Raw genomic sequence first — 56,237 nt, 5'->3', positions numbered from 1 at the left:
CCGTCACCCGTCCGGGTGGCGGGGCGTCGTCGTCGTCCGGTCAGCCGGCGACGGCGTCGCGGTCGGCCAGGGCCAGCCAGCGCCACGCCAGCCGCACCACCTGCACCGTGAACACCACGAGGGCGAGGTTGCGGACGGCCGTCACCAGGGTGGAGACGACGACCATGGGGTGGCCCGAACGGCCCAGCAGTCCGTCGTAGAAGAGCGGGTAGACCAGGTGGGTGAGCAGGGCGAGCGCCAGCAGGAAGCCCGCGAGCCGGCGCAGCTGGTCCCGCTGCCCGGCCGTGCCGTCGCGGGCGAGCAGCAGCAGCGCCGCCATCGGTCCGCCCAGCCAGAGCAGGTACTGCGGGCTGAGGGTCTTGTTCGTCACCGTCATCACCGCGACCGTCGCCAGGACGACCAGGCCGACGGCCAGCGCCGTCGGGGCGGGGTTGCGGAACGCGCGCAGGTAGAGGGCCACGATGACGACGAGCCCGGCCACGGTCGCGAGCGTGGCCACCGTCAACCAGAGCGCGACCGAAGGCCCGAAGATCTCGTAGGCCTGGTACTTCGAGATGTCCACCAGCCAGGCCGACGGCCGGACGGCCCGGGCCAGCATCACCGGGGTGGCCCAGACCGACTCGATCTGCAGGCCGCGGTCCGACTGCCAGGTGAGCGGGGAGACGAGCCGTGACCAGCCGCCCGCCAGCAGGCTGAGCGCCGCCAACCCGAAGCCCACGCCGACGAAGGCCCAGCCCGCCGCCTTGCGGTCGGGCCGGTGCGCCAGGAACGCCGGGATGAGCAGCGCCGGCCACAGCTTCATCGCCGCGCCCAGCCCGGTCAGCGCACCGGTCACCCACGGCCGCCGCCGTGCGGCGAGCAGGGCACCGCCGGCGAGCACGGCGGGGAGGATGTCGAAGCGCAGGTAGGAGAGCGGGCCGACGAGCAGGACGAAGGCCAGCCAGAAGTCGGCCGGCCCGGTGTGCCGCCGCCCGCTCGTGCGGTACAGGGCCACGGTGAACGCGGCGTCCAGGGCCAGCATGAAGACGATGAACGCCACCAGGTAGCCGACGCGGTGACCACCGGTGGCGCCGTAGGGCAGCCAGAGCAGCCAGGTGACGGGTGTCGGGTACTCGTTGAGCGTGTGCTCGAGGCCGACGTCGAGGAGGGCCCGGATCTTGCGGTGGTAGTAGAAGACGTCGCCCACGACGAACCGCTCGAACAGGGCCAGCACGCCCAGCACGGCCAGCCGGGTGAGGACCCAGGCCAGCGCCAGCGTCGGTCCGCTGCGGCGGGCCTCCCACCAGCCCACCAGCCGGTGCAGGGGTCCCCCGGGACCCGGTCGGGTGGGGGCAGGGGCGTTGGCAGACACAGCAGCTTCCCGTCCGACGTCAGATCGCGAGGAATCTACCACCGGGCGAGCCCGGCGGACGGGAGGACAGCCCTCCCACCAGGGCGGCGGCGGGTGGGCTCCGGACGCACGACGAGCCGGACCCGTGCGGGTCCGGCTCGTCGTGGTGGGTGGCGCCCCCGGCAGGATTCGAACCTGCGCCACCGCCTCCGGAGGGCGGTGCTCTATCCCCTGAGCTACGGGGGCCGGAGCCGGTCGGGACCGACGTCCAGCCCGTTCGGGCCGAAGAGAAATGTACCAGTGTCCCGGCGCGACCCGCGCCACCGGACGTCCAGCCCGCGACGCGGCCCGGGCGGGCTGCACCGGGTCTGGCAGGCTCGGCGCCGTGACCCACACCCACGTCGCCGGCTCGATCCACGCCGACGCGACCTCCCGTGCCCCCGGGTGGCTGGCGCTGCCCGACGACGTCAACGCGCTGCTGCCGCGGCTGTGGAGCCGCAACGTCGCCAAGGACGACGACGGTGTGCTGACGGTCGCCGGGGTGGACGTCGCCGAGCTCGCCGAGCGGTGCGGCACCCCGGTCTACGTCGTCGACGAGGACGACCTGCGGGCCCGGGCCCGCGCCTTCGCCGAGGCGTTCGCCGGCTGGGAGGTCTACTACGCCGCCAAGTCGTTCCTCTGCACGGCCGTCGCGCGCTGGGTGAGCGAGGAGGGCCTCGGGCTCGACGTCTGCACCGGCGGCGAGCTGGCCGTCGCCCAGCGGGCCGGCGTCGACCTGTCCCGGGTGGGGCTGCACGGCAACAACAAGAGCCTCGACGAGCTGCGCCAGGGCCTGACCGCCGGGGTGGGGCGCATCATCGTCGACTCCTTCGACGAGATCGGCCGGCTGTCCGCCCTGGCGGCCGAGCTGGGGGTGCGCGCCCGGGTCATGGTCAGGGTGACCACCGGCGTCGAGGCGCACACCCACGAGTACATCGCCACCGCCCACGAGGACCAGAAGTTCGGCTTCTCCATCGCCGGCGGCCAGGCGGCCCGGGCGCTGCAGGCGTGCGCGGACGCCGCGTCGCTGGACCTGCGCGGCATCCACTCCCACATCGGCTCGCAGATCTTCGAGCCCGACGGCTTCGAGGTCGCGGCCCGCCGGACGCTCCGGCTGCACGCCGAGCACGCTCGCGCCACCGGCGTCGAGCTGCCCGAGCTGGACCTCGGCGGCGGCTTCGGCATCGCCTACACCAGCGCCGACACCCCGGCCGACCCGGTCGTCCTGGCGGGGGCGCTGCGCCGCATCGTCGAGGCCGAGTGCGCCGCGCAGGGGGTGGCCGTGCCGCACCTGTCCATCGAGCCGGGCCGGGCGATCAGCGGACCCAGCGCCTTCGCCCTCTACCGGGTCGGCACCGTCAAGCAGGTGCTGCTGGACGGCGGGACCAGCCGCACCTACGTGGCCGTCGACGGCGGGATGAGCGACAACATCCGCACCGCGCTCTACGCCGCGGAGTACTCCGCCACCCTCGCGAACCGCCGCTCGGACGCCCCGCCGGCCCTCGCGCGGGTGGTCGGCAAGCACTGCGAGGGCGGCGACATCCTGGTCCGCGACGAGTTCCTGCCCGCCGACGTGCGTCCTGGCGACCTCGTCGCGGTACCTGCCTCGGGCGCCTACAGCCGCTCGATGGCCAGCAACTACAACCACGTGCCGCGGCCGCCGGTCGTCGCCGTCCGCGACGGCGAGGTCCGCACGCTGATCCGCCGCGAGACGGTCGAGGACCTGCTGGCGCTCGACGTCGGCTGACCCGGGCCGGTCCGGTGCGCGCCGCCACAGGGCGGACAGATCATGCGTGCTCGCCGGGCCGATGGGAGAGAATGAGGCGCCGCCGGCCCATCCTGGCCGTAAGAGATGCAGGTGAGGACCTCCGTGACGATGACCAGCGCGACACCGACGGGTGTCCTCCGAAGCGACGGCGCGGTGACCGCGACCGGTCCGGAGACGTCGGCGGACGGGACCCGCGCGACCCCCCTGCGGGTCGCCCTGCTGGGCTGCGGCGTGGTCGGCTCCGAGGTCGCCCGGCTGCTGACGCAGCAGGCCGTGGACCTGCAGGCCCGCGTCGGCCGGCCGCTGGAGCTGGTCGGCATCGCCGTCCGCCGGGGCAACCGGCCGCGGCCGGGCATCGACCCCGCGCTGTTCACCACCGACGCCGAGGCGCTGGCCGCCCGGCCCGACGTCGACCTGGTGATCGAGGTGATCGGCGGCATCGAGCCCGCACGCTCCCTGATCCTCACCGCTCTCGGGCACGGCGCGTCCGTGGTCACCGCCAACAAGGCCCTGCTCGCCGAGGACGGGGCGACGCTGTTCGCCGCCGCCGCCCGGGCCGAGGCCGACCTCTACTTCGAGGCCGCCGTCGCGGGGGCCATCCCGATCATCCGGCCGCTGCGCGAGTCGCTGGTGGGTGACGAGATCACCTCGGTGATCGGCATCGTCAACGGCACCACGAACTTCATCCTCGACAAGATGGACACCGACGGCGCCGGGTTCGGCGACACCCTCACCGAGGCGCAGGAGCTCGGCTACGCCGAGGCCGACCCGACGGCCGACGTCGAGGGCTTCGACGCCGCCGCCAAGGCCGCCATCCTGGCCAGCCTCGCGTTCCACTCCCGCGTCACCGCCGCCGACGTCTACCGCGAGGGCATCACCGAGGTCAGCTCCTCCGACATCGCCTCGGCCAAGGCCATCGGCTGCGTGGTCAAGCTGCTGGCCATCTGCCAGCTCTCCGACGCCGCCGACGACGCGGACCGCACCGTCTCCGTCCGCGTGCACCCGGCGATGATCCCGCGCAGCCACCCGCTGGCCGGGGTCGGCGGCGCCTACAACGCCGTCTTCGTCGAGTCGCGCTCGGCGGGCCGGCTGATGTTCTACGGCCCGGGGGCTGGCGGCTCACCGACCGCCAGCGCGGTGCTCGGCGACCTCGTCACCGTGGCCCGCAACCGGGTCCGCGGCGCGGTCGGGCCGGGCGAGTCGAGCTACGCCGCCCGCGCGATCGCCAGCATCGGGCACGTGACGACGCGCTACCACCTCTCCCTCGAGGTGGCCGACGTGGCGGGCGTGCTGGCCACGATCGCCCACGTCTTCGCCCAGCACGACGTGTCCATCCAGACGGTCCGCCAGAACGGCCGGGGCGAGGACGCCCAGCTGGTCATCGTCACCCACCGCGCGACCGACGCGGCGCTCAGCGCCACCGTCGCCTCCCTCCGGGAGCTCGACACGGTGCGGGACGTGACCAGTGTGATGCGAGTGGAAGGTGAGTGACATGTCCGACGCCGCCGTGGGAGTGCGCAGCCCGTCGACGTCCCGGGGGCTGATCGCCCGCTACCGGGACTGGCTCCCCATCGCCCCGGACGGGCCCGTGATCACCCTCGGTGAGGGCAGCACCCCGCTGGTCGAGGCGGGCGCGCTGTCGGAGCTGCTCGGCTGCGCGGTCTTCGTCAAGGTCGAGGGCGCGAACCCGACCGGCTCGTTCAAGGACCGCGGGATGACGGTGGCCGTCAGCATCTCGGCCGCCGAGGGCGCCCAGGCCGTCGTCTGCGCGTCCACCGGCAACACCTCCGCCTCCGCCGCCGCCTACGCGTCCCGGGCCGGCATGCTGCCGATCGTGCTGCTGCCCGCCGGCCGCATCTCCACCGGCAAGCTGGCCCAGGCCATCGTGCACGGCGGCAAGGTGGTCCAGGTGGACGGCAACTTCGACGACTGCCTCGACCTCGCGCGCCAGCTGGCCGACCACTACCCGGTCTCGCTGGTGAACTCGGTCAACGACAACCGGCTCGAGGGCCAGAAGACGGCCGCGTTCGAGGTGGTCGACGACCTCGGGGACGCCCCGGACCTGCACGTCATGCCCGTCGGCAACGCCGGCAACATCTCCGCCTACTGGCGGGGCTACCGCCAGTACGCCGCGGCCGGCCTGGCCACCCGGACGCCGCGGATGTGGGGGTTCCAGGCGGCGGGCGCCGCGCCGCTCGTGCTCGGCCACCGCGTCCTCGAGCCCGACACCGTGGCCAGCGCCATCCGGATCGGCAACCCGGCCTCCGCGCACCTCGCGCGCGAGGCCCGCGACACCTCGGGCGGGCTGATCGAGTCCGTCACCGACGACCAGATCCTCGACGCGCAGGCCCTGCTGGCCAGCCGGGAGGGCATCTTCGTGGAGCCCGCCTCGGCGGCCGGCGTGGCGGGCCTGCTGAAGAAGCACGCGGCCGGTGAGCTGGACGCCGGGCAGCAGGTCGTCGTCACGGTCACCGGGCACGGGCTCAAGGACATCGACACCGCGCTGACCCGCTGGACCCCGCTGCAGGCCGAGGTCGTCGCGGCCGAGCTCCAGTCCGTGGCCGCGGTCTGCGGCCTGCGCGGCTGATCCGGGCGTGCACCGGCTGGAACCCGGCCGGCAGGTCACCGTCGAGGTGCCCGCGACCAGCGCCAACCTCGGTCCCGGCTTCGACTGCTTCGGCCTGGCCCTCTCGTGGCGGGAGCAGGTCGAGCTGACCGTCACCGACGGCGGCTTCGTCGTCGACGTGACGGGGGAGGGGGCCGACGCCGTCCCGCGCGACGACTCGCACCTGATCCTGCGGTCCACGCTCCGCGGGCTCGCCGACCTCGGCCACACGGTGCCGGGGTTGCGGCTCCGCTGCCACAGCACCATCCCGCACGGCCGGGGCCTCGGTTCGTCCTCGGCGGCCATCGTGGCCGGGCTCCTGGCCGCTGCCGGCCTGGTGGGTGGGGCCCGGGAAGAAACGGCCGAGAGCCGGCGTTGGACCCTCCAGCACGCCGCCACGATCGAGGGCCATCCCGACAACGTGGCCGCCGCCGTCCACGGCGGGTTCGTGCTCGCCTGGACCGGCTCCGCTGGGGTGGAGGTCGCGGTCAGCCCCGTCCACCCGGACGTGGCCGCCACCGTGTTCGTCCCGCCGGTCGCCGTGGCCACCAAGGCCGCCCGGGGGCTGCTGCCCCCCTCGGTCCCGCACCGCGACGCCGCCCGCAACGCCGGGCGCGCCGCCCTGCTGGTGCACGCGCTGGCGCACGACCCCGACCAGCTGCTGCCCGGGACCGCCGACTGGCTGCACCAGGACCAGCGGCGGCCGGCCATGCCGGACTCCTGGACGCTGATGAACCACCTGCGCGGCCTCGGCCACGCGGCGGTGATCAGCGGCGCGGGGCCGACGGTGCTGGTGCTCGGCCGGCGGGCCGCGCTGCAGGAGCTGGAGGCCGAACCGTTGGGGTTCCGCCGGGTCCCGCTCGCCGTGGGCGGGGGGGCGGCCATCACGGCCGTGGACGGCTGAGAAGGGCGGCACACCGGGTCCGGCGGATGTGCCACGAAGACGGGTGACAGTGCTAGCCTTTCTGTGCCGCAACGGCCAGGGGAACCACAGGGAACCAGCGACTCCCAGGTAACGGTTCGGGGCCAGGCAGTGCCGCAGAGCAGGCGCTCGGACGACATCACACCCCACCTACGCGGGTGCGGGGTCTCCCGCCACATCATTTCCCTCCGCCACGTCGCCAGGACGTGGGGAGAATCGCACTCGCGCCTCGTGGGATCGCACCCCGAGGTGGGGACCGGGCACAACGGTGCCTGTTCCGAAAGGAAACACATTGACTGACATCGCCGAAGTGACGAGCGACGCTCCCGCTGAGGGTGCGCGCAAGCGCCGGGGATCCGGGCTGGACTCGATGGTCCTGCCCGAGCTGAAGCAGCTCGCCGGCTCGCTCGGCCTCAAGGGCACCGGCGCCATGCGCAAGGGCCAGCTGATCGAGGCCATCCAGTCCGCCCAGCGCGGACCGGCCTCCTCGGGCGGGGCGGCGCAGGGCGGCAGCGCCCCCGCCCCGAACGGTGGGGGCAACGGCGAGCGCCGGTCCGCCCGCCGTGCGGCGGGCCCGCCCACGCCCAGCTCCGACGAGGCCTCCCGGTCCGACGTCGCCGCCGCGCTCAGCGACCTGCAGCGCGCACCGCGCGAGGAGATCGCCCGCGTCGAGGAGAGCGCCCGTTCCGAGGCCACCCAGGCCCGCGCCGACGGTGGCGAGGGCCGCACCCGGCCCGAGCAGGGCGAGGCCGGCCAGGGCTCCGAGGACGACCAGAACGGCCGCGAGGGCGGTGAGCGCCGCCGGCGCAACCGCGAGCAGAACGGTCGCGACGGCCAGCAGAACGGCCGCGAGCAGAACGGTCGCGACGGCCAGCAGAACGGCCGCGAGCAGAACGGCCGCGACGCCCAGCAGGGTCGCGAGCCGCGTGAGGGCCAGCAGGCCCGCGGCGAGCAGGAGTCCCGCCAGGACCGCGGCGGCAACGACCGCGGCGAGCGCGGCAACAACAACGGCGGCGGCAACGGCAACGGCGGCGGCCGCAACGACCAGCAGGGCCGCAGCGACCGGGGCAACGACAACCGCGGCGACCGCGGCGGCAACGACAACCGCGGCGACCGGGGCGGCAACGACCGCGGCCCCGACCGCGGCAACGACTGGGACGAGGACGGCGGCCGTCGCGGACGCCGTCGGCGCAGCCGTGACCGGCAGAACCGGCGCACGACCGGCCGCGGTGGCTCGGGCGGCATGGAGCGCTTCGAGTCCGACCCGGTCGTCTCCGACGACGACGTCCTGGTGCCCGCACGCGGCATCGTCGACGTCATGGACAACTACGCGTTCGTCCGCACCTCGGGCTACCTGCCGGGCCCCGACGACGCCTACATCGCCCTGAACATGGTCAAGAAGTTCGGGCTCCGCAAGGGCGACATCGTCACCGGGCAGATCCGGGCCTCCAAGGAGGGGGACCGCAAGGAGAAGTTCAACCCCCTGATCAAGCTGGAGACGGTCAACGGCGGCGACCCCGAGGCGGCGAAGAACCGGGTCGAGTTCGGCAAGCTGACGCCGCTGTACCCGCAGGAGCGGCTGAAGCTGGAGACCGGCCCGACGAACCTGGTCGGCCGGATCATCGACCTGGTGGCGCCCGTCGGCAAGGGCCAGCGCGGCCTGATCGTGTCGCCGTCGAAGGCCGGCAAGACGATGATCATGCAGTCGATCGCCAACGCCATCAGCCAGAACAACCCCGAGGTCCACCTCATGGTCGTGCTGGTCGACGAGCGTCCCGAGGAGGTCACCGACTTCCAGCGCGCGGTGCAGGGCGAGGTCATCGCCTCCACCTTCGACCGTCCGGCCGACGACCACACCACCGTGGCCGAGCTGGCCATCGAGCGGGCCAAGCGCCTGGTCGAGGCGGGCCGGGACGTCGTCGTGCTGCTGGACGGCATCACCCGGCTGGGCCGTGCGTACAACATCGCGGCCCCCGCCAGCGGACGCATCCTGTCCGGTGGCGTGGACTCGGCGGCGCTCTACCCGCCGAAGAAGTTCTTCGGTGCCGCCCGCAACATCGAGGGCGGCGGCTCGCTGACGATCCTCGCCACGGCGCTCATCGAGACCGGCTCGAAGATGGACGAGGTGATCTTCGAGGAGTTCAAGGGCACCGGCAACATGGAGCTCCGGCTCCGTCGCGAGTTCTCCGAGAAGCGCATCTTCCCGGCCATCGACGTCGACGCCTCCAGCACCCGGCGGGAGGAGCTGCTGATGAGCCGCGAGGAGCTGGCCATCGTGTGGAAGCTCCGCCGCGTGCTGTCGGGTCTGGACAACCTCCAGGGCCTCGAGATGCTGCTGGACCGGCTGCGCAAGACCCAGAGCAACAGCGAGTTCCTGATGGCCATCACCAAGTCGATCCCGGCCTGATCCCGCTCGTCCCCGACGCCCGTCCCCGGGGAATATCCCCGGGGACGTGGCGTTGGAGTTTGTGTCGCCGCGGAGAACTGCGGCAGACTTCACCCTTGGTGCCGGTTCACGTCGCGTGACCACGCTCGACGACCCGGTGCGAGAAGAGGAGAAACCATGAAGGCCAACGCCCACCCGACGTACGTGGAGACCCAGGTGACCTGCACCTGCGGCAACACGTTCACCACCCGCAGCACCGAGACCAGCGGCGTCATGCGCGCCGACGTCTGCTCGGCCTGCCACCCCTTCTACACCGGCAAGCAGAAGATCCTCGACACCGGTGGCCGCGTGGCCCGCTTCGAGAAGCGGTACGCCAAGAAGGCTTGATCCACCGCAGCGCCGGGAGCAGGGAGACCTGTTCCCGGCGCTTGCTTGTCTCCACCCACCCGACTTGTCAGAACCACGTGGGCCTGGAGCACCGCCAGGTTCTGACAAGTCGGAGAGTTCCGTTGTTCGAACAGGCCGAGCCGATGGTGGAGGAGTTCGCGGCCCTCGAGGCGTCGATGTCCGACCCGGCCGTGCACGCCGACCTCGCCCGCGCCCGCCGGATCGGCCGGCGCTACGCGGAGCTGACGCCCATCGTCAAGGGCCTCGAGGAGTACCGCCGGTTGAGCGACGACCTCGCCGCGGCTCGCGAGCTGGCGGGGGAGGACGCGTCCTTCGCCGCCGAGGCGAGCGCGCTCGAGGCGCAGCTGCAGCCGGTCGTCGACCGCCTCACCCGGCTGCTGGCACCGCGCGACCCCAACGACTCCGCCGACGCCCTCGTCGAGATCAAGTCCGGCGAGGGCGGGGACGAGTCGGCCCTGTTCGCCGGCGACCTGCTCAAGATGTACAGCCGCTTCGCCGAGTCGCGCGGCTGGAAGGTCGAAGTCCTCGACGCCCAGGAGACGGACCTGGGCGGGTACCGCTCGGTCACCGCCGCCGTGAAGGCCCCCGGGGCGGTGGACCCCGACAACGCGCCCTACGGCGTGCTCAAGTTCGAGGCGGGCGTGCACCGCGTGCAGCGGGTCCCGGTGACGGAGTCCCAGGGTCGCGTGCACACCTCCGCCGCCGGCGTCCTGGTGATGCCGGAGGTCGAGGACACGGAGGTCGAGCTCGACGACAACGACCTGCGGATCGACGTGTTCCGCTCCTCCGGTCCGGGCGGGCAGGGCGTCAACACCACCGACTCGGCCGTCCGGATCACCCACCTGCCGACGGGCATCGTCGCCTCCTGCCAGAACGAGCGCTCGCAGCTGCAGAACCGTGAGCAGGCCATGCGCATGCTGCGGTCGCGGCTGATCGCCGCCGCCGAGGAGCAGGCGGCCAGCGACGCGTCCGCGGCCCGCAGGAGCCAGGTCCGCACCGTCGACCGGTCCGAGCGCATCCGCACCTACAACTACGCCGAGAACCGGATCGCCGACCACCGCATCGGCTTCAAGGCCTACAACCTCGACGCCGTGCTGGACGGCGACCTGGGCGCCGTCATCGCGGCCCTGCAGGAGGCCGACACGGCGGAGCGGCTCGCCGCCGTCGGGGAGTCGAACGGGTGAAGCACCCCGTCCGCCCGCTGCTGACGGCGGCGGTGACCCGGCTCCGGGAGGCCGGCGTCGACAGCCCCGAGCAGGACGCCCGCGTGCTGCTGAGCCTGGTGGCGGGGATCGAGCCGGCCCGGCTGCCGCTGCTGGACGCCGTCGACGACGCGCAGGCCGACCTCTTCGACTCGCTCGTCATCCAGCGGGCCGTCCGCATCCCCCTGCAGCACCTCACCGGGCGGGCCTACTTCCGCCACGTCGAGCTGGCGGTCGGGCCCGGTGTGTTCGTGCCGCGGCCCGAGACCGAGGTCATGACGGGCTGGGCGCTGGAGCAGCTCCGCCCGCTGGTGTTCCAGATGCAGCGCCCGCTGGTCGTGGAGCTGTGCACCGGCTCCGGGGCCATCGCCAAGGCCCTCGTCGACGAGCTGCCCCGCCTGCGGGTGCACGCCGTCGAGATGTCGGAGGACGCGGCGCGCTGGGCCGAGCGCAACCTCGCCGGCACCGGCGTCGAGCTGCACGTCGGCGACATGGCCCGGGCGGTGCCCGAGCTGGACGGGACCGTCGACCTGGTGATCGCCAACCCGCCCTACATCCCGCTGGACGCCTTCGAGTCCGTGACGCCCGAGGTCCGCGACCACGACCCGGCCCTGGCCCTCTTCTCCGGCGACGACGGGCTGGACGCCATCCGCGTCCTCACCCAGGTCGCCTCCCGGCTGCTCAAGCCGGCCGGGCTGCTCTGCTTCGAGCACGCCGACGCGCAGGGCGAGAGCGCACCCGCCGTCGTCGCCGCGCACGGCGCCTTCACCGCGGTGCGCGACCACCGGGACCTCTCCGGGCGACCCCGCTTCACCACCGCGGTGCGCGCGCGGCTGAGTGCGCGGATGCCGGGCTGAGCTGTCCGCCCTCGCTCCGCTCGGGCGCGGATCGCGCTCCTGGCCGCCGGCTTCGTCGTCGCCCGTGGACGACGAGCGTGTCCACCGGCTCCTCCTCAGTCCGGCGGCGCGCGATCCGGGTGCCCCTCGTGATCCGGCGCACCCCCGCCGGCGCGCGATCTGGGCGGCACTCCGGGCGCTGGACGGGTCGGGGGCACAGGTCCTGATGAGGCCGGCGCCCCGCGCCATCTCTGGCAGACTGGCGGGGTGAGTGAAGCCGTCCGGCCCGAGGATCCCGAGCCCTCCGAAACCGCCTCGTCCGACGACGCCGAGGCGGCCTCCGAGACCTCGGAGCACGAGTTCGGGTCCGACGAGGGGGATGAGGCCAGCTACCAGCGCTTCGACTGCACCGGCGACACCCCGGACGGGTTCGACGAGGCGACCGAGGCCGCCCGGGCCGCCGTGGAGGCGGGGGAGTGCATCGTGCTGCCGACCGACACCGTCTACGGGATCGGGGCCGACGCCTTCAGCGGGGACGCCGTGCAGCGGCTGCTCGACGCGAAGATGCGCGGCCGGGACATGCCGCCGCCCGTCCTGATCGCCGACCCGAGCCTGATCCGCGCCCTGGCCACCGACGTGCCCGACACCGCCCGCGACCTGGTCGCCGCGCACTGGCCTGGTCCGCTCACCGTGATCTGCAAGATCCAGCCCAGCCTGCGGATGGACCTCGGCGAGAACGAGGGCACCATCGCCCTGCGGGTGCCCGACCACGAGCTCGCCCGGGAGATCCTGCGCCGCACCGGCCCGATGGCCGTCAGCAGCGCGAACCTCAGCGGCAAGCCGGCCGCCCTCACCTGCGACGACGCCGTCGACCAGCTCGGTGACCGGGTGTCGGTCTACCTGGACGGCGGCGAGCTGTCGGCGACCTCGGGCGCGCCCTCCACCATCGTCGACTTCACCCAGCACGAGCACGGCGAGGTGCTGCGCCGTGGTGCGCTCGCCGTCGAGCTGCTGCGGGCCACGCTGCCCGACCTCGTCGACCTGACCGAGCCCGAACCGGTCGCGGAGCCGGAGCCGGAGCCGGCGCTGGCCGTCGAGCCGCCCCCCGACCCCGAGCCGGTGGTCGAGCCGGACGCCGTCGAGGGCCCGGCGCCCGACGACCACCGGGCCGGGGCCCACGCCCTCGACCTCGAGGCCGACGAGCGCCCCGCCGCGGGCGGCTGAGTGCGCGAGTACCTCCTCGTCCTGCTGGTCGCCGCCGCCGTCACCTACCTCACCAGCGGCCTCTGCCGGCGCCTGGCGCTGCGGACGGGAGCGCTGGCCAAGGTGCGGGACCGGGACGTCCACACCATCGAGATGCCCTACTTCGGCGGCGTCGCGATGCTGGCGGGCGTGGCCGCGGCGACCGTGCTGGCCTGGCAGCTGCCCTTCCTCGGCGCGCAGACGACCGTCCAGCAGGACTCCCGCGGCGTCCTGGTGGCGTCCCTGGTGATCTGCCTGGTCGGGGTGCTGGACGACGTCTACGACCTGCCCGCGCTGACCAAGTTCGCCGGGCAGGTGCTGGCGGCCGGGATCGCCGTCGCCCTGGGCGTCAAGATGCTGTGGATCCCGCTGCCGGGGGAGACCATCGCGCTCAACGGCTCGGCGTCGGTGGCCATCACCGTCTTCTTCATCGTGCTCTGCTCGAACGCGGTGAACTTCGTCGACGGGCTGGACGGCCTCGCCACCGGGGTGGTGGGGATCGGGGCGCTGGCCTTCTTCGCCTACTCCTACCTGCTGACGGTGACCGAGGGGCTGACCCGCGCGACCACCTCCAGCCTCATCACCGTGGCCATCGCAGGCGCCTGCCTGGGGTTCCTGCCGCACAACTTCTTCCCGGCCCGGATGTTCATGGGGGACTCGGGGGCCATGCTGCTGGGCCTGCTGCTGGCCACCTCGACGATCAGCCTCACCGGCCAGATCGACACCTCCCAGCTGCAGGAAGGGCTGGTCCCCACGGTGCTCCCGCTGGTGCTGCCCCTGGCCATCCTGGCCCTGCCGTTCCTCGACCTCGTGCTGGCCTTCGTCCGCCGCACCTACGCGGGCAAGTGGTGGTTCGTGGCCGACAAGCAGCACCTGCACCACCGGCTGCTGCAGCGCGGCCACAGCCAGCGGCGGGCGGTGCTGCTGATGTACGTGTGGTCGGCCCTGGTCTCGTTCGGCGTGATCGTGCTCGGGCTGGTGCGCGGCGACGCCCAGTGGACGGTCGTCGCCGTCTGCGTGGTGCTGGCGGTCGTCCTGCTGGTCCTGACCCTCGGCCGACCCGTCAAGGTGGGCGCGCCGGTCCGCCGTGGCGAGCTCCCCTGAACGGAGCATGAGCGCAGCCTGAGGACGGCCCGCAGGCCGCTCTCGAGGCGGGCCCCAGGCGTCGCCTGTGCTAGTTTTCACCCGCAACTCACGTCCCGCTCGGCTCGGCCGGGCAGGTGACCTGGCCCTCCCCGACCGATCACAGAAGGACGCGACCCCGATGACCGTGGACAGCCGAGCCGGCGCCGCAGCCGACGCTGCTGCCAGCGGCCCGAGCGTGCACGTGCAGCGGGCGCGGAAGCTGCTCCTCGGCGGTGCGGCCGGCGGTGTCGCCGCGGCGCTGGTCTGCCTCCTCGTCTTCGGCCTGGTCTACGGCCCCTCCGGGGTCCTGTCGGCCGCCGTCGCCGGCCTGCTGGTGCTCCTCTTCTACGCCGTCGGGCAGTACGTCATGGTGCTGTTCGCCGACGCCGGTGCGCGGCTGCTGCTGAGCGTCGCCCTGTTCAGCTACACCACCCGCGTGCTGCTGCTGGGGCTGGCCCTGCTCGTCTACCAGCGCAACGCCGACGCCCTGCCCGCGCTGGACCCGATGGCGGTCTTCCTGACCACGGTCGGCGTGGTGGTGGGCTGGCTGGTCGCCGAGGTCTGGGTGTTCAGCCGGTTGCGGGTCAGCGCGTTCGACACCGAGTACGTCGCCCCGGACGCGGCCGACGGCGGTCAGTGATGCCGACGACGAACACTGCTAGCGTGACGACGGCCATGAACCAGCCGCCGCGTGACGCCGAGCCGCCGGGTTCGAGCGGCTCCCAGGGCATGAACCAGGGCCTGCAGGTGCTGTCGTACCTGATCGCCGGCATCGGGGTGTACGGCTTCCTCGGCTGGGTGGGCGACCACTTCCTGGGTACGGCCTTCCTGCTGCCCCTGGGCATCGTGGTGGGGGCGGCGCTGGGGATCTACGTGGTGATCAAGCGCTTCACCGCCGAGCCGGGACCCGGCGCCGGCGGCGGGCCGGACGGAACGACGACGAGGACGAGGGGACGAGTGTGAGCGGCTGGACCAGCCTGATGCCGATGGAGACCTTCGAGCCGCCCGGTGTCGAGAGCTTCGACCTGCCGCCGCTCATCCCGGGGGTGCCGTGGTTCGACAAGTACATGCTGATGGCGCTGGTCAGCGTCGTGCTGATCCTGGCCTTCTGGCTGACGATGGCCCGCAAGAACGCGCTGGTCCCCTCCAGGGGCCAGTTCGTCGGCGAGGCCGCCTACTCCTTCGTCCGCAACACGCTCGGCCGGGACATGATCGGGCACGACTTCAAGAAGTACCTGCCCTTCCTGATCGCGATCTTCTCGTTCGTGCTGGTGAACAACCTGTGGGGCATCTTCCCCCTCACGCTGCTGCCGACCGCCTCGCACGTGGGCTGGGCCTACGGCCTGGCCGGCTTGGTGTGGGTGCTGTACAACGCCATCGGCATCAAGAAGTTCGGCCCGATCGGCTACTTGCGGCACGTCACGATCCCGCCCGGGGTCCCGACCTGGATGTTCCCGCTGATCATCCCGCTGGAGTTCCTCTCCAACATCCTGGTCCGCCCGCTGACCCTGTCCCTGCGGCTCTTCGCCAACATGTTCGCCGGTCACCTGCTGGTGCTCGTGTTCGTCCTCGGCGGTGAGTACCTGCTGCTGCACAGCGAGCCGCTCGTCAACAAGGTCGCCGGCGTGTTCTCGCTGATCTTCAGCATGGCGATCTTCGGGCTGGAGATCTTCGTGCAGATCCTGCAGGCCTACATCTTCACCGTCCTGACCGCCCAGTACATCTCCTCGGCGACCGCCGAAGAGCACTGACCACCCCCCACTTTCGCCAGACAAGCGGAACAAGGAAAGGAACACCTCATGCTTCCCATGGAGCTCGTCGGTTCGCTCGGCATCGTCGGCTACGGCCTCGGCGCGATCGGCCCCGGCATCGGCGTCGGTCTGATCTTCGCCGCCGTGATCAACGGCACGGCGCGTCAGCCCGAGGCCCGCGGCGCGCTGCTCAGCACCGCCTTCATCGGCTTCGCCCTGACCGAGGCGCTCGCGATCATCGGCATCGCGCTCGCCTTCGTCTTCGGCGGGCTCTGAGCCCGAGGTCACCATGACCGCACTCCTCATCCCGCTGGCGGAGAACCCGCTCCTCCCGGCGTGGGCCGAGATCATCGCCGCGGTGGTCTTCGTCGGCATCCTGTACTTCATCATCCGGTCCAAGGTCGTCCCGCAGTTCGAGGCGACCTTCGAGGCCCGCCACGAGGCCATCCAGGGCGGGATCGAGAAGGCCGAGAAGGCGCAGGAGGCCGCGGCCGCTGCGCTGACCCAGTACAACGACCAGCTCGCGGAGGCGCGGGCCGAGGCGGCCCGCATCCGCGAGGACGCCAAGACCCAGGGCTCGCAGATCCTGGCCGAGATGCGCGAGCAGGCCCAGGCCGAGGCGAACCGCATCAAGGTCTCGGCGCAGGCCCAGCTCGAGGCTGAGCGCGCGCAGATCCTGGCGCAGCTCCGCACCGAGGTCGGCGGCCTGGCCACCACCCTCGCCGGCCGCATCGTCGGGGAGTCGCTCGAGGACGACGAGCGCGCTCGGCGCACGGTCGACCGCTTCCTCGCCGACCTCGAGGCTGACGACAACCAGCCCACGGTCCCGGCATGAGCGCCGGCGGCGAGGCTCGCGTGCAGGCCCTGGACGAGGTCCTCGACCAGGCCGAGGCCCGGACGGCGAGCAGCGACCAGGGACTGCTCAAGAACCTGGCCGCCGTGGTCACCCGCGCCCCGCGCGAGGCCGAGATGGCGACGCTGCCCACGGAGCTGTTCGCCGTGGTCGACGCGCTCGACTCCTCGGTCACCCTGCGCCGGGCGCTGACCGACCCGAGCACCCCCGAGGAGGGACGGCGCCAGCTGGTGCACTCCCTGCTCGACGGACGCGTCGGCAAGGTCTGCGTGCACGTGGTCGAGGAGGCCGTGTCGCTGCGCTGGGGTGGCGGCCGCGCGCTGGCCGACGCCCTCGAGCGGCAGGGCGTCCGGGCGCAGCTCGTGGTCGCGGAGCGGGCGGGTAACCTGGACGAGACCGAGGACGAGCTGTTCCGGTTCGCCCGGCTCGTCGAGTCCACCCCGCAGGTGCGCGACGCGCTGAGCGACCGGGCGGTGTCCCTCGAGGGCCGGCGCAGCCTGGTCCAGGACCTGCTGGGGGGTCGCGCGAGCGACACCACGGTGGTCCTGGCGCAGCGAGCGGTGGCCGCCCGCGAGCGGACGTTCGCGCACACCATCGAGGCGTTCGTCGAGCTCGCAGCGGCGCAGAAGAACCGGGTGCTGGCGACGGTCCGCGTGGCCCGGCCGCTCACGGCCGAGCAGCGTTCCCGCCTGCAGAGCTCGCTCAGCCGTCAGGTCGGCCGGGAGGTGCTGCTCCAGGAGGTCCTCGACGAGGACGTGCTCGGCGGCATCCGGGTCGAGCTCGGCGACGAGGTCATCGAGGGCACGGTCGCCGGCCGGCTCGAGCAGGCCCGCCGGCTGTTCGGCTGACGGCCCGCCCCACCCCCATCCACAGCCATGATCCGACGCACCAGATACGAGAGCAGGAAGCAGCGATGGCAGAACTGACGATCCGTCCGGAGGAGATCCGGGACGCGCTGGACCGCTTCGTCCAGAGCTACACCCCCGACACGTCCAGCCGGGAGGAGGTCGGCACGGTCGTCACCTCCGGTGACGGCATCGCCCGGGTCGAGGGCCTGCCGTCGGCCATGGCCAACGAGCTGCTCGAGTTCGAGAACGGCACCCAGGGCATCGCGCTGAACCTCGACGTCCGCGAGATCGGCGTCGTGGTGATGGGTGACTCCGAGGGGATCGAGGAGGGCCAGGTCGTCCGGCGCACGGGGGACATCCTCTCCGTGCCCGTCGGCGACGGCTACCTCGGCCGGACCGTGAACGCCATGGGCGTCCCCATCGACGGGCTCGGCGAGATCGAGGGCCTGACCGAGCGTCGCGCGCTCGAGCTCCAGGCCGCCGGCGTGATGGACCGCCAGGAGGTCCGCCAGCCGCTGCAGACCGGGATCAAGGCGATCGACGCGATGATCCCGATCGGACGGGGTCAGCGCCAGCTGATCATCGGCGACCGCAAGACGGGCAAGACCGCGATCGCGCTCGACACGATCATCAACCAGAAGGCCAACTGGGAGTCGGGCGACCCCGAGCTGCAGGTCCGCTGCATCTACGTCGCGATCGGCCAGAAGGGCTCGACGGTCCGCGGCATCCAGGGTGCGCTCGAGGAGGCCGGCGCCATGGCCTACACGACCATCGTGCACGCCCCCGCGTCCGACCCGGCCGGCTTCAAGTACGTCGCGCCCTACACCGGCTCGGCCATCGGCCAGCACTGGATGTACGAGGGCAAGCACGTCCTGATCGTCTTCGACGACCTCACCAAGCACGCCGAGGCCTACCGCGCCATGTCGCTGCTGCTGCGCCGCCCGCCGGGCCGCGAGGCCTACCCCGGCGACGTGTTCTACCTGCACTCGCGGCTGCTCGAGCGCTGCGCGAAGCTCTCCAAGGAGCTCGGTGGCGGCTCGATGACCGGCCTGCCGATGGTGGAGACCAAGGCCAACGACGTGTCGGCCTTCATCCCCACCAACGTCATCTCGATCACCGACGGCCAGATCTTCCTGCAGTCCGACCTCTTCAACGCCAACCAGCGCCCGGCCATCGACGTGGGTGTGTCGGTGTCCCGCGTGGGTGGTGCTGCGCAGATCAAGGCGATGAAGAACGTCTCCGGCTCGCTGAAGATCAACCTGGCGCAGTACCGCGACATGCAAGCCTTCGCCATGTTCGCCTCGGACCTCGACGCGACCTCGCGTCGTCAGCTGGACCGCGGCGAGAAGCTCGTCGAGCTGCTCAAGCAGCCGCAGTACAGCCCGTACCCGGTGGAGGAGCAGGTCGTCTCGGTCTGGTCCGGCATCAACGGCCAGTTCGACGACGTCCCCACCGACGACGTGCTGCGCTTCGAGCGCGAGCTGCTGGACCACCTGCGCCGCAACGGCTCGGTGCTGCAGAACATCCGCGAGTCGAAGGTCTTCGACGACGACACGGCCGCCGCCCTCACCGAGGAGATCACGCGCTTCAAGGGCGGGTTCCAGACGTCGGACGGCAAGCTGCTGGCCGGTCGCGAGGAGCACCAGTCGATGGCGGAGGACGAGGTCGAGCAGGAGCAGATCGTCCGTCAGAAGCGGGGCTGACCGGTGCCAGCCAGCCTGCGCGAGCTGAGGTCCCGTCGGAACTCGGTCTCGACCACGAAGAAGATCACCCGGGCGATGGAGCTCATCGCCGCCTCCCGGATCATCAAGGCCCAGCAGCGCGCCCGCGAGGCCGCGCCGTACGCCCGCGAGCTGACCCGGGCGGTGTCGGCGGTCGCGACGTTCTCCAACGTCGAGCACCCGCTGACCACCGAGGGCCAGAACCCGACCCGGGCGGCGGTGCTGCTGATCACCTCCGACCGCGGCCTGGCGGGGGCCTACTCCTCGTCGGTCATCCGGGCGGGGGAGCAGCTCACCACCCTGCTGCGCGAGGAGGGCAAGGAGGTCCTGCCCTTCCTCACCGGCCGCAAGGCCGCGGCGTTCTACCAGTTCCGCCGCCGGTCCGTGCACCGCCAGTGGGAGGGGTTCTCCGACGCGCCGAGCTACGCCGACGCGCGGGAGATCACCGACGCCCTGATCGAGGCGTTCCTCACCCCGACCGAGGAGGGGGGCGTGGACGAGATCCACGTCGTCTACACCCGCTTCGTCTCGATGCTGACCCAGCAGCCGGAGGTCATCCGGCTGCTGCCGCTCGAGGTCGTGGAGGGCGAGGACGCGCCGGCGGCGGAGGACCTGCTGCCGCTGTACGAGTTCGAGCCGAACGCGGAGACGGTGCTGGACGAGCTGCTGCCGCTCTACGTGGCCAGCCGCATCCAGTACTGCCTGCTGCAGTCGGCGGCCTCGGAGCTGGCCGCCCGCCAGAAGGCGATGAAGTCCGCGACGGACAACGCGCAGTCGTTGATCGAGCGCCTGACCCGGGAGGCCAACCAGGCCCGGCAGGCCGAGATCACCCAGGAAATCAGCGAGATCGTCGGTGGCGCGAGCGCGCTCGCCGACGCCGGCGCCACGAGCGAGTGAGGGAACCCATGTCCACTGTCATCTCCGACCACCCCACGAGGAAGCACTCGTCCGGGGGCGTGGGCCGCGTGGCCCGCGTCATCGGCCCCGTCGTCGACGTGGAGTTCCCCGTCGACGGCATGCCCGACCTGCAGAACGCCGTGCTGGTCGACACCACCGTCAGCGGCACGACGACCACCATGACCATGGAGGTCGCGCTGCACATCGGCGACAACATGGTCCGCTGCATCGCGCTCAAGCCGACCGACGGCATGCAGCGCGGTGCCGAGGTGCGCGACACCGGGGCGCCGATCTCGGTGCCCGTCGGCGACATCACCAAGGGCCACGTCTGGAACGTGACCGGTGACGTGCTCGACGTCGACCCGTCGACCATCGAGATCACCGAGCGCTGGCCGATCCACCGCAGCGCGCCGAAGTTCGACGCGCTGGAGTCCAAGACCGAGATGCTGGAGACCGGCATCAAGGTGCTGGACCTGCTGACCCCGTACGTGCAGGGCGGCAAGATCGGCCTGTTCGGCGGCGCCGGCGTCGGCAAGACCGTCATGATCCAGGAGATGATCTACCGGATCGCCCACAACTTCGGTGGCACCTCGGTGTTCGCCGGCGTCGGGGAGCGGACCCGCGAGGGCAACGACCTGATCAACGAGATGGAGGAGGCCGGGGTCTTCAAGGACACCGCCCTCGTCTTCGGCCAGATGGACGAGCCGCCGGGCACCCGGCTGCGCGTGGCGCTGTCCGCGCTGACCATGGCGGAGTACTTCCGCGACGTGCAGAACCAGGACGTGCTGCTCTTCATCGACAACATCTTCCGGTTCACCCAGGCCGGTTCGGAGGTGTCGACCCTGCTGGGCCGGATGCCCTCCGCCGTGGGCTACCAGCCCAACCTGGCCGACGAGATGGGCCAGCTGCAGGAGCGGATCACCTCCACGCGCGGTCACTCGATCACCTCGATGCAGGCGATCTACGTGCCCGCCGACGACTACACCGACCCGGCGCCGGCCACCACGTTCGCCCACCTCGACGCCACCACCGAGCTCTCCCGCGACATCGCGTCGCGCGGCCTGTACCCGGCCGTGGACCCGCTGGCCTCGACCTCGCGGATCCTCGACCCGCAGTACATCGGGCAGACGCACTACGACACCGCGACCGAGGTCAAGGGGATCCTGCAGCGCAACAAGGAGCTCCAGGACATCATCGCCATCCTCGGCGTCGACGAGCTGTCCGAGGAGGACAAGGTCGTCGTCAACCGGGCCCGCCGGATCCAGCAGTTCCTCAGCCAGAACACCTACATGGCCGAGAAGTTCACCAACATCCCGGGCTCGACGGTGCCGCTCAGCGAGACCATCGAGGCGTTCCAGATGATCTGCCGGGGCGACGTCGACCACATCGCCGAGCAGGCCTTCTTCAACGTGGGTGGCATGGAGGACGTCCAGCGCCGTTGGTCCGAGCTCGAGAAGGAGCAGTGACCCGTGGCTGACCCGATGCAGGTGGAGGTCGTGGCGGCCGACCGCGTGGTCTGGTCGGGCACGTCCTCCAACATCATCGCCAAGACGGTGGAGGGTGAGATCGGCATCCTGCCGGGCCACTCCCCGCTGCTGGCGGTGCTGGAGCCCAGCGCGGTCGTCATCTTCTGCGACGACGGCAAGCGCGAGGTCGTGGCGGTCGAGGGCGGCTTCATCTCGGTGTCCCAGGGTCGGGTGTCCATCCTCAGCGAGTACGCCCGGCTGTCCACCGAGATGAGCCTGCGGGACGCCGAGCGCGAGCTCGACGCGGCCCAGCAGGTGCTCGACAGCGGTGACTACAGCGACGACGACAAGCGCCGTTTCGACCGGGCCAACGCCCAACTTCGTGCCGCGCAGAAAGCGCAGTAGGGTCGCACCCACACTGCGGGGCGGACGTGAGGTGCGACGAGTTCGATGATGGACGGCTGGTGGGGGATCGCGGAGGCCCTGGGTCTCCTCGTCCTCCTGCTGGCCCTGGCGCTGGTCCTGCTGGCCGGCCGTCGTCGCTACCTCGCCCGCCAGGGCGGCACGTTCGAGTGCAGCCTCCGGCTCAGCACGACGACCCCGGGCGCGGGCTGGGTGCTGGGCGTGGGCCGCTACAACGGGGGCGAGCTGGAGTGGTTCCGTTTCTTCTCCTTCGCCTGGCGGCCGCGCAAGTCGTTCCCCCGCCGTGAGGTCCGGGTGCTGGAGACCCGGGACCCGGACCCCGTCGAGGCGGTGTCCCTCTACGCGGAGCAGCGCATCGTGAGCTTCGAGGTGGTCGGGGACGCCGACGGGCGGGCGTGGAGCCTGGCGCTGAGCCCGGACTCCCTCACCGGGCTGCTGAGCTGGCTCGAGGCCGCTCCGCCCGGCCTGAGCCGGCTGCCCGGCCAGACCCCCTGAGCGCCGCCCTCAGCGGGCGGCGGCGGCGGCCTGCTGCACCGACAGCAGCTGCCTGCTCACCCCGTTCATCAGCTGCTGCGCCGGGATGGCGTCGTACGGGCCGGGACTGGTGTCGTAGCGGTACTGCCACGTCACGGTGTTGCTCAGCCGCAGCACGTGCAGGGCGTAGCGACCCTGGCCGCGGCCGCGGTCCAGGGCGAACGCCAGCTGCTCCGGCGCGTCGGCCGGCGCCGTCACCGGCACCTCCTCGACCCGCCCCGACCCCTCCGTGCCGGAGAACGTCACGGTCTGGCCCGCGCAGCCCGTCGAGGCGTCGCCCACCACCCGGAAGGCCGCCTCGGCCGCGTCGGCGTCGGCGTAGCGGACGGTGAACAGCGAGATCGAGCTGGATGCGCCGCCGAGCCAGTAGGTGGAGACGCCGTCCAGCGCCGCCGGCGGGAACTGGTTCGAGATGGTGGAGACGAACAACGGCGTGCAGGCCTCGGGGCTGATCCGCAGCGGCGGTTCGGGGAAGCGGCTCGGGTCGATGGTGGAGACGTCGTTGGTCCCGTCGGAGCGGACCATCCCGGTGTACGCGCCCTGGAGCTGGGCCAGCGTGAAGTCCGGGGGCGGCTGCAGCTTCTGCCACACCGCCAGCCCCGCGACGGCCAGCACGGCGACCACGGCGGCGGCGACGAGCGCCCGGACCAGCCGTCGGTCCACGGAGCGCGGCGCGGCCTCGAGCACCTCGGGGGCCGGGGCGTCCGCCTCGTCGCGGACCTCGGACGTGGTCATGCCCGGAGCCTAGCCGGGCGACCCGCGCCCCGCAGCGGGACGGCGGGGCCCTACCCGGCCGAGGAGAATGCGGCGTCGAAGGCCGCGGCCGACGGGGTGATCGCGTTCATCGAGCGGATGAAGTCCAGGGCCTCGGGCGCTCCGTCGAGGCGGTCCATCCCGGCGTCCTCCCACTCCACCGAGACCGGGCCGGTGTAGCCGATGTGGTTGAGCATCCGGAAGATGTCCTCCCACCGCATGTCGCCGTGGCCGGTGGAGATGAAGTCCCAGCCGCGGCGCGGGTCGGCCCACGGCAGGTGGCTGCCGAGGACGCTGTTGCGGCCGTCGCGCATCCGGAGCTTGGTGTCCTTGCAGTGCACGTTGCTGATCAGCGGGCCGAAGTCGTGGAGGAAGCCGACGTAGTCCAGCCCCTGCCAGAGCATGTGCGACGGGTCGAAGTTGAGGCCGAAGCCCTTCCGGTGGCCGATGGCCTCCAGCGTCGCCTTGGTGGACCAGTAGTCGTAGGCGATCTCGCTGGGGTGGACCTCGTGGGCGAAGCGGACCCCGACCTCCTCGAACACGTCGAGGACGGGGTTCCAGCGGTCCGCGAAGTCCTGGTAGCCGGCGCGGATGACGTCGTCGCCGACGGGCGGGAACATCGCCAGGTAGTGCCAGATGGCCGAGCCGGTGAAGCCCACCACGGTGCCCACGCCGAACGCGGCGGCCGCGCGGGCCGTCGTCTTCATCTCCTCGGCCGCCCGCTGCCGGACCCCTTCGGGGTCGCCGTCGCCCCAGACCCGGGGCGGCAGCATGTTCTGGTGCCGCTGGTCGATCGTCGCGTCGCCGACGGCCTGGCCGCTCAGGTGGTTGCTGATCGCCCAGCAGCCCAGGCCGTGCTCGGCCAGGACGTCCTTCTTGGCCTGCACGTACGCCGGGTCCGCGGCCGCCTGCACGACGTCGAAGTGGTCGCCCCAGCAGGCGATCTCCAGCCCGTCGTAGCCCCAGGACCCGGCGAGCCGGCAGACCTCGGTGAACGGCAGGTCGGCCCACTGCCCGGTGAACAGGGTCACCGGCCGGGGCTGCTGGGGGACCGCACGGCCGGTGGCCTCGCGCAGCCGGGGGCGGGCGTCGTCGCTCACAGCTGGTCCTCCTGGAGGGGCGCCGCCCGTCGGCGGCGGGGGCCGCCCAGGTCGGGGTCGAGGGCGGGGTGGTCGCGCTCACCGCCGGGCACCCAGAGGATGTCGCCGTCGGGACCGTTCACCACCCGGATGAGGATGAAGAGCAGGTCGGAGAGCCGGTTCAGGTAGGTGAGCGCCGTGAGGTTGACCCCGCCCGGGCCCGCCTCCTCGCCGACCGGCTCGGTGCCGTAGGCCTCGACGGCGGCCCAGGCCTTCCGCTCGGCCCGCCGGGTCACGGTCCGGGCGAGGTGCAGCTGCGCCGCCGCCAGCGACCCGCCCGGCAGGATGAACGAGGTCAGCGCCGGCAGCGGGTCGCCGAACGCGTCGCACCACCGCTCGAGCCGGTCGACGTAGTCCTCGGTGATCCGCAGCGGCTCCCACCGCGGCTCGGGGCGCAGCGGGGTCGACAGGTCGGCGCCGAGGTCGAACATCTCGTTCTGGACCGCGCGGAGCAGGTCGGCGACGGCCAGCGGGAGACCGCCGGCGGCCAGCGCCAGTCCCAGGCAGGAGTTCGCCTCGTCGACGTCGCCGTACGCCTCCACGCGTGCGTCGGTCTTGCGGGTGGGCGTCATGTCGGAGAGCCGCGTGCTGCCGCCGTCCCCCGTGCGGGTGTAGATGCGGGTGAGGCGGACCATGGCCACACCCTACGCACGCGTGGTGCGCACGGGGGCGGGCCGGGGGCTGTGTCAGAGTGGCCCGGTGCCCGGAACCGACCTCCCCCGCCGTCCCCGCGCGCTCGCCCTGACCGGCCTCCTGCTGGCCGTCACCGGGCTCGCCGGCTGCGCACCCCCGTCCTCCACCCCCGCCCCGTCCAGCGCCGCGCCCTCCGCCGGCGCCTCGGGCCCGGCGGCCGACCCGGCCGGCTGCGCGTACCCGGCCGCGGGCAGCCCGGCCAAGCCCGTCGACCCGCCGCCCACCGGCGACGTCGAGACCAGCGGCACCGTGGCCTACACCCTCGCCTTCAACGCCGACGCCCCGGGCGAGACCGGCGGGGACGTGACCATCACCATGGACCGCAGCACGGCCCCCTGCGCCGTCAACTCCTTCGTCTCGCTGGCGGAGCAGGGCTACTTCGACGACACCGCCTGCCACCGGCTGGCCGACTCGGGGCTGTTCGTGCTGCAGTGCGGGGACCCGACGGGGACGGGCTCCGGCGGTCCCGGCTACGCGTTCGCGGACGAGCTCACCGGGAAGGAGTCCTACACGCGCGGCGTGGTGGCCATGGCCAACGGTGGACCCGACACCAACGGCTCGCAGTTCTTCCTGGTCTGGGAGGACTCGACGGGCCTGCCGCCGAGCTACACGGTCCTGGGCACCATGGACGCCGCCTCGCGCGACGTCGTCGCCGGCATCGCGGGCGAGGGCCAGGACGGCAGCAACCCGGACGGGACCGGCAAGCCGAACAACCCGGCGAAGATCACCACGGTGACGAAGGCCTGAGCCCGGAGCCGGCTCAGTCGTTCGGGCCGCTGTAGGGCTGGCGCGGCTTCGGCTTGAGGTTCAGCAGGAAGTAGATGAGCGACAGCAGGCCGACGGCGAAGAAGCCGCCGAGCACGGTGGCGTAGGCGAAGCCCGAGTCCTGCGGCGGGTGCACCGCCACCGGGGACGGCGTCGCCTCCAGCAGGACCAGCAGCGGCAGCAGCCCGGCGGCCAGCGCGGACACGGTCACCGCGGGCCCCGGCCGGTCAGCCGGTGCAGGGCCACCAGCGCGGCGAGGGTGAGGGCGGCGAGCGCGAGCAGCGCCAGCCAGTCCTCCTCGTCGCCGTCCCCGGGTCGTCGGCCGGGGCCGTCCAGCAGCGTGATCATCGTCGGGCTCCTCGGGGTCGGAGGGGGCGCCGGGGCCGGACCGGCCGGGACGGGTGGAGGGACGAGCAGGGTGCCCGGACCTCGACGGCGACGGCGAGGCTGTCGACACGGTGGTCGCCCTGCCGGAGGCCCGGGCACCTCCAGGGTTCCCGCGTGAGCCCGGTCACAGATGCAGGAACCTCCGCAGCACCGCTTCGAACACGGCTGGCTGGTCGGCGTGCACCCAGTGCCCGGCCCCCTTGACGGTGACGCTCTGCACGCGGGGGAACAGCGCCCGCATGGCCGGCCCGTGCTCGGGCCGGATGTAGGACGACGCGCTGCCGCCGACCCACAGCACGGGGCCGGGGTACGGCGCGGCCCGCCACGGATCACCCCGGAGGTCGGGCCAGTCGGCGATCGCCGCCAGCTCGTCGCCCAGCAGCCGCAGGTTCATCTGCCAGCGCCAGCGGTCACCGTCGCGGCGGAGGTTCTGCAGCAGGAAGCTGCGGACGACGGGGTCCGGGACGTACGGCTCCAGCGTGGCCTCGGCGCTCGCCCGGTCCGGCAGGTGCTCGAGGTCGACGGCGCGCAGCCCCTCGACGTAGGTGCCGAAGCTGCTCATCGGCCCGGTCGGGACCGGGGCGACGTCGACGACGACCAGCCGGTCGACCAGGTCGGGGCGCAGCAGGGCCAGCGCCATGGCGACCTTGCCGCCCATCGAGTGCCCGACGACGGCGTACGGCTCGCCGCCGCCCGCGGTGGCGAGGGCGTCACCGATCGCCTCCGCCATCGCCGGGTAGGACAGCTGGTCCGACCAGGCCGAGCGGCCGTGGTCGGGCAGGTCCAGCAGCGTCACCCGGGCGCTCGCGCTGAGCGAGCGGCCGAGCGTCGTCCAGTTCTTGCCCTGCCCGAACAGCCCGTGCAGGAACAGCACCCGAGGACCGGCGTCGCCCAGCGCGGTGGTGTGCAGCGGGCCGTCGGCGGGGGAGCCGCTCACCGACGGCGCTGCCAGCAGCTGGTGTGCCAGTGCCGCCGCTCGTCGACCCCGCTGCTCGCGTGCCAGGCCGGCTCGGCCGGCCAGACGACGACGTGGGCGAGCCCCACCGGGATCTCCTGGGAGCAGCCGGGGCAGCGGTAGGTCTTGCCGGCGGAAGCGCCCGGGATGCTCCGCACCAGCCAGCGGCCGTCGGTCTTGGCGGCGGCGCTGGCGTGGCCGGCCCCGAGCGGCCGGGCGGTCCGCAGGTGCTTGCTGGGACGCTTCGCCATCAGCGGAGCCCGGCCCGGCCGGCGTGCTCGTCCGCCGTGCGGAGCGCGTGCAGGGCCAGGTCGGGGTCGTCGGCGGCGGCCAGCTGCTCGAGCAGCGGGGCGGGCCGGTGCCCGGGCTCCGCGGTCTCGGCGAAGACCTGCTGCTGGCGGGCCAGGACGGTCGCCGGCCCCAGGGCGGCCAGCTGGTCGAACGGCTTCGGCATCCGGCAGCCGAGCGCCATCCCGGTGTCGGCGTCGGCCGCGCTGGTGTAGCGGACCCCGACCATGGTCAGGACGTCGTTGAGGTAGGGGACCAGCAGGGCCTCCGGCAGCTCGCCGGCACGCGAGCCCGGCGGCGGGGGCACCAGGCCCGGGTCGTCGGTCACCGAGCCGTCCGCGGCGTAGGTGTAGAAGCCGCGACCGCTCTTGCGGCCCAGCAGGCCGCCCTCGACCAGGGAGGTCAGCAGGGGCGTCGGCAGGTGCCGCCGCTCGCCGGTCTGACCGTGCAGCCGGTGCAGCACGGCGTGCGTGACGTCGTGGCCGACGAGGTCCAGCAGGGCCAGCGGACCCATCGGCAGGCCCGCCGCCACCATGGCCGCGTCGATCTCCTCGCGGGTCGCGTAGCCGTGCTCGTACCAGGACGCGGCGTGGTTGAGGTAGGGGACCAGCAGGGCGTTGACGACGAACCCGGCCCGGTCGCGGCAGGCGATGGTCGTCTTGCCCAGCTCCTCGAGGACCGCCCGGGCCCGGGCCACCGCGGCCGGGTCGCTCAGCACGGTCGAGACCACCTCGACCAGCGGCTGCACCGGCGCCGGGTTGAAGAAGTGCACGCCGACCACCCGGCCCGGCCGTGAGGTGCCGGCGGCCAGCGCGGTGACCGAGAGCGAGGAGGTGTTGGTGGCCAGCAGGGCGTCGGGGGAGAGGACGGCGTCCAGCTTCGAGAACACCGCCCGCTTGAGCTCCGGGACCTCGGGCACGGCCTCGACGACGACGTCGCACCCGGCCAGGGCGGCGACGTCGGTCGCCCAGCTCACCCGGGCCGTCAGCGCCTCGGCGCCCGCGGCGTCCAGCTTGCCGCGCTCCACGGCGCGGGCGGTCGAGGCGGCGAGCCGCTGCCGGGCCCGGTCCAGGGCGTCCGGCTGCTCCTCGAGGCCGACGACCGACCAGCCGCCGCGGGCGAAGACCTCGGCGATGCCCGAGCCCATCGCCCCCAGCCCGACGACCCCGGCGAGCCCTGCTCCTGCGCGTCGGTCCGTGGCCACAGCGCGAGTCTGCCACGGGCGCAGCGGTCGGCCGGGAGGGCGGGCGCCGGTAGGTTGTCCCGGTGCGTCTCGTGATCGCTCGTTGCCAGGTCGACTACGCCGGTCGGCTGACGGCCCACCTGCCGATGGCCACCCGGCTCATCCTGGTCAAGGCGGACGGCTCGGTCTCGGTGCACGCCGACGACCGGGCCTACAAGCCGCTGAACTGGATGAGCCCGCCCTGCACGCTGGTCGAGCTGCCGGCGCCGCCGCCGGCCGAGGACGCCGTCCCCGGGCTGGAGCCGTTGAGCGGGCTCTGGGAGGTGCGGGGCCGCGACGGGGACACGCTCCAGATCTCCATCGCCGAGGTGCTGCACGACTCCTCGCACGAGCTCGGCGTCGACCCCGGGCTGCAGAAGGACGGCGTCGAGGCGCACCTGCAGGCGCTGCTGGCCGAGCACCCGGAGACGTTCGGGTCCGGCTGGTCCCTGGTCCGGCGCGAGCACATGACGGCCATCGGCCCGGTCGACCTGCTCTGCCGGGACGCGTCCGGGGCCTACGTCGCCGTGGAGGTCAAGCGGCGCGGGGAGATCGACGGGGTGGAGCAGCTGACCCGCTACCTCGAGCTGATGCGCCGCGACCCGCTGCTCGGCGCCGTCAAGGGCGTCTTCGCCGCCCAGCAGATCAAGCCGCAGGCCCGGGTGCTGGCCGGCGACCGCGGGATCACCTGCGTGACCGTCGACTACGACGTGCTGCGCGGCATGGACAACGCGGACGACCGGCTGTTCTGACCGTCGCCGGCCGGCCGGTCGCCGGCCGGCCGGTCGCCGGCCGGCCGGTCGCCGGCCGGCCGGTCGTCGGCGGGCTCGTCGGACGGCTGGTCGTCGGTCGCCCGGTCCCCGGCCGGCTGGTCCGCGGGGCCCTGCGGCTCGGTCACGTGCTCCGCGCCGTCGCCCTCGGCGGCCGGGCCGGCGGCCGCCGCGTCCTCCGACAGCGTCAGCTCGGGGACGTCGGGCAGGCTCTCGGCGGTCTCGACGGCGAGGGCGGACAGCGAGGTGAGCTGGCTGAGCATCGCCTGCTTGCGGCGGGTCAGCAGGTCCTGCTCCTGCCGGAGCTGGCGCCGCCGCCAGGCGAACTCCTGCCGGGAGCGCTCCTCGACCGTCGCGGCCTGCTGCCGGGCGCCGGCGAGCAGCTGGTCGGCCTCGGCCAGCGCGGCCTGGCGGATCCGCTCGACCTCGGCCAGGGCCGCGGCGCGCAACCGGCCCGCCTCCTGCGACTCCGCGGCCAGGTGCTCGGCGGAGCGGCGGTGCAGCGCGGTCGACTCCGCCAGCGTCTGCTCGATCCGGGCCCGGAGGTCCTCGGACTCCGCCGTCAGCTCGGCGAGCACCCGCTCGCGCTCGGCCGCCGCCTCCTGGCGGACGGCGAGGGCGTGCCGCTCGGCGTCGGAGCGCAGGATGCCGGCCCGCAGCTCGGCGGCCTCGACGGCCGCCCGCGCGTGGCCCTCGGCCGCGTCCCGGATGGCGCCGGCCTCGAAGCGGGCGGCCTGCAGCAGCTGCTCGGCCTCGGCCTGCGCGGACCCCAGCAGGGTGCTGGCCTCCTGCTCGGCCTGCCGGCGCAGGGCGTCGACGCGGCCCAGCTCGGTACCCCGGACCGCGTCGAGCTCGGCGACGGCGTGGTCGCGGAGCGTCTGCACCTCGTGCTGGGTCTGCTCGGTGAGCCGGTCGGCGTCGGCCGCGGCCCGGCTGGTCAGGTCGAGGGCCTGCTCCTCGGCGATCCGCAGGATCTCCTGCGCCCGCCCACCCAGCCCGCTGTAGTCGGGCGCCGCCGGCGCCGCGGGGGCTGCGTCCCGCTCGGCCTGCAGCTGCGCGTAGTGGGCGGCCAGGGTCTCGTAGGCGTGCCGCAGCCCGGTGATCTCGGCGTGGGCGTCCCGCGCGAACCCGTCGACCGCCGCCCGGTCGTAGCCCCGGCGGACCACCGGGAAGCCGTAGGTGCTGCCGTTCTCCTGCTGCCCGCTGCTCACGTCCACTGCTCCTGGTGCTCACCCCCGGCCGGCTGCCGCCGACCGCGCAGGTCAGCCTAGTCGGCCGGGTCCCGGTCGCCCGGGGTGCCCAGCCGCGGGCGGCGGCCGCCGCGGCCCTCCGGTCAGTGCTGGCCGGGAGCCCCCGGGCGGCGCTGCAGGTGCTCCGTGCCGGCCGGCAGGTCGGCGGCGGAGATCATGATTGTGGCGTCGCCGTCCACGGGCGGCAGCTCCATCCCGCGCGGGGCGGTGTCGTCCCGGTCGTCGCGGTCGTGCCGGACCGTGTCCTGCTCGGCGGTGTCCTCGTCGACCGGGTCGGCCGGGTCGGTCCGGGTCGGCTCCTCGACGTCGGCGCTCAGCCGCTCCGCCTCGGCCGTGTCGTCCTCGTCCTGCTGCGGCTCGTCCCGGACCACGACCGACCGGACGGTGGTGCCGTCCTCGTCCGGCGAGCCCGGCCCGTCGCCGCCGCCGGCCCGCTGCATCTCGGCCAGGTCGTCGTCGAGCTCGTCGAGGTCGGGGAAGGTCTGCGCCGTCTGCTCGGCGAGGGCCGAGAGGCTGGCCAGCTGGCTGAGCACGGCCTGCTTGCGCTGGCCGAGCAGCTCGGTCTCGCGCCGGAGCTGCTGCTTGCGCCAGGAGAACTCCTGCTGGGTGCGGTCGCGCAGGGCGGTGGCCTCCTGCTGGGCGGCCGTCACCCGGGCGTCGGCCTCCTGGGCGGCCGCGACCCGGGTGGCCTCGGCCTCGGCCAGCGCCTCCGCCCGGATCCGGGCGGCGTCGGCGATGTCGGTCTCGAGGCGGGCGGCCGCCTCGGCGTGGTGCGCCGTCGCCTCGGCCAGCAGCGCCGCCGTGCGGCCCTCGGCCTCCTCGTGCACCGCCCGCAGCTCGACGACGGCCTGCTCGCGCTCGACGGCGATCGCCTGGCGGGCGTCAGCGGCCTCCCGCTCGACGGTCCGCCGCAGGTTCTCGGTGTCCAGGTAGGCCTCCTGGCGGACCCTCTGCGCCTCGTGCTCGGCCTCCCGGCGCAGCGACTCCGCCTGCCGGTGCGCGGCCGCGACGACTGCCTCCGCGTCCGCCCGGGCGTGCTCCACCTGCGCCTGGACGTCCTCGTGCAACCGGGCCCGCAGCTGGTCGATCTGGGCGACCCCGCCGCTCTTGAGCTCGTCGCCCTGGCGGGCCGCGTCACGCCGGATCCCGTCCGCCTCGCGGCGGGCGAGCTCCTTGGTGCGCTCGGCGTCCGCGGCGGCCTGCTCCGTCAGGTCCCGGGCCTGCTCCTGGGCCAGCCGCAGGATGTCGCTGGCCCGCCCGCCCAGCTCGGAGTAGTCGATCTCCGGCGGGTTGGCCTCGCGGTCGGCCTGCTCCCGCTGCACCCGCTCCAGCTCGGCACGGAACTCCAGCGCCTGGCGCCGGATGGCGACCACGCCGGCCTCCAGGCTGCGGACGTACTCGTCCACGGCGGAGCGCTCGTACCCGCGGAGGGCGGTCGGGAAGCCGCCGGCGGCGCTGGCCGCGTCGTCGAACAGCCCCAGGCCGGTGTTGTCAGCTGAGCTCACGGAGAGTCCTCTCTGTCCCCGCCGCGCGACCTGCGGCGCCGGGGTGTGACGATCGGCGCGGCGGCAGGGAGCCGACCGCAGCCTTCAGCGCGGCTCCGGCGGCGCGGCGGGCTCCACCAGCTCGACCAGCACACCACCGGCGTCGTGCGGGTGGACGAAGTTGATCCGCGACCCTCGGGTCCCGGTCCTCGCTGCATCATAGAGCAGCCGCAAGCCCCGGGAGCGGAGCACGCGAGCCGCCTCGTCGACGTCCGCGACCCGGTAGGCGAGCTGCTGCAGGCCCGGCCCGGACCGCTCCAGGAAGCGGGCGATCGGCGACTCGGGGGAGATGGGGGCGAGCAGCTGGAGCTGCGTGCCGGCCCCGTCGGCGGTGGGTCCCAGCATCGCCTCGGCCACGTCGGCGTCGGCGTTCTCCTCCCGGTGCAGCAGCACCAGCCCCAGGACCTCGGTGTGGAAGGCGATCGCCGCGTCGAGGTCGGGCACCGCCACCCCGACGTGGTCGACCGCCAGCAGGCCGGGCAGCGCGGCCGGGCCGTCGGGTCCGGGTCCGGCGCCGTCGTCGCTCCGCTGGGGCATGCCGCCAGGGTGCCAGACTGGCCCCGCGGGGGACCAGACGGTGCCCGGGCACGAGCAGGAGGTCGGGATGGGTGCGGTCGTCGTCGCCGGGGCGCGGACCCCCGTCGGCAAGCTGCTGGGCTCCCTGGCGGGGCTGAGCGCGGTCGAGCTGGGAGGCCTGGCGATCGCCGGCGCCCTCGAGCGGGCCGGGCTCGACCCCGGGCAGGTCGACTACGTCGTGATGGGCCAGGTGCTGCAGGCCGGCACCGGGCAGATCCCCGCGCGGCAGGCCGCCGTCCGCGCCGGCATCCCGATGACCGTGCCGGCGCTGACGGTCAACAAGGTCTGCCTCTCCGGGCTCAACGCGATCGCCCTCGCCGACCAGCTGATCCGGGCCGGCGAGTGCGAGGTGGTGGTGGCCGGGGGCATGGAGTCCATGAGCCGGGCCCCGCACCTGCTCACCGGGTCGCGGACCGGGCACCGCTACGGCCCGGTGACGATGCTCGACCACCTGGCCCACGACGGCCTCGAGGACGCCTTCACCGACCAGCCGATGGGCGCGTTGACCGACGCGCACGACACCGGGGACGTCGCCGTCAGCCGGGCCGACGCCGACGCCTTCGCCGCCCGCTCGCACCAGCGCGCCCTGGCGGCCACCCGGTCCGGGCGGATGCGGGAGGAGATCGTCGAGGTCCGGGTGCCGCAGCGGCGGGGCCCCGACCTCGTCGTCGACGTGGACGAGGGCATCCGGGAGGGCGTCACCGCCGCGTCCCTGGGGCGGCTCGCGCCGGCCTTCTCGACCGACGGCTCGGTCACCGCGGGCTCGGCCAGCCCCATCTCCGACGGGGCGGCCGCCGTCGTCGTGGCCAGCCGGGAGGCCGCCGAGCGGCTCGGGCTGCCCGTGCTGGCCGAGATCGGCGCGCACGGGATGGTCGCCGGCCCGGACTCCTCCCTGCAGCTGCAGCCCGCGCACGCGATCGCCAAGGCCTGCGCCAAGGAGGGTCTCGCCGTGGCCGACCTGGACCTGGTGGAGATCAACGAGGCCTTCGCCGCGGTCGGCGTGGCCAGCGCCCGGGCGCTGGGGCTGAGCCCGGCCGAGGTCGAGGCCAAGGTCAACGTCAACGGCGGGTCGGTGGCGCTGGGCCACCCCATCGGCGCCTCGGGGGCCCGGCTGGTGCTGACCCTGGCCCTGGAGCTGGCCCGTCGTGGCGGCGGCACGGGCGTCGCCGCCCTGTGCGGTGGCGGCGGGCAGGGCGACGCCCTGCTGCTCCGGGTGCCGGCCGCGGCCGGGAGCGCCGGCCGCTGACCGGCAGCGCAGGGCTCGACGGGCTGCTGGCCGGGGTCCGGGCCGGCCGGCCGCGGGCCGTCGGGCGGCTGATCAGCCTGGTGGAGGACGGCTCCGACGCCCTGCCGGCCATCATGGCGGCGCTGGCCCCGGACACCGGCCGGGCCTTCGTCCTCGGGGTGACCGGGCCCCCGGGGGCCGGCAAGTCGACGACGGTGACCGCCCTGGTGCGGGCGCTGCGGGAGCGCGGCGAGCGGGTGGGGGTGCTGGCCGTCGACCCCACCTCGCCCTTCACCGGCGGTGCCCTGCTGGGCGACCGGGTGCGGATGCAGGAGCACGCCCTCGACGACGAGGTGCTGATCCGCTCGATGGCCACCCGCGGCCACCTCGGCGGGCTCGCCGTCGCGGCGCCGCAGGCCCTGCGGGTCTTCGACGCCGCCGGCTGCGCCACCGTCGTCGTCGAGACGGTCGGGGTCGGGCAGTCCGAGGTGGACGTGGCGGCCGCCGCCGACGCCACCGTCGTGCTGCTGGCCCCCGGGATGGGCGACGGCGTGCAGGCGGCGAAGGCCGGCATCCTCGAGATCGGCGACGTCTTCGTGGTCAACAAGGCCGACCGGGACGGCGCCCAGCCGCTGGTCCGCGAGCTGCGCTCGATGGTGGCCCTCAGCGAGCGGCCGCCGGAGGCGTGGAAGCCGCCGGTGCTGACGACGGTGGCCAGCGAGGGGACCGGGGTGCCGGAGCTGCTCGACGCGCTGGACCGGTTCCGGGCCCACCAGGCGGCCAGCGGCGACCAGGCCCGACGCCGGCTCGGCCGCGCGCGCCGCGAGGTCGAGGGCCTGGCCCTGGCCGCACTGCGCGACCGCCTGCGGCGTCAGGGCTCGGCCGCGCTGGACGCGCTGGCCGGCGCCGTGAGCGACGGCTCGACCGACCCCTACGCCGCCGCCGCGGAGCTGCTGCGGCGGCTCCCGCCGGGGCCGACGACCACAGCGTGAAGCGATCTGCCGCGTACTCGCGGCGGTCCACGACACGCTGGGGCCGCCGGCGCGCATCTCGGGGCCCGACGCGCCCGGGCACCTCCGGGCCGGGGCGGGCGGGGTGGGGTAGACAAGGCTCCGACAAGTTGTGTGCAGACCCGGAGGGGGGACGTCCGACGTGAAGTGGACCAAGAAGATCGTGTTCGTGCTCGTCGTGGGGTTCGGCCTCTTCTACCTGATCCAGCAGCCCGAGGGGGCGGCCGACGCCGTCAAGACCGTCTTCGGTGCGCTCGTCGGCGCGTTCCAGGCGCTCGTCACGTTCTTCACCTCGCTCGCCGCGTAGGTCGGCGTGCCGGGCCTCGTCGAGTGGCTCGACCCCCACGTCGAGCGCTACCTGCTGCTCAGCGAGCAGGAGTACGTCGTGCTGGAGGTCTACAAGCACTGGATGGCCAGCATCGGCGCCTGGACCCGGTTGGTCGTCGCCGTGCCGGTCCTCATCAGCTCCTGGGCCTTCGAGCCGCCGCTGTTCTGGGTGCTCTTCGTGCTGGCGCTCGCGGTGAGCGCGCAGGCGCTCTACAGCATCGTCGACGAGTACCGGGACCGCTTCGTGATCACCAACCAGCGGGTCTTCCGCGTGCACGGCACGTTCTCGGTGCAGCGGGCCAGCGTGCCGCTGGGCCGCATCCTCGACATCACCGTGAAGAAGCCGCTGGTCGGCCGGATCTTCAACTACGGTCACTTCGTGTTCGAGTCCGCCGCGCAGGTCCAGGGGTTGAGCGAGGTCCGGTTCGTCCGCGACATCGACGCCCGGGACCGCATCCTGCAGGAGACGATGCAGCGGGCCGGCCTGCGGGCCACGGCCCCGCAGCTCGGGGACGACGGCACGTGAGCGGACGCCGCCGCGCCCTGCCGTTCGACCCCATCCAGGAGGCGTCGCGGCTCTGGGCCGAGCAGTGGAGCGCGGACCAGACGCCCCGGATGCGCGCCGTCACGTCCCTGATGCGGGTGCACCAGCTGGTGCTCACCGAGCTCGACGAGCTGCTGCGCCCGCTGGGGCTGACCTTCGCCCGCTACGAGGTGCTGGTGCTGCTCTCGTTCTCCCGCCGGGGGACCTTGTCGCTGGGCAAGATCGGTGAGCGGCTGCAGGTGCACGCCACGTCGGTGACGCCGCTGGTCAACCGGCTGGAGGCCGCCGGCCTGCTGGTCCGCAGCCCGCACCCCGAGGACGGCCGGGCGGTGCTCGCCGCGATCACACCGGAGGGCCGGGCCGTCCTGCAGCAGGCGACGGACGCCATCGTCGGGGCCCGGTTCGCCCTGGGCGCGCTGTCCGACGAGCAGTGCGACGAGCTGACGTCGTTGCTGACCGGGCCGCGGAGCGCCGCCGGGGACTTCGAGCTGCCCGAGGACGCCTGAGTGGCCGCAGCTGCCGGGGCAGCGAGGTCGACCGGTCCCGTGCGGGTGCTGGCGGTGGCCGACACCGACTCCTACCTCAAGTGGAGCGCGGCGACGCTGGCCACGCTGCCGGCCGGCTGGCTGACCCGGCAGGTGCTGCTGCGCAACGCCGTCATGCCCTCCCCGGCCCAGGTGGCGGCGGCCGGGCGGGTCGCAGGGGAGCCGGCCATCCCGGTCGACACGCTGACCCTGCCCGCCCTCGTCGCCCTGCTGGTCCGCGAGCGCCCCGACGTCGTGCTCTTGGCCTGCACCGGTCCGGTGGTGGCCCGGCTGACGGCGCTGCCGGTCGTCCGCGGCCCCCGCCGCCCGGTGCTGCTGACGGGGCTGCCCGGGATCAGCGTCCCGGCCTCCCCGCGGGCGGTGTCGTTCCGGCGCAGCTGCGACCTGTTCGTCGTCCACAGCCACCGCGAGCGCGTCGAGTTCCTGCGGGTGGCCGCCGAGCTGGCCCCGGCGCTGGCCTTCGGGCTGGCCCGGCTGCCCTTCCTGCCGGTCCGCCCGCCGGGCGCCGCGGTCGACCCCCCCGCCGCGGGCGCCCCGCTGGTCTTCGCCTCCCAGGCGCGGGTGCCGCAGGGCCGGGGGACAGGGAGCACCTGCTGCGCGCGCTCGCGGCCGCGGCGCCGGTCGTGGTCAAGCTCCGGGCCGGCACCGGTGAGCAGCAGACCCACCACGAGGAGCACCCCTACGACGCGCTGTGGGCCGACCTCGTCGCGCGCGGGGAGGTGCCGGCGGGCGCCGTCACCTTCGCCACCGGCGGCATGGCGGAGGCCGTGCTGGCCTCCCGCGGCCTGGTCACGGTGTCCTCGACGGCGGCCCTGGAGGCCATCGCGCTGGGCCGGCCGCTGCTGGCCGCCGACGACTTCGGCGTCTCGGAGGAGCTGATCAACCTCGTGTTCGAGGGGTCGGGCTGCCTCGGCCCGCTGGCGGCGCTGGCGGGCGGGGGCGGCCTGCGGACGCCCGGGGCCGACTGGCTGCTGGACAACTACTTCCACCCGGAGGAGGACGCGGACTGGCTGGTGCGGCTCGGCGCCCTCGTGCAGACCCGCCGCGCCGGGCGGCTGCCGGCCGTCCCCGCCGGCCCGCCCACCCGCCCGGTCCAGGCGCTCCGCCAGTACCTGCGGATGGCGCTCTCCGTGGACGACCTGGCCCGCAGCGAACGGGTGCTGGCCGCCCTCAGGTGGGCAGCGCGCGGGCCGCGAGCACGCGGTCGCAGAGCTCGCGGACGGCTCCGTGGCCGCCCGGCCGGCGCAGCACCAGCCGGGCCACCGCCCGCACCTCCGGCCGCGCGTCCGACACCGCCACCGGCCAGCCCACCATCCCCAGCGGACCGAGGTCGTTGACGTCGTTGCCGAGGTAGGCGACGCGCGCCGGGTCGAGGCCGTGCTCGGCCAGCCAGCCGGTCAGGGCGGCGACCTTGTCGTCGACCCCCTGCAGCACCTCGACGCCGAGCTTGGCGCCGCGGGCGCTCACCACCCGGTTGCGCTCCTTGGAGACGATCAGCACGGGCACGCCCGCCGCGCGGAGGGCGGCGACCCCCATCCCGTCGGCCCGGCTGACCCGGACGGCCTCGTGGCCGGCCGCGTCGACCAGGGCGGCGTCGTCGGTGTGCACCCCGTCGAAGTCGGTGACCACGGCGTCGACCCGGACCGGCTCGTCGGCCGCCGCGTCGACGAGCGGGGCCAGCGCCTCGGCCATGGCCAGCTCGGCCGGGCTGTCGATCTCCAGCGCCGTCGCCTCGGGCACGGCGACGGCCGCGGTACGGCCGAAGAACCGGTGGCCGGCGGCCCGGAAGCCCGCGACGTCCATGACGTAGAAGCCGCCGGTCTCGCGCCAGTCGGGTTCGCGGTCCTGACGCCGGGGGCGGACGGCGGCGTCGTGGTTGACCCCCGCCACGGTGCGGACCGCGCCGTCGTCGGGCCGGGCCCGCCAGAGGAACTCATACGTCTCGACGGCGGAGAAGGCGGAGTCGGCGTGCCCGTCGGCCACCAGGGCGACCCCGGCGTCGAGGTCGGCCGGGTCCAGGAAGGGGCTGGTGCACTGCACGAAGAGCAGCGTGGTCGGCTCGAACCCCAGCGCGTCGAGGGCGTGCAGCAGGGCCGACTCCGACGTCGCGGTGTGGCCGGCCAGCGCCGGCGGCCGGCGCACCACCCGGGCGCCGGCGTCGACGGCGGCGGCGGCGATGGCGTCGTCGTCCGTGGTCACCACGACCAGGTCGACGCGCGTGGCGGCCCGGCAGGCCCGGACGGCCCGCGCGACCAGCGGCAGGCCGCCGACCCGGCGCAGGTTCTTGCCCGGGACCCCCTGGGAGCCGCCCCGGGCCGGGATGACCGCCACCGTCCGCAGCCGTTCAGCACCACTCATGCGGCGGACGCTAGGGCCCTGACCTTGCCGTGACGTGAACAGCAGGTGTCCGCCGGGGCGCTCGTCAGGCCGGGCCGATCCGGTGGTTGCGCAGGTGCTCGTAGACCACGGACGTGCGGACGTCGGCCACCTCGGCCCGCCCGGTCAGGGTGTCGACGACGAAGGCGTAGAGCGCGGTGTTGTCCGGCACGGCGACGTGCAGCAGGAAGTCCTCGGTCCCCGAGGTCACGAAGACGCCGAGGATGTCCGGCAGCCCCGCCGCCCAGGAGCGGAAGCCCTCGATCACCCGGCGGGACGGCGGTCGGATCCGCACCGCCACCAGCGCCTGCACCGGGCGGCCCAGGGCCGCCAGGTCGACGTCGAGGATCGCCCCGCGCAGCACCCCGCGCTCCCGGAGGGCGCGGGTCCGGTCCAGCGCGGTGGTGGGGGAGACGCCCACCGCCGCCGCCACGTCGCGGTTGGTCCGCCGTGCGTCGACCTGCAGCTCGCGCACGATCGCCGCATCAAGTGCGTCCAGGGCCACCTCGGGCACTCCTCTCCCGGATCATGTACGGATCGCTTGCTCAGCATCCGCTCTACTGCCTAGCGTTGCCGCCATGAACCGTACGAGGGTGCAGGACGAGGCGCAACCGCCGGACGGCGAGCAGGACCCGGGCGCTCGCGTCGGGTTCGGCCCCGACGAGGTCGACACCGCCAGCCCGACGCGGGCGGCCCGGCTCGAGTGGGTGGTCGTGGTGGACGAGGAGCTGCCCGCGGGACGGGCGGTCAACGCCGCCGTCTGCGCAGCGGCAGCCACCGGGGTGGGGGTCGAGGGGCTGCTCGGCCCCGACGCCGTCGACGCCGACGGCTCGCGGCACCGGGGGCTGCCGTGGGCGGGCTGCACCGTGCTCGGGGCGAGCGGGGAGCGGCTGCTCGCGCTGCGCGCCCGCGCGGTGGCGGCGGACGGTGTCTTCGTCGCCGACATGCCGCACGCGGCCCAGTCGACCCGGGTCTACGACGAGTACCGGGCGGTGGTGGCCGCCAGCACCGGCGGGGAGCTCGACCTCGCGGCGGTCAGCCTGGTCGGGCCGCGCAACCGCGTCGACCGGCTGGTGAAGGGGCTGGCCCTGCTGGCCTGAGGGACGCGTGCGGCGGCGTCACCCCAGGCCGGCAGGCCCGGCGTCAGCGGCGGTCGAAGGTCCGCGGGTCCGGGCCGAGGCGGGTGCCCTCGTCGACCTGGGCGATGGCGGCGAGGTCCTCGTCGTCCAGCGTGAAGTCGAAGACCTCGATGTTCTCCACGATCCGGCTGGGCGTCACCGACTTGGGGATCACGACGAGCCCCAGCTGCAGGTGCCAGCGCAGCACCACCTGGGCCGGGGTCTTCCCCGTCTTCGTGGCCACCGCCTGGATGTGCGGGTTCTCCAGCAGTCCCTTGCCCTGGCCGATCGGCCCCCACGACTCGGTGAGGATGCCGTGCTCGGCGTGGTAGGCGCGCAGCTCGTGCTGGGGGAACTGCGGGTGCAGCTCGATCTGGTTGACGGCCGGCACCACGCCGGTCTCGGCCGCCAGCTTCTCGAAGTGCTCCACCTCGAAGTTGGAGACGCCGATGCTGGTGATCCGGCCCTCCTCCTGCAGCCGGACGAAGGCCTTCCACGTGTCGGTGTAGAGGTCGAACATCGGCAGCGGCCAGTGGATGAGGAACAGGTCCAGGACGTCGAGCCGCAGCTTCTCCATGCTGGCGTCGAACGCCTTGAGGGTGGCGTCGTACCCCTGCTCGGAGTTGGTGAGCTTGGTCGTGATGAAGACGTCCTCGCGGGCCACGTCGGAGGCGGCGAGCGCGGCGCCCACGCCCTCCTCGTTCTGGTAGCCCTGCGCGGTGTCGATCAGCCGGTAGCCGGCCTCGAGGGCGGTGGTGACCGCGGTCTCCGTCTCGTCCTGGGGGATCTGGAAGACGCCGAAGCCCAGCTGGGGGATCGTGCGGCCGTCGTTCATGGTCAGGGTGGGGACGTCGGGCATCGGGCAGCAGCTCCTGGGTCGGGACTTCGTCACGTTCGGTACGAAAGACCCTAGCGAGCGCGGCGACGGCCGCGTGACCGGCCCCGAACCGCCCGGCCCCGCCTGGCAGGACCGGGTGCCCGGGCCCCGGCTCCGCCGCCACCTCGTCGTGCTCGGGGCCGACACCACCGCCGTCCGGCTGGTGAGGAGGGGTGGGCGCCCCCCCGTTCCGGCCGGGCCCGCCCCGGAGGGGCCCGGACGTAGCGAACCCGGACCAATGCCTGCTCGGGGGTTCAGGTAGTGGTCCGGGTTCGACCTCCACATCGTTGGCGGAGGCCCGGGTGTTACAGGTCCGGGGGATCTTTCTCTGGGCGCCTCAGGAGGCGGTGCGCTGGTCGCCCAGGGGCCAGCCGCCCCGGGCCAGACGGACCCGGACCCGGTCGATGTCCTCCTCGCTGGGGAGCTCGGCCGTCACCTTGGTGATCATGGTGCCGATGTCGATGTCGTCGATCCCCGGGTCGCCCACCCGGGCCAGCTCGTCGGCGATGGCCTGCACCTCGTCGTGGGTCAGCCGCCGGGCCAGCAGGGCGACCAGCGGGATGTAGTCCGTCGCAGGGATGCCGTCGGGGTAGCCGGCGCGCAGCCAGCCGACCACCGAGGAGAGGAACCCGGTCAGCGGCACGTCAGCCCCCGAACAGCTGCTTGCCGAAGATGATGACGACGATGCCGAAGACCACGGCGAGCGCGGTGACGCCGAAGCACAGGCCGGCGAGGGCCTTGCCGCCCGCGCTGGCCCGGCTGCCGAAGTCACCGCCGTCGGCCGTCAGCACGCGGTCGTTCTCCAGGGCCCGGACGCCCAGGGCGAACAGGGCGGGCAGGCCGGCGCCCAGCAGCAGGCCGACCGCGACGACCTGCCACAGGGCCTCGAAGGACTTGGTCAGGATCTCCACGTCGGGCTCCTCAGGCGTTCACGGTCGGGCGGGACGGGGCGGTGGCGGGCGCCAGCCCACCCTCCCAGTCCGCGTTGACGTTGGAGTGGTCGATGGCGTTCTTGCGCGAGTGGCGGAACATCGCCGCGGCGGCGACCACGAGGACGGCGAAGACCAGCGCGACGCCGGGCCAGCCGCCGACCACGTGGGCCAGCGCCCAGCACAGGGCGCCGACGGCGCCCGCGGCGGGCAGGGTGATCAGCCAGGCGATCACCATCCGCCCGGCCACCGCCCAGCGGACCTCGGCCCCCTTGCGGCCCAGGCCGGTGCCCAGGATGGAGCCGGTCGCCACGTGCGTGGTGGACAGCGCCATGCCGAGGTGGCTGGAGGACAGGATGATCGCCGCGGAGGCGGTCTCGGCGGCCATGCCCTGCGGGGAGCTGATCTCGACCAGCCCCTTGCCCAGGGTGCGGATGACCCGCCAGCCGCCGATGTAGGTGCCGGCCGCGATGGCGGTGGCGCAGGCGGCCTTGACCCAGAAGGGGATGGCGTCGAGCTGGGTCCAGCTGCCGTAGGCGATCAGCGCGAGGGTGATGACGCCCATCGTCTTCTGCGCGTCGTTGGTGCCGTGGGCCAGCGAGACCAGGGAGGCCGAGCCGATCTGGCCCCAGCGGAAGGCGCGGTCGCGGCGCTCCTCGGGGACGCGCTCGACGGTCCGGAAGATCAGCCGGGTGCCGACGGCGGCGACGAGGCCCGCCACGACGGGGGCGGCCACGGCCGGGATGATGATCGAGGAGATCACGCCGTCCCACTTGACGCCCGAGAAGCCGAGCGCGGCGATGGCCGCGCCGATCAGGCCGCCGAACAGCGCGTGCGAGGACGAGGACGGCAGCCCCAGCAGCCAGGTGGCGAGGTTCCAGAGGATGCCGCCGACGAGGCCCGCGAAGACGATGGTGAGGATCGGGGTCCCCATCAGCGACGCGACCGGCGCCCCGTCCGGGCCCTGGATGTTGACGACCTTGTTGCTCACCGTGAGCGCGACCTCGATGGAGAGGAAGGCCCCGACGAGGTTGAGCACCGCCGAGAGGGCGACCGCGACCTTGGGCTTGAGGGCACCGGTGGCGATGGAGGTGGCCATCGCGTTGGCGGTGTCGTGGAAGCCGTTGGTGAAGTCGAAGACCAGCGCCGTCACGATGACGATCGCGAGGATGAACAGGGGTTCGGTCACAGGAGGATCGTCGTCCTTCTCGAGGCGTCGCGTCGAACCGGGAAGGCCCTGCGACGCAGAGGTTCACGCAGTGTTCACCCGGCGCGACGCTGCGCCGGGGAGGGGGTCAGGTCCAGTACAGGAGCGGGGCGTCCGGCAGCCTGGCCGCGAGCTCGGCGGAGAACCACGAACGCATCTCGCTCATGGTCGCGCGCGGGTAGACGTACTTGACGCCGCCGAACTTGGAGCGCTTCTGGGTGCGGGCGTCCTCGTCCATCTCCAGCTTGGTGTGCGGGTACCAGCCGAGCAGGACGTCCTTGCTGGCCGGGGTGAAGCGGTGGGTGATGATCTCGGTGGTCAGGTCCAGGCCCGGCACCCCGTCGAGCGCGGCGGTGACCTGGTCGAGCAGGTCGCCGTAGCCCTCGCGCCAGCCCGGGTAGGCCATCACCGGGGCGATCGTCAACCCCACCCGGTAGCCGGCGAGGGCGAGCGCGCGCAGAGCCGCCAGGCGACCGGCCAGCGGCGCGGTGCCGCCGTCGAAGCGGCGGGCGAGGTCGGGGGCGTTGACCGAGAAGCGGACGCGGGTGCGGCGCTGGTGGTCGAGCGCCAGCAGGTCGGCCACGTCGTCGAACTTGGTGGTGAAGCGCAACGAGACGCCGTCGCCGTAGACCCCGGCGCCGACCCGGCGGACGGCCTCGGCCAGGGAGCCGGTGACGTGCTCGATGCCCAGCGGGTCGGTGTAGCAGGACAGCTCGAAGGTGGTGCCCTCGTGCCCGCGCTCCGCCGTGCCGCTGGTGACGGTGCCCTGGCCGGCGTGGGTCCGGATGCCGTCCAGGACCGCGTCGAGGTTGGCGTAGACCCGGGTGACGGGCGGGCCGCTGAGCGAGCCGGCCAGGTAGCAGTACTGGCAGTGGGCCGGGCAGCCCTTGGCCAGGTCGATCCGCCAGTCGGCGCTGGGCGGGATGGGCTGCGGCTTGAGCGCGCTCGGCGGGGCGACGACGACGGCCAGCGTCGTCTTGGCCCGCGCGTAGGTCTCGCGCTCGGTCTCACCGCGCAGGCCGGTCAGCCGGTCGTTGGCCAGCAGGGTGATGTCCTCGACACCGGCGGCCTCGCAGCGGCGCAGGATCTCGGCGGTGTGCGGCTGCTCGGCGGCCGCCCGGGTCACCAGGACGCGCTTCGGCATCCAGAGGCGGGTGGGGGTGGGAGCGGTGGGGAGGTCGATCAGCGCGGCGGTCATCGAGCAGTACAACGATCCCCCGCGGGTGATCTTCCCTCCCCGGGCCCGTGTGCCCCACCTCACCCCGAGGTGTCGGGCGTCAGCTGACCCCTGGGTCACCGGGTTCTGGCAACTCGGGGTGGGCTCAGCCGCCGAGCGTCGCCGAGACCACGGCGCGCGCCTCCTCCTGCACCTGGGCGAGGTGCTCGGGACCCTGGAAGGACTCGGCGTAGATCTTGTAGACGTCCTCGGTGCCGGACGGCCGGGCCGCGAACCAGGCCGACGCCGTGGTGACCTTGAGGCCGCCGATGGCCGCGCCGTTGCCGGGCGCCGTCGTCAGCTTGGCGGTGATGGGCTCGCCGGCCAGCTCGGTGGCCGCGACGGCGGAGGGGTCGAGCTTGGCCAGCTTCGCCTTCTGCTCGCGGGTGGCCGGAGCGTCGACCCGGGCGTAGGCGGGCGACCCGTGCCGCTCCGTCAGCGCGGCGTAGTGCTGGCTGGGCGACCGGCCGGTGACGGCCTGGATCTCGCTGGCCAGCAGGGCCAGCAGGATGCCGTCCTTGTCCGTGGTCCAGGTGCTGCCGTCGCGGGCCAGGAAGGACGCCCCCGCCGACTCCTCGCCGCCGAAGGCGATCTCGCCGGTGCGCAGCCCGGGCACGAACCACTTGAACCCGACGGGGACCTCCAGCAGCGTCCGGCCGAGCTCGGCGGCCACCCGGTCGATCATCGAGGAGGAGACGAGCGTCTTGCCGATCGCCGCATCGGGGCGCCAGCCGGGGCGGTGGCCGTAGAGGTACTGGATGGCCACGGCCAGGTAGTGGTTCGGGTTCATCAGACCGGCGTCGGGGGTGACGATCCCGTGCCGGTCGGAGTCCGCGTCGTTGCCGGTGGCGATCTGGTACCGGTCTTTCGCCCCGATCAGGCTGGCCATCGCGTTCGGCGACGAGCAGTCCATCCGGATCTTGCCGTCGGTGTCCAGGGTCATGAAGCCGAACTGCGGGTCGACCTCCTGGTTCACCACCGTGAGCTCCAGGCCGAGGCGGTCGGCGATGTAGTCCCAGTACTGGACGCTGGCGCCGCCCATCGGGTCGGCGCCGATCCGGACCCCCGCGTCGCGGACGGCGTCCAGGTCGAGCGCGTTCCGCAGGTCCTCGCAGTAGGCGCCGAGGTAGTCGAAGCGGGTGAGCCGCCCGCTGACCTCGGCGAACGGGCGCCGCCTGATCGGACTCGGGTCGCCCAGCAGCGCGTTGGCGCGGGCCGCGATGACGCCGGTGGCGTCGGAGTCGGCCGGACCGCCGTGCGGGGGGTTGTACTTGAAGCCACCGTCGCGCGGCGGGTTGTGCGACGGGGTGACCACGATGCCGTCGGCCGCCCGGGCGTCGCCGTCCGGCAGCTCGGCGTTGTGCACGACGATGGCCCGGGAGACGGCCGGGGTGGGGGTGAAGTCGTCGTCGCCCTCGCAGCGGACGTCGACGTCGTTGGCCAGCAGCACCTCGATGGCGGTCGTCCAGGCCGGATCCGAGAGGGCGTGGGTGTCCTTGCCGAGGTACAGCGGCCCGGTGATGCCCTGGGCGGCCCGGTACTCGACGATGGCCTGCGTGGTGGCGGCGATGTGCGCGTCGTTGAACGCGGTGTCGAGGCTGGAGCCGCGGTGGCCCGAGGTGCCGAAGACCACCTGCTGGTCGGGGTTCGCGGGGTCCGGGGTGAGGTCGTGGTAGGCCGAGACCACCGCATCGACGTCGATGAGGTCTTCGGGGAGGGCCGGTTGACCGGCGCGCGGGTGAGCCATGAGCGCCATTGTGCCCATCCCCGGCCGCGAGCGGGAGGTGGCCTCGCCCCTCGGCCGGGCGGGGGAGGGGTGAGACCTCGACGGGCCGCCGCGGCCCGTGCGGCAGGATGGGCCGCATGAGTTCGTCCAGCTTCAGCCGCGCCGGTGCCATCGACCTCTCCCAGCTCGCCGCCCGCGCGCAGCAGCCGCCCGCCGGGGCGGCCGGGGCCCCCCGCGGCGGGGCCAGCTACGTGCTCGAGGTGACCGAGCAGACCTTCGAGGCCGAGACGATCCGGCGCTCCGTGCAGCACCCCGTGGTGGTCGAGCTGTACTCCCCGCGGGTCACGTCGGGCCAGCAGCTCTCCCAGGCGCTGGCCGAGATCGCCAACGCCTCCGACGGCAAGTTCCTGCTGGCCCGGCTGGACGTGGACACCGCGCCCGGCATCGTCCAGGCCCTGCAGCTGCAGGCCGTCCCGACCGTGATCGCGCTGATCGGCGGCCAGGTCGCGCCGCTGTTCCAGGGCGTGCTGCCCAAGGCGGAGGTGCAGGCCTACGTCGACCAGCTGCTGACCGCCGCCGTCGCCAACGGCATCGTCGGCCGGGCGGACCCGGTCGGGGGCGCGGCCGCCGCGGACGAGGAGGTCGAGGGCGGGCCGGACCCGCGCTTCGCCGCCGCGGACGCGGCCATCGAGCAGGGCGACTTCGACGCGGCGGTCGCCGAGTTCGACCGGCTGCTGCAGGCCGACCCCAACGACGTCGAGGCCAAGGCCGGACGCGCGCAGGCCGGGCTCTTCGCCCGCGCCGCCGCGCTGGACCCGCAGGCGGTGCTGGCCACGGCCGAGACCTCCACCGCGGTGGAGGACCAGCTGGCGGCGGCCGACGTCGAGATGCTGACCGGTCAGGCCGAGCTGGCCTTCGACCGGCTCATCGCGCTGGTCCGCCGGAGCGCCGGCGACGAGCGCAACAGCGCGCGGGTACGGCTGCTCGAGCTCTTCGAGACCCTCGGCAACGCCGACGAGCGCGTGCTCAAGGGCCGGCGCGACCTGATGGCCGCCCTGTTCTGAGCCCACCCCGGCTGTCCTGAGCCGACCCCGCCGGGGCGCGCCCGCCCCGCGGGGTGACCGAACTGCCCATGGCCCCCGGCGGCCGGGCCGGGAATGCTTCGCCCTGAGCGACAACTCAGGGGGACCTCATGCGGTGGACCGTGCCGGGCGATGCCGACTACGACGAGCGGCGCGCGCTCTTCAACGCCATGATCGACCGCCGGCCGCGGATGATCGCGTCCTGCGCGGACGCGGCCGACGTCGCGGCGGCGCTCGCACGGGCCCGCGCCGACGGGCTGGCGGTCGCCGTCCGCTCAGGCGGCCACGCCGTCGCCGGGCAGTCGAGCGTCGACGACGGGCTGGTGGTCGACGTCCGGCCGATGCGGTCGGTGACGGTCGACCCGGCCCGGCGCCGAGCCCGGGTCGGGGCCGGCTGCACCTGGGCCGACCTCGACGCCGCCACCCAGGTGCACGGGCTGGCGACGACGGGCGGCCGCGTCTCCACCACCGGCGTCAGCGGGCTCACCCTCGGCGGCGGCTCGGGCTGGCTGGAGCGCCGGCACGGGCTGACGTGCGACAACCTGCTGGCCGTCGAGCTGGTCACCGCGGACGGCCGGCAGGTGCGCGCCGACGAGCACCAGCACCCCGACCTGCTGTGGGCCTGCAAGGGGGGCGGCGGCAACTTCGGCGTCGTCACGTCCCTCGAGCTCGCCCTGCACCCGGTGGGCCCGCTGGTGCTGGGCGGTCTGCTGCTCTGGCCCGTCGACCGGGCGGGCGAGGTGGCCCGGCGCTACCGCGACCTGGCGCCCACGACGCCCCCGGAGCTGGGCTCGGGGCTGGTCCTGCTCACCGGACCGCCGGAGCCGTTCGTCCCCGCCCACCTGCAGGGCCGGCCCCTGGTGGCGCTGGTGCTGGTCTGGTCGGGGGACGAGGGGACCGGCACCGACGTCCTCCGCGCGTTCCGCGCGCTCGAGCCGGAGGTGGACCTGGTGGCGCCGCTGCCCTACACCCAGATGCAGTCGATGCTCGACGACCAGCCGGGACTGCGGCAGTACTGGAGCGGTGAGTACCACCGTGACCTGCCGGACGCGGCGCTGGACGTCTTCCTCGCCGTCGGCGCCGCCCGTCCCTCGCCCCTCACCCAGCACCTGGTGTTCCCGTGGGGTGGGGCGGTCCAGGCCGTGGCCGAGGACGCGACGCCGCTGAGCCGGCGCGACGCGGCCTGGATCACCCACCCGTTCGCCACCTGGGTGGACCCGGCGGACGACGCCGCGAACATCGCGTGGGTGCGCGGGTACCGGGCCGCGATCGCCCCGTGGGCGGCCGGCGGCACCTACCTGAACTTCATCGGGGACGAGGGGGAGCAGCGGATCATCGCCTCCTTCGGTGCGGCCAACCTCCGACGGCTGCGGGAGGTCAAGGCGGCCTACGACCCGGAGAACCTCTTCGCGGGCAACCAGAACATCCGTCCGCTCGTCCCGGCCTGACCGGCGTCCGGGCCGCTCAGGTCAGGGACGCGGTCAGGCGTCGGGCCAGCGCGGCCACCGCGTCGCGCAGCTCGGGCCCGCCCTCGACGGTGCAGGGGTGCGGGACGGCGGCCAGCCACTCGTTGGCGTACATCGCCGGGTTGTCCGTCGTGCCGCTCAGCCGGCAGGACCCGTCGTCCAGCGCTTCGAGGTCGCCCATCGCCGCGCTGACCCACGGGGCGACGTCGGCGAGGGGCGCCGCGAAGCGGACCCGGGTGCGGTAGGCCCGACCGGTGCCGAGGTGCCGCTCCAGCCAGGCGACGGCGTCGAGGTCGGCGGGCGGGGTGCAGCCGGCGTCCAGCACCTCGACGTCGCCCACCCGGTCGACGCGGTAGGTGCGGGGGGCGTCCGGCCCGTGGGCGTGGCCGAGGAGGTACCACAGGCCGCCGCGGACGACGACGGCCCAGGGGTCGACCACGCCGGTGCGGGCCGGGCCGGAGCGCGGTCGGTAGCCGAGCCGCACCTGACGCCGCTCGGCGACCGCCTCGACGAGGCGGCTGGTGGTCGTGGGGTCCGGCCGGACGGCGTGCCGCTCGGGGGCGGTGAGCGCGTGCTCGCGCAGCAGCGCCGCCTGCCGGCCGACGTCCGGCGGCAGGGCGGCGATGATCTTGCCCAGGGCGGCGCCGACCGGCGTGCCCGCGTCGGCGGCGGCGTGCTGGCCGTCGAGGACGGCCATCACCAGACCGAGCGCCTCGGTGCTGCTGAAGACCAGCGGGGGCAGCCGCAGGCCGCGCCCCAGCCGGTAGCCGCCGTACCGCCCGGGGGTGGAGTCGACGCTGATGCCGGCCTCGCGGAGGATCGCGACGTAGCGGCGGGCGGCCCGGTCCGAGACGCCCAGCCGCGCGGCCAGGTCGGCGGAGGTGAGGCCGGGATGGCGCTGCAGCAGCTCCAGCGTCCGCAGCCCCCGGGCCGTGGGGCTGGCCTCGTCGGCGGTCATGTCGTCAGTCAACCAGGACGCCGATCGTCCGCAACAGGTCCTACGGTCACACCATGACTCCTGCACGCGACTTCATCCTCGTCGCCGGTCTCTGGCTGACCGGCGAGGCCTGGGCCCCCGTGAGCGCCGAGCTCACCCGGCTGGGCCACCGCGTCGTCGTCCCCGCGCTGCCCGGGGCCGACGACGCCGACCCGACCGCCACGCTGGACGACCAGCTGGCCGCGGTCCTGGCCGCCGTGGACGCCGCGGACCTCCCCGTCGTGGTGGGCCACTCCGCGGCCAGCACGCTGGCGTGGCTGGCGGCGGACCGGCGGCCGTCGGCCGTCGCCCGGGTCGTCATGATCGGGGGCTTCCCCAGCGCCGACGGCGACCCGTACGCCGACTTCTTCCCCGTCGCCGACGGCCAGATGCCCTTCCCGGGCTGGGAGCCGTTCGAGGGAGCCGACGCCCGCGACCTCGACGCGGCGGCCCGCCGCCGGTTCGTCGAGGCGGCCGTGCCCGTCCCGGCGGGCGTCGCGCAGGCCGCGGTGCGGCTCGGCGACGAGCGCCGCCTGGCGGTGCCCGTCACCCTGGTGTGCCCGGAGTTCAGCCCGGACGAGGCCCGGGCCTGGCTGGCGGAGGGCGAGCTCCCCGAGCTGGCGCGGGTGGCCGACCTCTCCCTCGTCGACGTCGACTCCGGCCACTGGCCGATGCTCACGCGACCGGAGGAGCTGGCCCGGCTCCTCGACGCCCTGCCGGTGCCGAGCGTGACGCGGTGACCTCCACGGTGCGGCCCCTCGACGCGGCCACCTGGGACGCCTTCGCCGACCTGGTGGAGCGCAACAACGGCATCTTCGGCGGCTGCTGGTGCATCGGGTTCCACCCGCGGCCGGAGCCCGGGCTGGGGCACCGCGAGGCCAAGCACCAGCGCGTGCTCGCCGGGACCGCGCACGCCGCGCTGGTCCTGGACGCCGACGGCCAGGCCCAGGGCTGGGCGCAGTTCGGCGACCCGGACGAGCTCCCGGGCATCAAGCACCGCCGGGAGTACGTCAAGGACGCCCCGCCCCGGCCGGACTGGCGCATCACCTGTGTCTTCGTCGACCGCCGGCACCGCGGGCAGGGCGTGGCGCGGGCCGCGGTCGAGGGCGCCCTGGAGCTGATCGGCCAGGCGGGCGGCGGGCTGGTCGAGGCGATCTCGGAGGTGACGGCCGACCGTGAGGCCCAGGGCCGCTTCCTGTTCAGCGGGACCGTCGAGCTGTTCGAGGACCTCGGCTTCACCCGCGGCCGGCAGGTGGGCAAGCACGCCTTCGTGGTCAGCCGGGTGGTCGACCCGGCCTGAGCCCGGGACGACCTGCTGGGCGGGGCCGCCCGGTCGTGGGTGCTGAGGAACCGGCAGCTCGGAGGGCCCCGAGCTGTGGTTCCTCAGCACTCACCGGTCAGGACGGTCGACGGCCGCCGCGACGCCAGGGGGTCCGCCGGGCCGGGGCCGCTTCGGCCGGGGTCTCGGCCGCCGAGCTGGGCGGGGGGACGGCAGCCTTGTTCTTGGCGTCCGGGCGGGCCGCCGACGCGGTCCCGGCGGTGGCCGTCGGCTGTGCTGGCCTGCTGTCCGTCCCGGCCGGCCGCGCGCGGTCCGGCGCAGCGGAGGCGTCGTCGACCTCGGGGGCCGCCGGCGGTGCGGCGCTGCGCACCTCCCGACGGGGCGAGGCCTGCTTGGCCGCCGCGCGGACGCCCGCCGAGAGCTCCGCGGCGTCGCCGGCGGTCTCGTCGTCGGTGACCGGGAGCAGGCGGAACCAGACGGAGCCGAGCGGCGGGATGGTCACCGTGGCCGACGCCGGGTAGCCGTGCGAGGGCACCGGCCCGGCGACGACGCGGCCCAGGTTGCCGAACTCGCCCGTGCCGTCGTAGACCTCCGCGTCGGTGTTGAGGATCTCCTCCCAGACGCCCTCCACCGGGAGCCCGATCCGGTAGTCGGTCCGCGGTTCGGCGGCGAAGTTGGACAGGCAGGCCACCATCTGGCCCTCGCCGTCGTAGCGGAGGAACGAGAAGACGTTGCCGCCCCGGTCGTCCGCGCTGATCCAGGAGAACCCCGCCGGGTCGGTGTCCAGCGCGTGCAGGGCCGGGTGGGTCCGCTGGATCGCGTTCATGTCCTTGATCAGCCGCTGCACCCCGCGGTGGCCGGAGGCGGCGCTCTGCTCCCAGTCGAGGCTGCGCTGCTCGGAGAACTCGCGCCGCTGGCCGAACTCGGTGCCCATGAAGAGCAGCTGCTTGCCCGGGTGGGACCACATGAAGGAGTAGAAGGCCCGCAGGGTGCCGAACTTGCGCCACTCGTCCTCGGGCGCGCGCTCGAACATCGAGCCCTTGCCGTGCACGACCTCGTCGTGGCTGATCGGCAGGATGTAGTTCTCCGAGTAGGCGTAGGCCATGGCGAACGTCATCTCGTGGTGGTGGTACTGCCGGTAGACCGGCTCCCGGCCGAGGTAGCGCAGGGAGTCGTTCATCCAGCCCATGTTCCACTTGAAGCCGAAGCCGAGCCCGCCGGCGTCGACGGCCCGCGTGACACCCGGCCACGACGTGGACTCCTCGGCGATCATCATGATCCCGGGCTTGCGGGCGTAGTTGTGCTGGTTCACCCGCTGCAGCAGCGCGACGGCCTCGAGGTTCTCGTTGCCGCCGAACTTGTTGGGGATCCACTGCCCCTCGTCGCGGGAGTAGTCGAGGTAGAGCATCGAGGCGACGGCGTCGATCCGCAGGCCGTCGATGTGGAACTCCTCCAGCCAGTAGTAGGCGTTGGAGATGAGGAAGCTCTGCACCTCGTTGCGGCCGAAGTTGAAGATGTAGGAGCCCCAGTCCGGGTGCCAGCCGAGCTTGGGGTCCTCGTGCTCGTAGAGCGCCGTGCCGTCGAAGCGCTGCAGGGCCCACGGGTCGGTGGCGAAGTGGCCGGGCACCCAGTCGACGATGACGCCGACGCCGGCGCGGTGCAGGCTGTCGACGAGGAAGCGGAACTCGTCGGGGGAGCCGAAGCGGGAGACCGGCGCGAAGTAGCCGGTGACGTGGTAGCCCCAGGAGCCCTCGTAGGGGTGCTCGGCGACCGGCATCAGCTCCACGTGGGTGTAGCCCTGCCAGGTCACGTACTCGACCAGCTGCTCGGCGAGCTCGACGTAGGTCAGGCCGCGCCGCCACGAGCCGAGGTGCACCTCGTAGATGCTGATCGGCTCGGTGTGCTGGGTCTTCTGCCCGCGGTACCAGAGCCAGTCGTCGTCGCCCCACTGGTACTGGCTCTCGTAGACGATGGACGCGGTGTGCGGGGCGGCCTCGCAGAACCGGGCCATCGGGTCGGCCTTCAGCCGCCACACGCCGTCGCTGCCGAGCACCTCGAACTTGTAGAGCGCGCCCGTCCCGACGCCCTCGACGAACAGCGCCCACACCCCGGAACCCGGGACGAGGTGCATCTGGCCGGAATCGCCGTTCCAGCCGTTGAAGTCCCCGACCAGCCGCACGGTCTGGGCGTTGGGTGCCCAGACGGAGAAGCGGGTGCCGCGGAGCTCGCCCCGCTCGGAGTCCTGCACCGAGGCCTCGACCGCACCGAGCCGCCGCCAGCACTCCGTGTCGTGACCGCCGTGGAAGCCGCTGAGGAGCTCCCCGGTCAGTCCTGCGCTGAGATCGAACGCCATCAGGTGCTACTCCTTCGTGTCGGCCGGGCGCTGCGCGCCCTGGTCCGTCGGGGCGGCGGTGGCCGCCCGGTGCTGGGGGGTGGGGTCGTGGGGGACCGCGCCGGTCAGGGCGGCCAGGGCGCCGAGCGGGATCGCCACCCACTCGGGTCGGTTGCGGACCTCGTAGACCACCTCGTAGACGGCCTTGTCCGCCTCGTAGGCACGGAGGGTGCCGGCGTCGGCCGGGTCGAGCGGTCCGCCCGCGTAGCCGTCGAGGAACGCCTCGCGGCACGCCGTCGCCCACGCGCGGCTGCCCGGGCCGGGGACGCTGGCCTCGGCGTAGCCGAACGAGCGCAGCATGCCGGCGATGTCGCGCCAGACGCTGTCGGGGGCGGCCCGCTCGGCGAGGGTCTTCACCGGCTCGCCCTCGAAGTCGATGATCTTCCAGCCGCCGGGGGTGTGCAGGGTCTGCCCGAGGTGGAAGTCCCCGTGCACCCGCTGCACGTCGAGGTCCCGCTCCGCGAGGGCGTCGAAGACGGCCGCCAGGCCGGCGCGGTGCTCGTCCAGCGCGGGGGCGACGGCCCGGGCCGCCGCCAGCCGACCGGCCATCACCGCCGCGACCTCGGCCCCCGGCCGGCGGTCGGTGGGGAAGGCCTGCCGCAGCGCCGCGTGCGTCTCGGCCAGCGCCCGGCCCAGCGCGCGGGACTCCCCGGTGAAGTCGGAGCCCGCCTGCAGCGCGTGCAGGGCGAGGTCCCAGCCGTCCGTGGCGTCGGCCAGCTTCTCGACGACCATGGCGAGGTCGGCGCTGACCGTGGTCGACGCGCCGGCCGGGTCGGTCGTCGTCCAGGTGGCCTCGGCCCAGCCGAAGAGCCGGGCGACGTCGCTCATCGCGGTCCGCGACAGCGCGTCGTGCACCTCGATGTCGAGGTTGCGGCCCAGCTCCAGCCGGCGGAACAGCTTGAGCATGGCGACGTCGCCGAACATCACCGAGGTGTTGCTCTGCTGGCCCCGGAAGACCGACGGCTCCAGGTCGGGGCTGAGGCCCTCGGCGGCGCTGAGGTGGAAGGCGACCTCGGCGTCGTCGCCGCCCACCCGGCGCTCGGCGAGCAGGGCGCGGAGCAGGACGGCGGCCGCCGTCGGGTCCTGGGTGGCGTCGTAGGCGACGACCGGGCCGAGGTCGGCGTCGGTCCAGCGGCCGATCTCCGCGGCCTGCAGCTCGCCGTGCGGCGCCGGCCGGTAGGCGACCGCCAGCTGGTAGAGCTCCCGCGGGCCTCCCTCGAGCGGCCCGTCGGGGGTGGTGACCTCCGGCGTGCCGTCGTCGGCGGGACCGGCGTCGGGCGCGGCCGCGTCGTCGGCGGGGGCGTCGAGGTAGGCGACCTCGACCACCTCCTGCCGGACGGCCGGGCCGCCGCCGTCGAAGAAGGCGGGCAGGTCGGTGAGCCACGGCAGTGGTGTGAGCGACACGACGGCGGCGCGACGGCCCTTGCCGCCGAACCAGCGGGCCCCGCTGACGTGCCGCAGGAGCTGCTCGGCGACGTCGGGGGTCAGGGTGGCGCTCACCGGCCCGTGGTGGTGGCGGCGGGGGCCGGGCCGTCGGCGCTCGGCTCGGGGTCCGGGCCCACCTCGGCGGCCTCGGTGACCGGCGTCGCCAGCTGGCGGCGCCCGGGCTGGACGATGCTCAGCACGTGGGCCGGGTCGTCGACGGTCAGCCGGACGTAGGCGCGCTGCCCCCAGCGCCAGGTCTGCCCGGTCAGCTCCTCGTGGACCAGGAAGACGTCGGCCGGGTCGAGCCCCAGCGCCTCCATGTCGAGGTACACCTCCGACTCCACCGTGTTGAGCGGGTCGAGGTTCACCACCGTCAGCACCACGTCGTCCCCGGACCGCTTGGAGTAGACGATGACGCTGTCGTGCGGCGCGTGGTGGAAGTGCAGGTTGCGCAGCTGCTGCAGCGACGGGTGCTCGCGGCGGATGGCGTTCAGCGTGCCGAGCAGCAGGTTGAGGTTCTCCCCGCTCTCCTCGGCCGCCTGCCAGTCGCGGGGCCGGTACTGGAACTTCTCCGAGTCGAGGTACTCCTCGCGGCCCGGGGCCAGCACGGCGTTCTCGAACAGCTCGAAGCCCGAGTAGACGCCCCACGTGGGTGAGGTCGTCGCGGCCAGCACGGCGCGGATGGTGAACGCCGTCCTGCCGCCCCACTGCAGGAACGTGGGCAGGATGTCGGGGGTGTTGACGAAGAAGTTGGGCCGGAAGAAGCTGTCGGACTCGGTGGTCAGCTCGCTGAGGTACTCCTCCAGCTCCCACTTCTCGTTGCGCCAGGTGAAGTAGGTGTAGCCCTGGTGGAAGCCGGCCTTGCCGAGGGCGTGCATCATCGCCGGCTTGGTGAAGGCCTCGGCCAGGAAGAGCACGTCGGGGTCGGTCCGGCGGATCTCCGCCGTCAGCCAGGCCCAGAAGTCGACGGGCTTGGTGTGCGGGTTGTCGACGCGGAAGATCCGGACGCCGTGGCTCATCCAGAGCTTGAGGATGCGCAGGCTCTCCAGGTAGATGCCGTCCCGGTCCCGGTCGAAGTTGATCGGGTAGATGTCCTGGTACTTCTTCGGCGGGTTCTCGGCGTAGGCGATCGACCCGTCCGCCCGCTGCGAGAACCACTCCGGGTGGTCGGTCACCCACGGGTGGTCGGGCGAGGCCTGCAGCGCGAAGTCCATCGCGATCTCCAGCCCCAGCGACTTCGCCTTGGCGACGAAGCGGTCGAAGGCGTCGAAGTCGCCGAGGTCGGGGTGGATCGCGTCGTGGCCGCCCTCGACGTTCCCGATCGCCCACGGTGAGCCGGGGTCGGCCGGCCCCGGGGTCAGGGTGTTGTTCGGGCCCTTGCGGAAGCTGGTGCCGATCGGGTGGACCGGCGGCAGGTAGACGACGTCGAAGCCCATCGCCGCGGCGGCCTCGAGGCGCTCGTGGGAGCTGTCGAACGTGCCCGAGACCCAGCGGCCGGTCTCGGGGTCGAGGCGGGCGCCCTGGGAGCGGGGGAAGAACTCGTACCAGGAGGCGTAGAGCGCGGCCCGGCGGTCGACGAAGACGGGGTAGTCGGGGCTGGGGGAGACCAGCTCGCGGGGTCCGTGCGCGGCCATGGCGGCGCGGACGTCGTCGGCCAGCACGTCCTCGAGCCGGTCCTCCACCTGCTGCTCGGAGTCGAGCGCGGTGCCCGCGTCGCGGAGCAGGGTGGCGGCCGCAGCGTCACCGGAGGCCTCCGCGCGCTCGGCGGCGGCGGCGAACAGGGCCTTGCCCTCGGTGCAGACCAGGGCCACGTCGATGC

The 56,237-nt window shown here is 73.9% G+C and carries 57 protein-coding genes, 1 tRNA gene and 1 pseudogene (1 of these 59 only partly in view); 34 read left to right on the top strand and 25 right to left on the bottom strand.

The genetic code is table 11. The features are described from left to right. Positions 1-40 precede the first annotated feature (40 nt). Both BLT72_RS12025 and BLT72_RS12020 read right to left on the bottom strand, forming a co-directional pair. Positions 41-1,351 carry a glycosyltransferase family 87 protein gene (locus tag BLT72_RS12025; RefSeq protein WP_157720468.1) on the bottom strand — a complete coding sequence of 437 codons (1,311 nt, stop codon included), beginning with the start codon at positions 1,349-1,351 and terminating at the stop codon, positions 41-43. A gap of 150 nt (positions 1,352-1,501) precedes the next feature. Then, positions 1,502-1,576: transfer RNA gene (locus BLT72_RS12020), tRNA-Arg, on the bottom strand. Between the two features lie 139 nt (positions 1,577-1,715). On the opposite strand from BLT72_RS12020, the gene lysA reads away from it, so the two are divergent. From lysA to BLT72_RS11915, 21 genes are all read left to right on the top strand, one after another. Continuing rightward, complete coding sequence (gene lysA / locus BLT72_RS12015; protein WP_172826064.1) at positions 1,716-3,116, top strand: diaminopimelate decarboxylase; 1,401 nt, start codon at positions 1,716-1,718, stop codon at positions 3,114-3,116. Between the two features lie 111 nt (positions 3,117-3,227). Continuing rightward, positions 3,228-4,628, top strand: coding sequence for a homoserine dehydrogenase (locus tag BLT72_RS12010; RefSeq protein ID WP_342587335.1), 1,401 nt, complete (start codon positions 3,228-3,230; stop codon positions 4,626-4,628). Position 4,629: 1 nt separating this feature from the next. Further along, a complete protein-coding gene (gene thrC, locus BLT72_RS12005; RefSeq protein WP_091413109.1) occupies positions 4,630-5,724 on the top strand; it encodes a threonine synthase in 1,095 nt (364 codons plus the stop codon). Positions 5,725-5,731: 7 nt separating this feature from the next. Continuing rightward, a complete protein-coding gene (gene thrB, locus BLT72_RS12000; RefSeq protein ID WP_231930009.1) occupies positions 5,732-6,646 on the top strand; it encodes a homoserine kinase in 915 nt (304 codons plus the stop codon). A gap of 388 nt (positions 6,647-7,034) precedes the next feature. Continuing rightward, positions 7,035-9,071: a transcription termination factor Rho gene (rho, locus tag BLT72_RS11995; protein ID WP_231930632.1), complete on the top strand. Its 2,037-nt coding sequence runs from the start codon at positions 7,035-7,037 to the stop codon at positions 9,069-9,071. Between the two features lie 156 nt (positions 9,072-9,227). After that, positions 9,228-9,437, top strand: a complete 210-nt coding sequence (rpmE, locus tag BLT72_RS11990) for a 50S ribosomal protein L31 (protein ID WP_091413107.1) — start codon at positions 9,228-9,230, stop codon at positions 9,435-9,437. Between the two features lie 122 nt (positions 9,438-9,559). Next, positions 9,560-10,642, top strand: coding sequence for a peptide chain release factor 1 (gene prfA / locus BLT72_RS11985; protein WP_091413106.1), 1,083 nt, complete (start codon positions 9,560-9,562; stop codon positions 10,640-10,642). Then, entirely contained in the window at positions 10,639-11,517 is an 879-nt protein-coding gene (gene prmC, locus BLT72_RS11980) for a peptide chain release factor N(5)-glutamine methyltransferase (protein WP_091413105.1), read from the top strand. Before prfA ends, prmC begins: the two co-directional genes overlap by 4 nt. A 246-nt stretch (positions 11,518-11,763) precedes the next feature. Beyond that, positions 11,764-12,720, top strand: a complete 957-nt coding sequence (locus BLT72_RS11975) for an L-threonylcarbamoyladenylate synthase (protein ID WP_091413104.1) — start codon at positions 11,764-11,766, stop codon at positions 12,718-12,720. Beyond that, positions 12,721-13,842: an MraY family glycosyltransferase gene (locus BLT72_RS11970; RefSeq protein WP_091413103.1), complete on the top strand. Its 1,122-nt coding sequence runs from the start codon at positions 12,721-12,723 to the stop codon at positions 13,840-13,842. Between the two features lie 160 nt (positions 13,843-14,002). Then, positions 14,003-14,503, top strand: coding sequence for a Cg1360 family ATP-synthase-associated protein (locus BLT72_RS11965; protein WP_091413102.1), 501 nt, complete (start codon positions 14,003-14,005; stop codon positions 14,501-14,503). A 23-nt stretch (positions 14,504-14,526) separates the two neighbouring features. After that, positions 14,527-14,826, top strand: coding sequence for an AtpZ/AtpI family protein (locus BLT72_RS23070; RefSeq protein WP_157720466.1), 300 nt, complete (start codon positions 14,527-14,529; stop codon positions 14,824-14,826). Continuing rightward, positions 14,823-15,614 (top strand): F0F1 ATP synthase subunit A, encoded by a 792-nt coding sequence (atpB, locus tag BLT72_RS11955; protein WP_172826063.1) that lies wholly within the window; start codon positions 14,823-14,825, stop codon positions 15,612-15,614. The genes BLT72_RS23070 and atpB overlap by 4 nt, the downstream gene beginning before the upstream one ends. Positions 15,615-15,662: 48 nt before the next feature. Next, a complete protein-coding gene (gene atpE, locus BLT72_RS11950) occupies positions 15,663-15,890 on the top strand; it encodes an ATP synthase F0 subunit C (protein WP_091413100.1) in 228 nt (75 codons plus the stop codon). A 13-nt stretch (positions 15,891-15,903) separates the two neighbouring features. Next, positions 15,904-16,449, top strand: coding sequence for a F0F1 ATP synthase subunit B (locus BLT72_RS11945; protein WP_091413099.1), 546 nt, complete (start codon positions 15,904-15,906; stop codon positions 16,447-16,449). Then, positions 16,446-17,315 carry a F0F1 ATP synthase subunit delta gene (locus BLT72_RS11940; protein ID WP_091413098.1) on the top strand — a complete coding sequence of 290 codons (870 nt, stop codon included), beginning with the start codon at positions 16,446-16,448 and terminating at the stop codon, positions 17,313-17,315. Before BLT72_RS11945 ends, BLT72_RS11940 begins: the two co-directional genes overlap by 4 nt. Positions 17,316-17,380: 65 nt before the next feature. After that, complete coding sequence (atpA, locus tag BLT72_RS11935; protein ID WP_091413097.1) at positions 17,381-19,018, top strand: F0F1 ATP synthase subunit alpha; 1,638 nt, start codon at positions 17,381-17,383, stop codon at positions 19,016-19,018. A 3-nt stretch (positions 19,019-19,021) separates the two neighbouring features. Next, on the top strand, positions 19,022-19,933 hold the full coding sequence (locus tag BLT72_RS11930) for a F0F1 ATP synthase subunit gamma (protein WP_091413096.1): 912 nt from the start codon (positions 19,022-19,024) through the stop codon (positions 19,931-19,933). A gap of 8 nt (positions 19,934-19,941) precedes the next feature. Beyond that, the gene (gene atpD, locus BLT72_RS11925; RefSeq protein WP_091413095.1) at positions 19,942-21,399 is read left to right on the top strand and encodes a F0F1 ATP synthase subunit beta; all 1,458 of its coding nucleotides are present in this window, start codon (positions 19,942-19,944) and stop codon (positions 21,397-21,399) included. A 3-nt stretch (positions 21,400-21,402) separates the two neighbouring features. After that, the gene (locus BLT72_RS11920) at positions 21,403-21,804 is read left to right on the top strand and encodes a F0F1 ATP synthase subunit epsilon (protein WP_091413094.1); all 402 of its coding nucleotides are present in this window, start codon (positions 21,403-21,405) and stop codon (positions 21,802-21,804) included. A gap of 48 nt (positions 21,805-21,852) precedes the next feature. Then, entirely contained in the window at positions 21,853-22,317 is a 465-nt protein-coding gene (locus BLT72_RS11915) for a DUF2550 domain-containing protein (RefSeq protein WP_157720464.1), read from the top strand. Positions 22,318-22,326: 9 nt separating this feature from the next. Here the strand turns inward: BLT72_RS11915 and BLT72_RS11910 are convergent, their stop codons facing one another. Genes BLT72_RS11910 through BLT72_RS11900 form a run of 3 tightly spaced genes read right to left on the bottom strand, consistent with a single transcriptional unit; the run spans position 22,327 to position 24,883 of the window. Further along, positions 22,327-23,091 carry a hypothetical protein gene (locus BLT72_RS11910; protein ID WP_091413092.1) on the bottom strand — a complete coding sequence of 255 codons (765 nt, stop codon included), beginning with the start codon at positions 23,089-23,091 and terminating at the stop codon, positions 22,327-22,329. Between the two features lie 50 nt (positions 23,092-23,141). Next, positions 23,142-24,209 carry a sugar phosphate isomerase/epimerase family protein gene (locus BLT72_RS11905; protein WP_231930007.1) on the bottom strand — a complete coding sequence of 356 codons (1,068 nt, stop codon included), beginning with the start codon at positions 24,207-24,209 and terminating at the stop codon, positions 23,142-23,144. Then, positions 24,206-24,883, bottom strand: coding sequence for a cob(I)yrinic acid a,c-diamide adenosyltransferase (locus BLT72_RS11900; protein WP_091413091.1), 678 nt, complete (start codon positions 24,881-24,883; stop codon positions 24,206-24,208). Before BLT72_RS11900 ends, BLT72_RS11905 begins: the two co-directional genes overlap by 4 nt. A gap of 64 nt (positions 24,884-24,947) precedes the next feature. On the opposite strand from BLT72_RS11900, the gene BLT72_RS11895 reads away from it, so the two are divergent. After that, complete coding sequence (locus tag BLT72_RS11895; RefSeq protein WP_231930005.1) at positions 24,948-25,688, top strand: peptidylprolyl isomerase; 741 nt, start codon at positions 24,948-24,950, stop codon at positions 25,686-25,688. Positions 25,689-25,701: 13 nt separating this feature from the next. Here the strand turns inward: BLT72_RS11895 and BLT72_RS11890 are convergent, their stop codons facing one another. The 5 genes from BLT72_RS11890 to BLT72_RS11875 form a co-directional block, all read right to left on the bottom strand. Beyond that, positions 25,702-25,917: a hypothetical protein gene (locus tag BLT72_RS11890; protein ID WP_091413089.1), complete on the bottom strand. Its 216-nt coding sequence runs from the start codon at positions 25,915-25,917 to the stop codon at positions 25,702-25,704. Then, positions 25,914-26,054 carry a hypothetical protein gene (locus BLT72_RS22245; RefSeq protein WP_157720462.1) on the bottom strand — a complete coding sequence of 47 codons (141 nt, stop codon included), beginning with the start codon at positions 26,052-26,054 and terminating at the stop codon, positions 25,914-25,916. Before BLT72_RS22245 ends, BLT72_RS11890 begins: the two co-directional genes overlap by 4 nt. Positions 26,055-26,217: 163 nt before the next feature. Further along, a complete protein-coding gene (locus BLT72_RS11885) occupies positions 26,218-27,030 on the bottom strand; it encodes an alpha/beta fold hydrolase (protein ID WP_091413088.1) in 813 nt (270 codons plus the stop codon). Continuing rightward, complete coding sequence (locus BLT72_RS11880) at positions 27,027-27,299, bottom strand: hypothetical protein (RefSeq protein WP_091413087.1); 273 nt, start codon at positions 27,297-27,299, stop codon at positions 27,027-27,029. Before BLT72_RS11880 ends, BLT72_RS11885 begins: the two co-directional genes overlap by 4 nt. Next, positions 27,299-28,540 carry a 3-hydroxyacyl-CoA dehydrogenase family protein gene (locus BLT72_RS11875; protein WP_231930003.1) on the bottom strand — a complete coding sequence of 414 codons (1,242 nt, stop codon included), beginning with the start codon at positions 28,538-28,540 and terminating at the stop codon, positions 27,299-27,301. Before BLT72_RS11875 ends, BLT72_RS11880 begins: the two co-directional genes overlap by 1 nt. 62 nt (positions 28,541-28,602) lie before the next feature. Between BLT72_RS11875 and nucS the strand changes: the two genes are divergently transcribed. Beyond that, a complete protein-coding gene (gene nucS, locus BLT72_RS11870) occupies positions 28,603-29,310 on the top strand; it encodes an endonuclease NucS (RefSeq protein WP_091413085.1) in 708 nt (235 codons plus the stop codon). Here nucS and BLT72_RS11865 read toward each other — a convergent pair. From BLT72_RS11865 to mce, 3 genes are all read right to left on the bottom strand, one after another. Continuing rightward, on the bottom strand, positions 29,262-30,539 hold the full coding sequence (locus tag BLT72_RS11865) for a coiled-coil domain-containing protein (RefSeq protein ID WP_157720460.1): 1,278 nt from the start codon (positions 30,537-30,539) through the stop codon (positions 29,262-29,264). The two genes, nucS and BLT72_RS11865, sit on opposite strands and share 49 nt — an antisense overlap. Before the next feature lie 122 nt (positions 30,540-30,661). Beyond that, the gene (locus tag BLT72_RS11860; protein ID WP_091413083.1) at positions 30,662-32,083 is read right to left on the bottom strand and encodes a coiled-coil domain-containing protein; all 1,422 of its coding nucleotides are present in this window, start codon (positions 32,081-32,083) and stop codon (positions 30,662-30,664) included. Between the two features lie 84 nt (positions 32,084-32,167). Next, complete coding sequence (gene mce, locus BLT72_RS11855) at positions 32,168-32,659, bottom strand: methylmalonyl-CoA epimerase (RefSeq protein WP_091413082.1); 492 nt, start codon at positions 32,657-32,659, stop codon at positions 32,168-32,170. A gap of 67 nt (positions 32,660-32,726) precedes the next feature. On the opposite strand from mce, the gene BLT72_RS11850 reads away from it, so the two are divergent. The 6 genes and pseudogenes from BLT72_RS11850 to BLT72_RS23425 all read left to right on the top strand — a co-directional run. After that, on the top strand, positions 32,727-33,944 hold the full coding sequence (locus BLT72_RS11850; protein ID WP_091413081.1) for an acetyl-CoA C-acetyltransferase: 1,218 nt from the start codon (positions 32,727-32,729) through the stop codon (positions 33,942-33,944). Beyond that, complete coding sequence (gene meaB / locus BLT72_RS11845; protein WP_172826231.1) at positions 33,941-34,915, top strand: methylmalonyl Co-A mutase-associated GTPase MeaB; 975 nt, start codon at positions 33,941-33,943, stop codon at positions 34,913-34,915. The genes BLT72_RS11850 and meaB overlap by 4 nt, the downstream gene beginning before the upstream one ends. A 160-nt stretch (positions 34,916-35,075) precedes the next feature. Beyond that, complete coding sequence (locus BLT72_RS22510) at positions 35,076-35,240, top strand: hypothetical protein (RefSeq protein ID WP_172826062.1); 165 nt, start codon at positions 35,076-35,078, stop codon at positions 35,238-35,240. Between the two features lie 6 nt (positions 35,241-35,246). Next, positions 35,247-35,786 carry a PH domain-containing protein gene (locus tag BLT72_RS11840; RefSeq protein WP_091413080.1) on the top strand — a complete coding sequence of 180 codons (540 nt, stop codon included), beginning with the start codon at positions 35,247-35,249 and terminating at the stop codon, positions 35,784-35,786. Then, positions 35,783-36,310: a MarR family winged helix-turn-helix transcriptional regulator gene (locus BLT72_RS11835; RefSeq protein ID WP_231930001.1), complete on the top strand. Its 528-nt coding sequence runs from the start codon at positions 35,783-35,785 to the stop codon at positions 36,308-36,310. Before BLT72_RS11840 ends, BLT72_RS11835 begins: the two co-directional genes overlap by 4 nt. After that, positions 36,311-37,317: pseudogene (locus tag BLT72_RS23425) on the top strand (DUF6716 putative glycosyltransferase); the annotation flags it as partial. A 202-nt stretch (positions 37,318-37,519) separates the two neighbouring features. On the opposite strand, the gene BLT72_RS11820 reads toward BLT72_RS23425, so the two are convergent. Then, positions 37,520-38,707, bottom strand: a complete 1,188-nt coding sequence (locus BLT72_RS11820; RefSeq protein ID WP_091413077.1) for an acylneuraminate cytidylyltransferase — start codon at positions 38,705-38,707, stop codon at positions 37,520-37,522. A 64-nt stretch (positions 38,708-38,771) separates the two neighbouring features. Next, positions 38,772-39,230 (bottom strand): Lrp/AsnC family transcriptional regulator, encoded by a 459-nt coding sequence (locus BLT72_RS11815; protein WP_231929999.1) that lies wholly within the window; start codon positions 39,228-39,230, stop codon positions 38,772-38,774. Positions 39,231-39,303: 73 nt separating this feature from the next. Between BLT72_RS11815 and BLT72_RS11810 the strand changes: the two genes are divergently transcribed. Beyond that, positions 39,304-39,825 carry a DUF2000 domain-containing protein gene (locus BLT72_RS11810; RefSeq protein ID WP_091413076.1) on the top strand — a complete coding sequence of 174 codons (522 nt, stop codon included), beginning with the start codon at positions 39,304-39,306 and terminating at the stop codon, positions 39,823-39,825. Positions 39,826-39,868: 43 nt separating this feature from the next. On the opposite strand, the gene BLT72_RS11805 is transcribed toward BLT72_RS11810, so the two are convergent. The 6 genes from BLT72_RS11805 to pgm all read right to left on the bottom strand — a co-directional run bounded on the left by BLT72_RS11805 (position 39,869) and on the right by pgm (position 45,819). Continuing rightward, positions 39,869-40,702, bottom strand: a complete 834-nt coding sequence (locus BLT72_RS11805; protein WP_091413075.1) for an aldo/keto reductase — start codon at positions 40,700-40,702, stop codon at positions 39,869-39,871. Positions 40,703-41,057: 355 nt separating this feature from the next. Beyond that, on the bottom strand, positions 41,058-41,363 hold the full coding sequence (locus BLT72_RS11800; protein WP_197677006.1) for a DUF3349 domain-containing protein: 306 nt from the start codon (positions 41,361-41,363) through the stop codon (positions 41,058-41,060). A gap of 1 nt (position 41,364) precedes the next feature. Next, positions 41,365-41,631 (bottom strand): hypothetical protein, encoded by a 267-nt coding sequence (locus tag BLT72_RS11795; protein ID WP_091413074.1) that lies wholly within the window; start codon positions 41,629-41,631, stop codon positions 41,365-41,367. A gap of 10 nt (positions 41,632-41,641) precedes the next feature. Next, positions 41,642-42,838 (bottom strand): inorganic phosphate transporter, encoded by a 1,197-nt coding sequence (locus BLT72_RS11790; RefSeq protein WP_091413073.1) that lies wholly within the window; start codon positions 42,836-42,838, stop codon positions 41,642-41,644. Positions 42,839-42,944: 106 nt separating this feature from the next. Further along, positions 42,945-44,054: a spore photoproduct lyase family protein gene (locus BLT72_RS11785; RefSeq protein ID WP_091413072.1), complete on the bottom strand. Its 1,110-nt coding sequence runs from the start codon at positions 44,052-44,054 to the stop codon at positions 42,945-42,947. A gap of 124 nt (positions 44,055-44,178) precedes the next feature. Then, positions 44,179-45,819 carry a phosphoglucomutase (alpha-D-glucose-1,6-bisphosphate-dependent) gene (pgm, locus tag BLT72_RS11780; RefSeq protein WP_091413071.1) on the bottom strand — a complete coding sequence of 547 codons (1,641 nt, stop codon included), beginning with the start codon at positions 45,817-45,819 and terminating at the stop codon, positions 44,179-44,181. Between the two features lie 116 nt (positions 45,820-45,935). On the opposite strand from pgm, the gene BLT72_RS11775 reads away from it, so the two are divergent. Together BLT72_RS11775 and BLT72_RS11770 are read left to right on the top strand one after the other, a co-directional pair. Further along, positions 45,936-46,862 carry a tetratricopeptide repeat protein gene (locus BLT72_RS11775; RefSeq protein WP_091413070.1) on the top strand — a complete coding sequence of 309 codons (927 nt, stop codon included), beginning with the start codon at positions 45,936-45,938 and terminating at the stop codon, positions 46,860-46,862. Between the two features lie 128 nt (positions 46,863-46,990). Next, on the top strand, positions 46,991-48,328 hold the full coding sequence (locus tag BLT72_RS11770; protein ID WP_091413069.1) for an FAD-binding oxidoreductase: 1,338 nt from the start codon (positions 46,991-46,993) through the stop codon (positions 48,326-48,328). 16 nt (positions 48,329-48,344) lie between these two features. On the opposite strand, the gene BLT72_RS11765 is transcribed toward BLT72_RS11770, so the two are convergent. Beyond that, positions 48,345-49,304: a helix-turn-helix transcriptional regulator gene (locus BLT72_RS11765; RefSeq protein WP_091413068.1), complete on the bottom strand. Its 960-nt coding sequence runs from the start codon at positions 49,302-49,304 to the stop codon at positions 48,345-48,347. Between the two features lie 53 nt (positions 49,305-49,357). Here BLT72_RS11765 and BLT72_RS11760 point away from each other — a divergent pair, with 53 nt between their 5' ends. Then, positions 49,358-50,062: an alpha/beta fold hydrolase gene (locus BLT72_RS11760; protein WP_091413067.1), complete on the top strand. Its 705-nt coding sequence runs from the start codon at positions 49,358-49,360 to the stop codon at positions 50,060-50,062. Further along, complete coding sequence (locus BLT72_RS11755; protein WP_091413066.1) at positions 50,059-50,622, top strand: GNAT family N-acetyltransferase; 564 nt, start codon at positions 50,059-50,061, stop codon at positions 50,620-50,622. Before BLT72_RS11760 ends, BLT72_RS11755 begins: the two co-directional genes overlap by 4 nt. A 97-nt stretch (positions 50,623-50,719) precedes the next feature. Here BLT72_RS11755 and glgB read toward each other — a convergent pair whose 3' ends face one another. The 3 genes in view from glgB to BLT72_RS11740 are tightly spaced (at most 6 nt apart) and all read right to left on the bottom strand, a layout consistent with a single transcriptional unit that may run on beyond the window. Further along, a complete protein-coding gene (glgB, locus tag BLT72_RS11750) occupies positions 50,720-52,954 on the bottom strand; it encodes a 1,4-alpha-glucan branching protein GlgB (protein WP_231929997.1) in 2,235 nt (744 codons plus the stop codon). A 6-nt stretch (positions 52,955-52,960) separates the two neighbouring features. Further along, positions 52,961-54,493: a phosphotransferase gene (locus tag BLT72_RS11745; protein ID WP_091413065.1), complete on the bottom strand. Its 1,533-nt coding sequence runs from the start codon at positions 54,491-54,493 to the stop codon at positions 52,961-52,963. Beyond that, positions 54,490-56,237, bottom strand: partial view of an alpha-1,4-glucan--maltose-1-phosphate maltosyltransferase gene (locus BLT72_RS11740; RefSeq protein ID WP_091413064.1) — the 3' portion only. Its footprint extends 415 nt past the window's final position; only the last 1,748 of its 2,163 coding nucleotides appear in the window; its start codon lies off the right edge, out of view; its stop codon occupies positions 54,490-54,492. The genes BLT72_RS11745 and BLT72_RS11740 overlap by 4 nt, the downstream gene beginning before the upstream one ends.

Source organism: Friedmanniella luteola (genome assembly GCF_900105065.1).
Classification (GTDB): domain Bacteria; phylum Actinomycetota; class Actinomycetes; order Propionibacteriales; family Propionibacteriaceae; genus Microlunatus; species Microlunatus luteolus.
This window is presented reverse-complemented; position numbering and strand designations above follow the sequence as displayed.

Coding starts and splice junctions, on each gene's coding strand:
- BLT72_RS11820 (WP_091413077.1), bottom strand. CDS start 38,707: ATGAGTGGTGCTGAACGGCTGCGGACGGTGGCGGTCATCCCGGCCCGG.
- BLT72_RS11900 (WP_091413091.1), bottom strand. CDS start 24,883: ATGGTCCGCCTCACCCGCATCTACACCCGCACGGGGGACGGCGGCAGC.
- BLT72_RS11850 (WP_091413081.1), top strand. CDS start 32,727: ATGGGTGCGGTCGTCGTCGCCGGGGCGCGGACCCCCGTCGGCAAGCTG.
- BLT72_RS11945 (WP_091413099.1), top strand. CDS start 15,904: ATGACCGCACTCCTCATCCCGCTGGCGGAGAACCCGCTCCTCCCGGCG.
- mce (WP_091413082.1), bottom strand. CDS start 32,659: ATGCCCCAGCGGAGCGACGACGGCGCCGGACCCGGACCCGACGGCCCG.
- BLT72_RS11765 (WP_091413068.1), bottom strand. CDS start 49,304: ATGACCGCCGACGAGGCCAGCCCCACGGCCCGGGGGCTGCGGACGCTG.
- BLT72_RS11940 (WP_091413098.1), top strand. CDS start 16,446: ATGAGCGCCGGCGGCGAGGCTCGCGTGCAGGCCCTGGACGAGGTCCTC.
- BLT72_RS11910 (WP_091413092.1), bottom strand. CDS start 23,091: ATGACCACGTCCGAGGTCCGCGACGAGGCGGACGCCCCGGCCCCCGAG.
- BLT72_RS11915 (WP_157720464.1), top strand. CDS start 21,853: ATGGACGGCTGGTGGGGGATCGCGGAGGCCCTGGGTCTCCTCGTCCTC.
- glgB (WP_231929997.1), bottom strand. CDS start 52,954: ATGGCGTTCGATCTCAGCGCAGGACTGACCGGGGAGCTCCTCAGCGGC.
- BLT72_RS11770 (WP_091413069.1), top strand. CDS start 46,991: ATGCGGTGGACCGTGCCGGGCGATGCCGACTACGACGAGCGGCGCGCG.
- BLT72_RS11880 (WP_091413087.1), bottom strand. CDS start 27,299: ATGGCGAAGCGTCCCAGCAAGCACCTGCGGACCGCCCGGCCGCTCGGG.
- atpE (WP_091413100.1), top strand. CDS start 15,663: ATGCTTCCCATGGAGCTCGTCGGTTCGCTCGGCATCGTCGGCTACGGC.
- BLT72_RS22245 (WP_157720462.1), bottom strand. CDS start 26,054: ATGATCACGCTGCTGGACGGCCCCGGCCGACGACCCGGGGACGGCGAC.
- BLT72_RS11810 (WP_091413076.1), top strand. CDS start 39,304: ATGAACCGTACGAGGGTGCAGGACGAGGCGCAACCGCCGGACGGCGAG.
- pgm (WP_091413071.1), bottom strand. CDS start 45,819: ATGGCTCACCCGCGCGCCGGTCAACCGGCCCTCCCCGAAGACCTCATC.
- BLT72_RS11760 (WP_091413067.1), top strand. CDS start 49,358: ATGACTCCTGCACGCGACTTCATCCTCGTCGCCGGTCTCTGGCTGACC.
- BLT72_RS11785 (WP_091413072.1), bottom strand. CDS start 44,054: ATGACCGCCGCGCTGATCGACCTCCCCACCGCTCCCACCCCCACCCGC.
- BLT72_RS11965 (WP_091413102.1), top strand. CDS start 14,003: ATGACCGTGGACAGCCGAGCCGGCGCCGCAGCCGACGCTGCTGCCAGC.
- BLT72_RS11805 (WP_091413075.1), bottom strand. CDS start 40,702: ATGCCCGACGTCCCCACCCTGACCATGAACGACGGCCGCACGATCCCC.
- thrC (WP_091413109.1), top strand. CDS start 4,630: ATGTCCGACGCCGCCGTGGGAGTGCGCAGCCCGTCGACGTCCCGGGGG.
- rho (WP_231930632.1), top strand. CDS start 7,035: ATGGTCCTGCCCGAGCTGAAGCAGCTCGCCGGCTCGCTCGGCCTCAAG.
- BLT72_RS11775 (WP_091413070.1), top strand. CDS start 45,936: ATGAGTTCGTCCAGCTTCAGCCGCGCCGGTGCCATCGACCTCTCCCAG.
- atpA (WP_091413097.1), top strand. CDS start 17,381: ATGGCAGAACTGACGATCCGTCCGGAGGAGATCCGGGACGCGCTGGAC.
- atpD (WP_091413095.1), top strand. CDS start 19,942: ATGTCCACTGTCATCTCCGACCACCCCACGAGGAAGCACTCGTCCGGG.
- rpmE (WP_091413107.1), top strand. CDS start 9,228: ATGAAGGCCAACGCCCACCCGACGTACGTGGAGACCCAGGTGACCTGC.